A 57,671-nucleotide genomic window follows, 5' to 3' on the forward strand; every position below is an offset into this window, starting at 1 on the left:
CCACGGTGGCGTAGTTGGTGTTGCTTACCGGTTCCTGCACGTCGAAGGTTGCTCCGCCGATGGAGTCAACGAATTCGCCGTTGATGTAGTGCTGCAGGTGGGTCGGAAGGTTTTCCGGTACGAAGTGCTTGCTCATGGCAGTTCCTTTCGTGCTGTTCCGGTGTTTTCACCGGATGGGTTGTGGCAAATCTATGAAAGTTCTCGGTGCTGCTGGCTAGATGGCGCTAGGTGCCATGCCGGCCGCTTTCAAATAGGCGTTGAGCGTATTCGAGCGGTGGTCCCGGCAGGCGGCTTCGATCTGCGCCGGGGTGGCATGGTTGCCGATCAGATCCAGCAGCGCCTCATGCTCCTGAACCGAGGCGCGAGCCCGGTTGGGAATGTGGGTGAAGCTGCTGGCCCGCATGGCCGCCAGCCGGCGCCATCCGCGCTGGACCAGGTCCAGGATGTGCGGATTGGGGCACTGGCCGTAGAGCAGCTGGTGGAATTCGGTATTCATCCGGGTGAAGGCCACCGGATCGAAATCCTCCAGGCACTGGCGCATGTTCTCGTTCAGCGCCCGTGCCTTGGCAAGCCAGGCGGCATCCATGGCATCGGCAGCCAGCGCGGTAGCGGCCGGCTCGATGACCATCAGGGTCTGCATGGTGTGCAGGTACAGGGTGGAATCCACGTGGGCCACCGTCGCCCCGACGTTGCGGGTGAAGTGGACCAGGCCCTCGGCCTCCAGCCGGCGGATCGCCTCGCGCACCGGAACCACGGAGCAGCCCAGCTCATCGGCAATGGTGCCCAGCACCAGCCGGTAGCCGGGGGAGTATGCCCCGTTGACGATGCGCTCGGAAACCAGCTGGTAGGCGGCTTCGGACTTGGAGGCGGTCATTACAGCGACCATGAGTCCAGATCCGGGCTGCCTGCGTCCTTCCAGGCGTTGTACTTGCTCTTCCACGCATCATTCATCGGGAACAGGCCCTCGATGCCGTGGCCGCGCTGGACCATGGCGAAGATGAATTCGTCATTGGATTCGGTCACCGCGGCTTCAGCGGCCACCTCGGCCACCATTGCTGGCGGGATGACCACGATGCCATCGGAGTCGGCCACGATCACATCGCCTGGCTGCACCGATACGCCGCCGCAGGCCACGGTGATGTCCTTGTCCCAGGCCACGTGCTTGCGGCCGAGAACCGCTGGGTGGGCGCCGTTGTAGAAGACCGGGATCTGCAGGTTGGACACGGCGTCCAGGTCCCGTACGCCGCCATCGGAGATGATGCCGGCGGCGCCGAGCTGCTGGGAGCGCAGGGCCAGGATGTCGCCCAGGGTGGCCGAGCCGGTCTCGCCGCGGGCTTCCATGACCAGGATCTCGCCGTCATTGAGCGAGTCGATGGACTGCTTCTGCATGTTGTAGCCGCCGCCGTGGGCCTTGAACAGGTCCTCGCGGTTGGGGATGTAGCGCAGGGTGCGGGCGGTGCCGATCACGCGCTGCATGCCCTTGGTGGCACCGGGGACTTCGATGTTCACGTTGTTCAGGCCGCGCTTGCGCAAGGTGGCGGACAAGGTGGCGGTAGCCACCGAAGCCAGCTGCTCGCGGACCTTGTCGGTCAGCACGTCCTTGCCGGTGATGATCGGGGCCATGCCGGCGGTCTCGCGATCGCCGTAGGCATCTTCCTTGTCCTTGTCGGTGACCTTTGGCTGGTTGCCGAAAGCGGCGAAGGCCGCAGTGCCCTCGATGGCGGTGGTCTCCAGCTTGCCGGTCGTGGCGCCGGAGACCAGATCGGTGACCTCGACCTCGACAACGTCGCCGGGGAAGAAGACGGTGGAGCCGGCCGGGGTGCCGGTGAGGATCATGTCACCTGGCTGCAGGGTCATCTGCTGGGACAGGTCGGCGATGATGGTTGCGAAGGAGAAGAGCAGCTCGGAGGTGTCGGCGTCCTGGGCGAGCTTGCCGTTGACCCAGGTCTGCACGCGCAGCTTGGCAGGATCCAAGGTGGCAGCATCCAGGGCGTTGGGACCCACCGGGGTGTAGCCGTCGCCGGACTTGGAGCGGATGTTCGAGCCCTTGTCCGCGTACTTCATGTCGTGCACGCCGAGGTCGTTCGATGCGGTGACCTGCCCGACGTAGCCCCAGGCTTCGTCTACCGAGACGCGGCGAGCGGTCTTGCCGATGATCAGTGCGATCTCGCCCTCGAAGGCGAGCAGCTCGGTGCCAGCTGGGCGTTGCACGGTGGAACCGCTGGCGGCCAGCGAGCTGGTGGCCTTCATGAAGTAGCTGGGGAACTTCGGGGTGCGTCCGCGCTGCGCGGCACGCGAGGCGTAGCTAAGGTGTACGGCCAGGATCTTGCCTGCCTGCGCGAAGGTCTCTTCGGTTACTGGGACAATATTGCTCACCGTTGATCGGCCTGCTTTCATCGAACATCATCTCGTACATCAAATCGTATACGATCAGTGTGCGCCGAATCTCAAACGGTGTCAAGCGGGCTTTGGAAATCTTTGGAAATGATTACCGTGAAGGCCTGGGAATCCGCAAGATCACGCGGAATTCTCTGGGAGCGGGAATGTTTCGAAATGGGCAATTGCGGGGCGCCGGAGCGGATGTACTGCAGCACACAATCGATAGTTGGAATCCTGGCTAGCCAGTCGATCTGATGCCGGATTCCTTAAGTGGCTGTCAGGGGCAAGCTCGCTCGCGAACCGAAGCCGAGCTACGGCAGGCGCTCTTTTGCCGATCGTGGAAATAGGCCATTTCACTGAGGGTGAGGGCAAGTGGAGTCATGGATTGTTCATGAGAAATATTCCGTTGCTTCCTCCTTCGTGCTGACTAATTGTAGATAGCCTGTATTTATGGGGAGTGTATTTAATATCCAAAACTCGCTGAGATGAGAGCGCAAGGAAAAAGATGTCTTCAGGTCAAAACACAGGCGTGATTGATTCGACCCTGCCGTCGCACCCCACCGAGGTCCACGCAAATAGCTGGATGTGGGGATCCGTGGCGTTGGTCGCCAGAGTTCCGGCATCTTCGATCACGGAACCTGATGGAAACTTGTGGTGGGTCCCGTCGAATGCCGCGGATATCACGTGGAAGATGTTCTGCAAAGATCTGCAAAGCGAAACCTCTGAGTTTCTCCAAAACGACGCGGGAAATCTGCATAAAGCATCAAAAAGCTGGTTCGACAAGACTTCGGTCGGACCTCATTTCCTGGCCATGACTGCCGACGCGAAGCAAGCACTATCGGGTGCTCCAACGTTTGCTTTCGACAACCAGAAGGTAATCAGCAAGCTGACCGGCGTCGGTATCCGGATCGCTGGAATTTCACGTTCTCGTAGTGAGGCGGAAACAGGAGCCGGCAACGCTGAATACGTCGCCTTGCACCTGAAGCTTTCGAAAGAGGCATTGCAAACCCCCGGTTGGGTGACCTCTGCGCTGCACCGGCCGACTCGTGCTGGGCTACTGCCGGGCACGAACATCGATGGCAAGGACTTGCGAGCGGGTGTAAACAACGCCTTGCGTTCAGCAGGCTTGGCAGTAGAACTGAATAATGGCGGCGCTCTGCAATCAAAAGACAAACAGGATCCATGGGGGAACATCTATACGATCTCCACTTTTATTCCGCAAGACAAGATTCCTCAGTGCCAAAAACACTGGCACGGACCGAGCGCGATGGACAACCCTGCAGTGCGCTGGGCGCATGCACTGAGCATTGCTCAAACCGCCACGCCTAAGCCAACTTTGAGCGACTGGTCCGACCTCGGAGTTAGCAAAGCCCAAGTCTCCCTTGGCCCGTCAATTGGTTGGTGCAGTGATCGGGGGATGGGGATTATTGCCCAGTCCCGTCCGGATGGCGATCCTGAACACTGGATTGCAGAGACTGGGCATACGGTGGCCTTAGCGCATTCAGTCTTCGTCGATTTGGCGGTCTTGACGATGCAGCAAGATGAATTCTTGACCCAGCGCGCGGGACACCTGGCCAATCTAGCGGCAACCGGAAACCTTGAGGATTCCGCTGCTTCGCTTAAGCGATACAAGGACATTCAAAAAAGGTTTATCGAGTTCCATGGTAAGCGCTGGTTGCAGGAGATACCCGGACGTGAATCTGCAACCCGGGTGCTGCAAGCCATGCAGAACGTGCGCATGCTGGAAGAAAGAATCAAGCATTCACTGATCGAGCAGAAATCCATCATGGATTATCTGGAAGCCAACCAGCGCGCCGAAGAAGAGCAGGTGAATCGCGAACGGGCCGAACAACTGCGCGAAGAGGCGGATAAGCGTGAGAAGTTCAGTCACCGTGTGAATATTTTTGCGTTTATATTCCTGCCGGCCACACTGATTTTCACCGTTACCGGAGGTCTGGGGATCCAGTTATCCACACTTTGGGGAACTATTTGGATCGGCATCGCTGCTGTCACTACTTTCGGGCTGATTGCTTGGATGAAGACGGAAGATGGAAAGAGGAAGAAGGATAGAAAACGCGCGTCCGGAGGCGCATCGCGCAGCGACGAATCCCTCCCTGCCGTGAACAAGGGATAAACAGATCAGCTCAACACAGTTCGCGGCCACTGAGCTGGAGAAGAACCTCTTGGTTTGAGACCTCGGCGACGGAGGCTTTCTCAACGGTCCTCGGCTACCGCAGTTAATCAGCCGACTCACCAGGGGTACGCAGAAGGCGCTGGAACAGAAGTCAAGATTCCGTTCCAGCGCCTTGGCGGTATCTGCGTACTAGACGCGAATGGCGTCCACAATCTTGACTCGGGCTGCCACCAGCGCAGGAAGCACACCGGTCAGTGCGCCTACGGCGATGGAAACTCCCATGCCAAGCAGGGCGGCGTCGACAGGGAAAGCCGGCATCTGGTCCAGCTCGGTAGCCAGCACCATGCTCAGCAGATTCTCGTTGGAGACCAAGGCCACCGAGATCAGCACGCCCAATCCACCTGCTACCGCGGTAGCTACAACGCTCTCCATCATCACCGAGAAGAATACCCGGCCGGTGGTTGCTCCGAAGCTGCGGCGGATTCCCACTTCGCGGATGCGCTGCTTCATGGTCACCATGGCAACATTCAGCAGGCTCAGGGAACCGAGCAGCAGGATGATGATGGCAATGCCGGAAACCACCATGGCCAGCTGCTTCAGGCTTTCATCGGCACCCCACATCAGATAATCCTCGCGGTGCGACTCGACTGTGAAGCCCGGAAGCTCCGCCTGCAGCTGCTGGCCAAAGTGCATGGCCAGCTCCTCGGACCCCTCGATGGGCACCCACATCTTGTAGGAAACTTCATCCAGCGGGGTTTGGCCCGCGAACCAGTGCTCATAGGTGGCCGGCAGCATCCACAGCTGGCCGGACATGCCGAAGGACCGGGCGCTGGAGGTGCCGATGACCGTGACGGACACGGCGTTGCCGTTGCTCATCAAATCGACAGTGAGCGGCAGCTGCTGGCCTTCCAGCCCCAATTCCTTGATGACGTTCTGGTCCACCACCACTGCTGGTGAGAGATTCTGCGCGTCCTCGGCTTCCAGCCAACGGCCATCGGCCATGACTAGCCGGTGCATCGGTGCGTAGTCCGGTTCGACTACCAGGACCTCCGCATCAAGGGCCATGCCCTGCGATGCGATCCGTTGGCCATAATTCCGGCCGATCATGCTGGTGTAGTCGACCTTGAAGCGCTCGCTGGTCTTTTCGAAGGCCTGGGCGACTGGTCCGCCGCCCTGGGGACCGGCATCCGAGCGGGGATCATAAGCATAGGTGGTGATCATGGCCGGGCGGCCGTCGCGTTCGAGGCTTTCGGTCATCATCTGGCGTGCCATGCCCGCACCGGCCAGTGCGGTGGTTAATGAAGCCACGGCGATGGTGACGCCGATCAAGGAGAGCAGGACTCGCAATTTGTGGATGCGCAGTTCCTGCCAGGCCTCAAGCAACGCGGCCGCGAAGCCGGTGCCTAAGCGTGTGAGGGTATTCATGGGACCACGACTTCACTGAGCGGATGCAGTCGCCCGCCGTCCAGGCGGAACTGTTCACGTGCCAAGGCCGCAACATTGCTGTCGTGCGTGATGGTGATCAGGGCAGCGCCGGAATCAACCGTGGCGGAATCCAAGAGATCCATCACCGCACGTCCGGTAGTGACATCCAAGGCACCGGTGGGCTCATCGGCCAGTACGACTCGTGGCCGGCGGACCAGCGCGCGAGCGATGGCCACACGTTGCTGCTCACCACCGGAGAGGGTCTGGGGCATTGAATCCAAGCGTTTGCCCAGTCCCACGCGCTCCAAGGACTCGGTTGCTAGCTTGCGCCGATTCCAGAAGTCGCGTCCACCGGCGTACATCAGTGGAGCCATGACATTTTCCAGGGCAGTGCGTCCTGGCAGGAGGTTGAACTGCTGGAAAACGAAACCGAGGTCGCGCCCGCGTGCATGGGCCGCCTGTTTGGCGCTCAGCCGGGTCGCATCCTTGCCTCGCCACAGCAGGCTGCCGTTGGTGGGCCGATCAAGCAGGCCAAGGATATTCAGCAGCGTGGACTTGCCCGTACCCGAACGGCCGACAATGGCTATGTGATCGCCTTCGGACACCGTGAGATCAATCCCGTTGAGGATATGCAGCTCGCTGTCATCGGGCAGCAGGACGCTGCGCGTGACATTCTCGAGCTTCAGCAATGGCTCACCACTCATCTGAGTAGGACTCCATATCCATCATTTCTTCAGGTGCCGGGGTGGATCCTGGGACGAAGCGGAGAATTTCCGTCTCATCCTTCAGTCCTGAAATCACCTCGATGATCTTTCCGTCGGTCACGCCAAGCTCTACCTCGGTGCGGATTTCCTTGCCGTTTTCATCCAGCCGCCACACCGCACCCTGGCCAACCAGGCCGCGAACAGCCGATACCGGTACGGTCAATACGTCCTCGGCGGTGCCTGCATCAATTTCCATGTTCATGCTCAGGCCGTCGAAAACCACGATGTCTGCAGGTACGGCACAAGAAATCTCGCTGCCCGAAGAGCTCTCCGTGGATTCTCCGGATGCCATTGGATCCATCTGCGATTCCATGTCCTGGTCTGCGGAGCCGGCGCTGGTTTTCTTCGAAGCACTGTCACCGACAGACAGGTCCTTGCAGGTGAATGGCTCCGGTCCGCCGTCAATGGTGATCGTTGCTTCGAGGCTTTCATCGAGCAACCGGTAGCGGTCCAGCGGATCGATCGAACCGGCGGCCAAGAATTCCTGTGGCTGAATCGCGCCGAGTCCCGTGCCCTTGCTGACGTCATCGCCAACCTCGATCTGGAAAGCGCCGACCTTGCCCGTTGCCGTTGCATAGACGTCGTGGTACTTCACCACTGGCGCAGCTTCCTGCGGTTGCTCCTCGTCTTGTGAACCTTCACTATCCGAGTCGGTGGTCTCAACGCTCTCTGGCTGGGATTCGGCGCGGACCTGGAAGATTCGATCGCCGAGGGCGACATTGTCGCCTGGCTTGACGAAAGCCCAATTGACAACGCCGTCCACGGGCGCATTCAGCTCTTTCGATTCGGTGAGCTTAATGGTTCCGGGGATGGACAGCTTGTTCTCCACCGTGGCTTTCTCGGCAAAGATGGTCTCTGCCGGGATCTCTCCGGTGGGGAACAGGTCATCGTCGGCGCTGGCCGTGCCGCCGGCAAACGCGAGTTTCACGAGGCTGACGGCGATCAAGGCGCCGATAACTAGCCATGCAGCGGGAAGGAATATGCGACGGAACGCGCGTCGTTGGCTCATGGGGTTGCTCTTTTCACCATTCAATGATTACCAAAGTGTTCAGCAACTACCAAGCTCAAACGGAGAAAACACGCAACCTTTATCAGATTGAGATTTATTTTTACTTTGCAGGTCAGACCGGGTACTCAAATTAGTAGTTGAAGGTCGTAGTGAATCTTCTCGACGTCCCGGGGTGAAGCGGGGCAGTCTCCGGGGCTCGATGCCGCGGAGCTCTTCGGTGGATGTGGAGCTCCCGAGGCGTAGTGCCATTGCTTCTGCTCTGGCCCCGGGGTCGGCAGGATTGCGCCAGGCCGGTTTCTGCCAAGCCTCTCGTGTGCCGCGGGCGAGCGGGGGTGCCAAAGTCGCTGTCGCAGAGCATCGACCTTCATTGCTGTCCGCTAGGGCCTGAATCGTGAATTTGGCAGGTGACAAGCACGTTTAATCCATGGGCAAAGAAGTGCACCGATTGCTTCATTTTCAGCCAAATTTATTTCCTTCTATTTGCTGGCACAAAGCCGAATGCCGGCGTAGGATGTCGGCATATCGTTGTCTTGAATTGGGGGATTTAAAGACGAATTGAAACACTCGCATTCATTTCGCATCTTTAGATGCATTGGGGAACTTATCCTGAGCAGTTGAGCCACATGGGGTGGCTGAATCATGGGCCAGGCTTTCATTATCTGAGGTCAAAGCCTTACTATAGCTCGCTCTTTTTCGGGTGGATCGCTCCTGCACGCCGCGCGATCCACTCAGGACATTCTTGTATGGGGGAGAAATGTCTAGGCATCAAAGGCGTGGCACTTTTGTGCCAAATTTGCGCCGTAAAACAGCTTTAAACAGATTATTAAAAGGATGCTTGGCGATAATTTCGTCGATTTCCTTGTGCTTTGCCATGACCATTCCGGGCATGGCAGTTGCTGCCGAAACTTCTGTTGGGGAAGAAGTCGAGGCCAAACAGCAGGGGACTGAACCGGAGAACTCTGAATCGGTCCTGGCCACCGGCTCGGCCGAGGAAACCAAGGCCGAAGCCGACGAATCGTCCACGGCTGACACGGGGGAAGAACAGCCAGCTGCTGAAGCAGTAGACAGCGCCAAGACCTCGGCGCCAGAGGAAGAAGCAGCGGCCGAACCCGAGTCCGCCCCTGCACCGGCACCGGCAACTCAGAAGCCAGAAAAGCCAAAAGCTGTGGAAACCACGCAGCCGGCACCCGAAGCGCAACCTGTGGAATCAGCTGCGCCCAAGACAGAGAAGAAGCCAGTGGACAAGGCTTCACCGGAACTTGCGCAGCCGAAGGCCGAAGTTTCGGAATCGGAAGATTCTATCGCGCCCTCGACAGCGGCCCGCGAGCCGATCACGGCCGCTGCCCTTGAGTCAGGTGCTCCGCGGATTTGCGAGTACAACGAAGGAGACGGCTCGGTCGACACCTTCATGCAGAAGTCCGATGAGATGCCCGCCTTCGCCAACGGCAATGTCCACGACGGGCTCTATGAGGGCGGTGTGGTCCACCAGCGCTTGGAAATGACATTGCCCGCAGGCGAAAACGAGCTGGTCATCAATTACCAGGTCAAGCAGGCCGGCAAATGGGCCTATGACTATTTGCTCAACGAGACAGTGGACGGCGCGAACATCACCGGCTGGACTGTTGATGAAGGCGCCGGGAACGACCGCGTCGACACCGTCTTCATCACATTGATGGTCGACGGAGAAGAAGGCGACGAGTCAAGCGTCACCCTCTACTTCGATGCGCATATCGCCTCGGAGCTGGATCACGGCCCGGGCACCGGTGCTTCCTCAATCAACGGTTCGCCGTACCACGTCCTGATCTCGTCGTTGAACTGCAAGTCCATTGGACAACGCGACAACCAGATCCAGGCCGGTGCGGTCCAAGCCGGTTCCGTAACCGTCATCAAGGACGCGGTTCCTGCCGACGGCACGGATTTCGACTTCACCCTCGCCGAGGACCGCTTCGGCGACTCGACATCATTCAACCTCGATGACAGTGCCGATTCCGATACCGGCGCGAGCTTGCCGCAGAGCGTCACCTACACCGTGGCGCCAGCTACGATCACCGTCACCGAAGAGGACTTGCCAGCTGGCTGGAATCTTTCCTCGATCGCCTGCACCGGCGCCTCCGCTATCCGCAGCGGTTCGGCCATCACTTTCAACCTGGGCGACAACGATGAAGTCACCTGTACCTTCACCAACACGAAGACCACCTACGACGAGCTCACGGTCCACAAGGATGTGCAGGCATCCTATGACCGCGACTACGACTGGGATCTGGACAAGTCGCTGGCCGAGGGCCAGCAAGCCACAGTGAAGGCCACGGCCACCGGAGTGGACGTCGACTACAACGTGGTCGCCACCGCCAGCGAAGCCCAGGACAGCAACTTCCAGCTCTCCGGCACCATTACCGTGATGAACCCGAATGACACGGAGATGTCCGGGATCACGCTGGCCGACCAGCTTGATGGAGCCAATTGCGTCATCTCCGCTGGCGGATCGCCGATCGCCAATCCGGTGACCATCCAGCCCGGCGAGAATTCCTTCACCTATGAATGCGACCTGCCCGAGGGAACCAGTGCCGCCAGCGCCGGCACCAACACGGTCAGTGCATCCTGGGACCCGGAGGCCTACTATGGCACCGATGGCCAAGCCAGCGCCTCGGCCGACTACGATTTCGCGTCCGTCTCGCCAACGGTGACCGACGATGAAGTCACCGTCACCGATAGCGAAATCGACCTTTCGGGCATCGCCGGCGGTAACACCGTTACAGCGGGGGAAAGCCCGAAGACCTTCGCGTACACCATCGAGTGGGACGGCGTGCTCGGAGAATGCACCGACTACCAGAACATCGCCAGCCTCGCCGCAGACGACGGTGAAACGCTGACCGACAATGCCACCGTGGAAGTTTGCATCGGCCAGGACCTGGCTATCGAGAAGCTGGTCGTGTCCAGTTTCAACCGCAGCTACGACTGGAGCATCGCCAAGGACGCAATAGGCGAGCAGCCATTCACCGCGGATCCGGAAACCGGCGAATTCACCGCGCAATACTCCGTCACTGTCACTCCCGAAAGCTATTCGGACAGCGACTGGGCCATGAGCGGAACCATCACGGTATCCAACCCCAATGACTGGCAAGCCATTGACGTGACCGTCACCGACCAGGTCGATGTGGGCGGGGACGCAACCTGCCAGGTGGTCGGCATTGCCGGCGAACCGGACACGCTGGACGCCGATCCGGTGGCACCGGGCTTCCATGCAACACTGGATGCCTCCCAAACACTGACCTTCAGCTACAGCTGCACCTTCGGATCGCAGCCGAATTACGAGGGCAGCAACACCGCCGAAGTGACGTGGTCCTCCAGCGAGGCCTCCACCGCTTCGGGCAGCGCCACCGAAGTTGTACCGGTGGATGCAGGCGACTGGACGCAGACACCGCTGAACCAGACGGTGACCGTGACCGACCCGCTGCATGAGTTCGATCCGGCCTGGACCATCAATTACTCCGATGGCCCGCAGAGTCGGACCTATGAATACACCTGGACGGTGGAGGAGGCCGGCAAGTGCCAGAGCTTCATGAACACCGCCACGATCACCGGAAGCAACCAGCTGGTCAAGAGCGATGACGCCCAAGTCGAAGCGTGCCGCCAGGCAGGGCTGACCGTCACCAAGGACGTGACGGCCTCCTACGACCGCACCTACTTGTGGAGCATCGACAAGCAGCTGGCCGAGGGCCAATCGCCAGATGCCGTGGTCGAGGAAGACGGAACCGCTACCGTTCACTACACGGTGCTGGTGGACAACACCGGCTACGAGGATTCCGGGCAGCAGCTTTCCGGGTCCATTACCGTGGCCAATCCCAACGAATTCGAAGACCTCGAAGTGACGATCAGCGACGAGAATACCCTTTCGGCCGCCTGCACCATCGTGGCCGAGGACTCGAATCCGGGGATGGAAGGCATGCAGCAGGTGGTGCCGCGCATCGGCTCGATCACCGTGGACTACAACTGCGATGCATCGGCCGTGGCGGAAGCCGATTACACCGGCCACACCAACACGGCGGTGGTCACCTGGGGTGATGGGCTGCAGGCTGAGAGCCAGCCGGTACCCATCGACTTCACCCTGGATGAGAGCACCGATGAATCCGTTGGCGTCTGGGATGACCAGGCTGATCCTTCCGGGGACCAGGTACTGCTGGGCACGGTCCACTACGCCGACGCCCCGCGGAGCTTCAGCTACGAGATCACCTACGAAGTGCCGCGCGATGAATGCCTGGTCTTCACGAATACCGCGTGGGTGGATCTGGCCGGCCAGGACATCGAGGACTCGCAGGACGTGGGCATCTGCGACCAGAAGAATCTGGTTATCACCAAGGACGTGGACGCCAGCTACGCACGCGACTACGACTGGTCGCTTCACAAGCAGGTGGACCACAGCGAAATCACGGTCGCCGGCAACGGCACGGTCACCGCGCACTACACGGTAGTGGCCACCGCCGGTGAAGCGCAGGACAGCGCGAAGCAGGTGTCCGGAAGCATCACCATCAGCAACCCGAACACGCAAGTCGGGGACCTGGCGGCCACGGTCACCGATGTGCTCTCCATCCCGTCGGCCAGCTGCACCATCGATGGCACCGATGCGGATGAAAGCGCCGGCGGTTTCCAGCTCGTGCTCGGTGACGGGGAAAGCACCACCCTGGGCTACAACTGCCAGGTCCCGGCGGACACCGACATCACCGCCCAGTACACGAACACCGCAACCGTGGCCTGGGGCCAGGAGCGCCAGGCTGAAACGGACGTCGATTTCGGGTTCGAGCAGGCCCTGCTGACCGACGGCAAAGTCGCCATCACCGATGACCAAACCGTTGAAGGCCAGGAAGTGGTGCTGGGCACCGCGATGGCCGGGGAATCGCCGAAGGCCTTCGAATACGACCTGGAACTGCAGGGCGTGGCCGGAACCTGCACCGAGTACACCAACACCGCGGTGCTCGATGAGGCCACCGGCGAGGGCGAGGAGAACACAGCTTCGGCCAGTACCACGGTGTGCGCCGGAGCAGATCTGGATATCGCCAAGAACGTCGTGACCTCCTTCGACCGCTCCTACCTGTGGTCGCTGGACAAGGAGCTGCTCTCCGGGCAACCGCTGGCAGCCAACCCGAGTACCGGCGAGGCCACGGCGAACTACCGGATCACCGTGACCCCCGAAGGCCACGAGGACGGCAATTGGGCAATGAGCGGAGAAATCACGCTGGCCAACCCGAACGACTGGCAGGACGCGCCGGTCACGGTGCAGGACTTCGCCGATGTCGGCGGAGACGCGGCCTGCACGATCACCGGGGTGCAGGGCGAAGCGGTGGCGGACATGTCCGCCGAGCAAGCCGGCTTCCAGACGGTGATCCCCGCAGGGGCCCAATGGGTGATGGCCTACTCGTGCACCTTCGCATCCCAGCCGGACTACGAAGGCAGCAACACCGCCACCGTGGACTGGGACGCCCAGGCGCTGAGCACGGCCAATAGCCAGGACTCGGACACCGTGGGGATCTCGGAACAGGACTGGAACCAGACGCCGCTGAACGACACGGTCACCATCACGGACAGCGCCCACGAGTTCGATCCGGCGTGGACAGTGGATGTGGCCGATGGGCCGCAAAGCCGGGACTACTCGGTGACGTGGACCGTGGAGGAGGCAGGCACCTGCCAGGTCTTCGAGAACGTCGCCACGCTCACCGGCGATGACGGATTCACCGCGACGGACAATGCGCTCGCCGAAGCCTGCCGCGAGGCGGCCTTGGAGATCAGCAAGACCGTCGAAGCCGAGTACGACCGCACCTACCAATGGCAGATCGACAAGTCCTTGGCCGAAGGCCAGGACCAGCAGATCACCACCAACGGGGCGGCCAGCGAACCGGTGGACTACGTGATCAAGGTGGAGAACACCGGGTACGAGGATTCGGGATGGGTGCTGGAAGGCCAGATCACCATCACCAACCCGAACCAGTACACGGGCATTGACGCCACGATCCAGGACGTTGTCGATCTGGACGCGGTCACCTGCACCACCTCTGAATCGCTGGTGGGCATCCCGGCCAACGGGACGATCACCGTCGGCTACAGCTGCGATGTCTCCGCGGGAGTCGATCTCGGCTCCTACAGCGGCGGCACCAACACCGCCACGGTCAGCTGGGGCGATGACCGGGCATCGAGCACGCAGGTGCCCATCGAATTCGCCATTGATTCCCGCATCGATCGGCAGGTCGAGATCTGGGATGACCAGTCGAATCCCCAGGAGCCGGTGCTGCTGCGCACCGTGGACATCGATGATTCGCCGGTGCTCATCGAGTACCAGCTGGAGCATGATGCTCCGGCCGGTGAATGCATGAGCTACACGAACACCGCCTGGGTCGATATCCAGGCAGGGGAGGATCCGAGGGATGAGGCGACCGTGCAGCTATGCGGCTTGCTCGATCTGATGATTGCCAAAGATGCCGAAGCCAGCTTCGATCGGACCTACCTGTGGGACCTGGAGAAGAAGGTTGACCGCACCGAAACCATCGTTGCCGAGGACGGCACCGCCGACTTCTCCTACACCGTGTCGGCCATCCCGGACGGAGCGGAGGATTCCGGCCATGAAGTGCACGGCATGATCGTGCTGGTGAATCCGAACCGCTTCGCATCGGCCTCGACGGTAGCCACCATCACCGATGAGATCAGCATCGAAGGGGTCACGTGCACCATCGACGCCGAGGACGCCGATCCGCAAACCGGGGGCCTGCAAGTCGCGGTCCCGGTGGGCAGCGACGGAACCGGAGCCACAGTGCAGCTGCCTTACAGCTGCTCGGGTACCCCCGGCCAGCTGCACGGCAGCAACACGGTTACCGCAACCTGGGGCGAGGGTTCGGTGGCCACGTCAACCGCACCGGTGGACTACCTGCTGGATGCTGAAACCGATCAGCAGGTCACCGTCATCGATGACAAGACCAACCCCGAGTCGCCGGTAGTGCTGGACGAAGCGATCTGGAATGCCGAAGGCACCCCGGTCGACTTCGACTACACCCTGCGCCACCAAGCCCAGGCCGGCGCCTGCACCGAGTTCACCAACACCGCGGTGATCCAGCAGACCGGGGCCGAGGATTCGACCACCGTCAACCTCTGCGGACAGAAGGCCTTGGGCCTTCAGAAGACCGCGCAGGGGCTGGTGGACTTGGATTACGAATGGGAGGTAGAGAAGCGGATCGACCAGAGCAAGCTCACCGCGAACGAGGATGGAACCTTCACCGCGCACTACTGGGTTCAGGCACGCAACACCGCAGCCGTTGAGCTGAACTTGCGGCTGGCCGGTGAAGTGATGGTGCAGAACCCGAATGATTTCGGTTCCATCACCGCCACCTTGGAAGACCGGATCGATACCGCTGGCACCAGCTGCCGGATCGATGCCCAGGATGCCGATGAAGCGGCCGCTGGATTGCAGGTCGTGCTCGATGCCGGGGAGAACTTGGGGGCCCGGTATGAATGCGACCTCGCTAGCTGGCTCACCACCGATGCCTTCGAAGTAGCAGTCAATACGGTGATTGCCACCTTCGATGACCGCGAAGTGCGTGCCGAGGCACCGATCGGCTTCACGATCGACGCAGTCACGGACGAATCGGTGAGAGTCACCGACGACATGATGGATCCTGGCGCCGAACCGAAGGTGCTCGGAGAAGTCCACGTCCCGCAAGCTCCCATGCAGTTCGAATACGAACAGGTGCTGGAACCCGAAGCGGGAACCTGCACGGTATACACCAATACCGCGGCAGTGCATGAGAGTACCGACGGCAACGGCAAGGACGAATCCTCGGTGGACCTGCAACTGTGCATTGAGCAGGGCCTGATGATCGCCAAGAGCGCCGACGCCCAGTACGTCAGGGACTACGACTGGTCGGCCCGCAAGGACGCGAAGGAAACGAAGTTCGAGGTTGATCCGGACGGGCAAGCCACGGCCAAGTACACGGTCCAGGCGATGCTGGAGGGTTACGAAGACCAGGACTTCACCGTCACCGGTGAGATCACCGTGGCCAATCCGAATGACTTCAAGGACACGCAAGTGCTCCTGGAAGACAAGCTATCCATCTACGGGGCCACCTGCTCCATCGAAGGATTGGCGGAGGGGAAGCTGGAGCTTGCGGCCGGGGAAACCCGCACCGTGAAGTACAGCTGCACCTTCGAAACACCTGTTGCCGAGGCCGACTACACCGGCCACGAGAACACGGTGAACGCCAGCTGGACCGACGTGGAAGGGACAACCCGCACGGTCAGTGCCAAGGCTCCGCTGGAATTCGAGGCGGCTTCGGCCACCGATGAATTGGTGACGGTCTTCGATGACTACACCAATCCCGGCCAGCCGCGGGAACTGGGCACGGTCAAGGCCGAAGAGCAGAGCAAGAAGTTCACGTACGAACTGGTCTTGGACGGCGTAGCCGGCAAGTGCCAGACGATGACGAATACGGCCTCGATACCGGAGAAGTCCGGCGAGGATGGGAACAATTCGGATTCGGCGGACGTGGAAGTTTGCTCCGAGGCTCCGCAGGCAGCGCCACCGGCACCACCGGTTCCTCCGGCTCCGCCAGCGCCGGCAGCGCCGGCAGCACCACCTGCCCCGCCAGCACCGCTTGCGGCAACCGGCCTTGACCAGGGCTCGTTGTGGCTGGCAGGGGCTGCAGGGATGGTGATTATCGCCGGAGCATTGATCCTGCTTCGGTACCGTCGCCGGAACCCATAGTCCGCGCGCCAGTTGGATGCCGGCCTTGCCTCTCGCGGCAGGGCCGGCATTCGGCGTGCGGGGGAACAATCCCTGCTGCTTCAGGGCTAGTGCCTTGGAAGCAGAACAGGCCCGGTCCGCTTATTCGCATAAGTGGTCCGGGCCTGTTGCCGTGGTCAAGCCTTCTGGCTAGATTTGGGCCGCGCTTTGGGCTGCGGCTTCACGCTCATCGGCTTCGCGCATGGCACGCTCTACACGATCCACGTCGCGAACCGCACCCTTGTCAGCGGACAACGCCATGGCGGCGTAGGCCCGCAACGCAGGGGAGACCACGCGCTCGCGGCTCTTCGGGCGGTACCCGGTGGTAGCGATCAAGCGCTCGCGGCGTTCTGCCAAGACCTCGTCAGAGACGTTCAGGGTCAGCTCGCGGGTCGGGATATCGATGGAGATGGTATCGCCATCTTCCACCAGGGCGATCATGCCGCCGGACGCGGCCTCGGGGGAGACGTGCCCGATGGACAGGCCCGAGGTACCACCAGAGAAGCGGCCATCGGTGATCAGTGCGCAGGCCTTGCCCAGGCCGCGGCCCTTGAGGAACGAGGTGGGGTAGAGCATTTCCTGCATGCCCGGCCCGCCCTTGGGACCTTCGTAGCGGATGACTACTACGTCGCCTTCCTTCACCTGCTTGTTCAGGATCTTCTCGACGGCTTCATCCTGTGATTCGCAGACCACTGCTGGGCCGGAGAAGGTCCAGATCGAAGGGTCAACGCCAGCGGTCTTGACCACTGCACCGTCCACGGCGATGTTGCCGCGCAGTACGGCCAGGCCGCCGTCCTTGGAGTAGGCGTTCTCAACCGAGTGGATGCAGCCTTCTGCATCATCGGTGTCCAGCGCCGCCCACCGCTCGGACTGCGAGAAGGCGGTGGAGGAGCGCACGCCGCCCGGGGCCGCGTGCCACAGGTCAAAGGATTCCTCCTTGGCCTTGCCGCTGCGGATATCCCAGTCATCGAGCCATTCGCCCAGGGTTGCCGAGTGAACCGTGTGCACGGTTTCATCCAGCAGGCCGCCGCGGCGCAGCTCGCCGAGGATTGCGGGGATGCCACCGGCACGGTGGACATCTTCCATGTAGTAGATGGTGCCGTTGCCCGCAGCGTTGGGTGCAACCTTGGCCAGGCACGGTACACGGCGGGACACTTCATCGATCTCATCGAGGCCGAATTCCACGCCGGCCTCGCGGGCGGCGGCCAGCAGGTGCAAGATGGTGTTGGTGGAACCGCCCATGGCGATATCCAGCGCCATGGCGTTGCCGAAGGCCTTCTTGGTGGCGATGCTGCGTGGCAGCACCGTCTCGTCGTCTTCGCCGTAGTAGCGGTTGGCGATATCGACTACCAGCTTGCCGGCGTTTTCATACAGGTCCTTGCGGGCCGTGTGGGTAGCCAGGGTGGAGCCGTTGCCCGGCAGGGACAAGCCCATGGCCTCGGTCAGGCAGTTCATCGAGTTGGCGGTGAACATGCCCGAGCAGGAGCCGCAGGTCGGGCAGGCCGACTCTTCGATGCGCAGCAGGTCTGCATCCGATACGTTCTCGTTCACGGCCTCGGAGATGGCATCCACCAGGTCCAAGGTGCGCACGGTGCCATCTACCAGGGTGGCGCGGCCGGCTTCCATCGGACCACCGGAGACGAAGACCGTAGGGATGTTCAGGCGCAATGCGGCCATCAGCATGCCCGGGGTAATCTTGTCGCAGTTCGAGACGCAGATCAGTGCGTCGGCACAGTGGGCATTGACCATGTATTCCACGGAGTCGGCAATGAGGTCGCGCGATGGCAGCGAGTAGAGCATGCCTCCGTGGCCCATGGCGATGCCGTCGTCCACGGCAATGGTGTTGAATTCGCGGGGGATGCCACCGGCGGCGGTGATGGCGTCGGAGACAATGCGGCCTACCGGCTGCAGGTGGGTGTGCCCTGGAACGAATTCAGTGAAGCTGTTGGAGACAGCGATAATCGGCTTGCGCCCGAGGTCAGCGCCGTTCACGCCGGCTGCGCGGAACAGTGCGCGAGCGCCGGCCATATTGCGGCCATGGGTGACAGTGTGTGAACGAAGTGTGGTCATACCTAAAATCTCACCATATATTTGCCCTCAAACCCAGACGGTGACGATACTAGTAGTACTACTACCATGCAATGAGGTTTACCCTGTGACTCCAAGTCAAAGACGTCGCGAAGAACTCGCCGCGTTCCTCAAGGACCGCCGGGCCCGGGCTGACAGGGCTTCCCATGGATTGCCGGAGATCGGACGCAGCCGCGTGCGCGGCCTGCGCCGCGAAGAGGTCGCCACCTTGGCCGGTGTTTCTGTTACTTGGTACACCTGGCTTGAGCAGGCCCGCGACATCAATCCCTCGCGCCAGGTTCTGCAGTCCTTGGCACGGCTGTTCCGGCTCACCCCGGTGGAATCCTCGTACCTGTTTTCTCTGGCAGGGCACGGTGAGCTTGACCCGATTGGCACCGGCGGCATGACTCCAGCCCTGCAGCGTTTGCTCGATGCGTTGCAGTTCCCGGCCTTCCTGCTCTCCGCCGACTGGACCATCCTGGGCTGGAATGAGGCCTATGAACAGCTGTATCCGCGGGTGGCTTCATTGGACAGCGAAGATCGGAACCTGTTGTGGCTCGTTTTCACCGATGCGCAATTGCGTGAGATGCTCCCGGATTGGGAAGTGCAAAGCCGCGGTTTCGTGGGAAGCTTCCGTGCCGAAACGCGTGGATGGCTCAGCCCGTCGGGGGAGAGCGGCATCGTTGCGCGGGTCTCTGCGGCCTCCCCGGAATTTGCCGCGATCTGGAATGAACGCGACGTTGCAGGTTTCCGCACCGGTGAACGGGTGTTCCGGCATCCTGAATTGGGGCTGACGCGCTACGAGCAGCACAACCTGACTCCTACCGAAGCCACGGACTTGACCCTGTTGATGTACACGCCGCTTTAGCGCAGGTGGGCTCGCCGAAGTAGCGGCAGGGAATCGGAAGAGATTCGAGATCGCTAGGCTTGTACGCATCGAATCATTTAACCGCTAAGGGCCACAGCGCTGATCGGAACGTGCAGCGAACAAGAGCACTTCCATGTTCGGTTCCAGTTCGGAAATGCAATAGTCGGCGCTGAGCTGGCTAAGGCTCGTCTGGAAACCCGGACGAGCTTTAGCCCGGATAGTTGAGTAGGCTCAAGGCAGCGGAGGCATGCATTAAAGGAGTGGCCGGAGCTAAAAGCTCACGAACTCAAGCGCTCTCTCTTTGAACTCCCGGCTGGTCACAGCGTTGGCGTGATTGCGACCTGCCAGCCACAGCACTTCATTGCGTGTTCCTGCGTCCTTCAGAAGGCGACGCAAATGCGGCATGGTGGTCGCCAGATCGTCCTGGTCTCCGGCGACCAGCAAGGTTGGAACTGACGGCACCTTGGCTGCCGGATCGTAAGGCTCGGATTTGATTGCTTCTATGAGCTCAAAGAGCGCTGATAGATCATTGGACGGTTCAGCCTCGGCAATCCGCATGATGGCGGCGGTGTAGTCGTCATGGATCTTTTCGCCCGTCTCGACGTAGGCACGGGCCTGGCCCAATTCGAAGGCGGCCAGCGGATCACCGGCTCCTGGACCCCCGATGACCAAATGATTCACCAAATCCGGATTGAAAGCGGCGAACTCCCAAGCCAGCCGGGAACCCAAAGAGTAGCCGATGACGTCCACGGGACCATCATCCAGATCCATCACTATGGCAGCCAGGGCCTGGCGAATTTGGCTTGGCGCCCAGCTGCCGTCATTGCGGCGAGGATCTTCTCCATGGCCGGGCAAATCAACCAGAAGGACATCTCGTCCTGCATCAGTGAAATATTTCAGCCAACGCGAGCGGTCCCAATTCAGTTCGCCGGATGAGGCGAAGCCGTGGATGAAAAGCACGGATGGGCTTTTCACCTCAGCGTTTGCGCGAACCACTCGAAGATTCAGATCCAATGTCATGCCATTGATCATAGGCCATTCACCCTCGAAATGTGATCTGGGCTAGCGCCTGAAGAGCGTTAATGTCAGAATGACTCTAACGAATCCGAATGTGCTGAAAACGAGGCAAATAAGAAATGTCATCCGTACCGGGTTGGGCGAACGTCGACGAACGCCGCAACCTCCCGCCCGCTCTTGCGGTTTCCACTGTGATCCTGGGAATCCGTGAAGGCAAAGATGGCGGACCCGACAAGCTCTGCTTGCCAGTGGTACGCCGCATTCGCCAACCCCACACCGGAATGTGGGCGCTGCCAGGCGGACCCGTTGATCCGCGCGAATCCCTCGGCCAAGCGGCCGGGCGCAACCTTGCCGAAACCACGGGCCTGCGCCCCACCTATCTGGAACAGCTCTACACCTTCGGCGATATCGACCGCTCGCCAACCCACCGCCTAGTCACCATCGCCTACTTTGCGCTGCTGAACGCAGATCAAGTGGGCGCCACCGTCCAAGACGACAACGTGGCCTGGTTCGATATCGATGATCCGCAGATTGCCCAGATGGCTTTCGACCACCGGAAGATCTTGGACTACGCCATGTGGAGGCTGCGCAACAAAACCGAATACGGGCAGATAGCCCATCGGCTGCTCGGCGAACGCTTCACCCTGGCGGCCCTGCGCGGAGTCTATGAAGCCATCCTCGGACGCCGTCTGGACCCTGCGAACTTCCGCCGAACGCTCAAGAGCACGGCATCCATCGAGGAGACCGACGAATATCTGGCTGGCGGACAGCACCGGCCACCACGGCTATACCGCTACGTTGGCCACGGACCTGACCCGTTGGAAGTCGACCCGCTGCACGACTAGCAAGCACCATCCATACTTTTCACCGTCATCCTGCAAGAAACGGACGAACCCATGAGCACCCAAATCACTGACAACGCCAACGCCTCGGTAGCCCAGAACATCGCTCGGCTCAATCTGCTGGCTCCGGCTTCCACCTGTTCCACCGACCTGGCCTCCAACCCGTGGGACACCCCCGCAGGCTACGGGCCAGGTGCCTCCCAGGAGGATTCGGTTCCAACGGGTTACCCGGTGCAGGGTTCGATCCCGGAGGAATACCTGGAGGCCAGCGACGCTGAGCTTGATACCCGCATCTTGGCGGCCAAGGAAACCCTGGGGGACAGGGCAGTGATCCTCGGGCACTTCTACCAGCGCGATGAAGTCGTGAAGTACGCAGATTTCGTGGGTGACTCCTTCCAGCTGGCCAACGCCGCATTGACCCGCGACAAGGCCGAAGCCATCGTGTTCTGCGGGGTGCACTTCATGGCCGAAACGGCAGATATACTCAGCCGTGAGGACCAGTCGGTGATCCTTCCGAATCTTGCTGCAGGCTGCTCCATGGCGGACATGGCAGACGGTCCGAGCGTGCAACAGTGTTGGGAAGAGCTCACCGCCCTGTATGCGGATGAAGCCGATGACGGGCGGATGCCGGTCATTCCGGTGACTTACATGAACTGCTCTGCAGAGCTCAAGGCCTTTGTCGGTCGCAACGGAGGACTGGTCTGCACATCCTCCAATGCTGCAACTGTTCTTCAGTGGGCTTTCGAGCGGGGACGCCGTGTCCTGTTCTTCCCGGACCAGCACCTTGGGCGCAACACCGCCAAGGCGATGGGCATTTCCCTGGAGCAGATGCCGATGTGGACCCCGCGCAAGGAATTAGGCGGGAACGAAGCCACCACCCTGCTCGATGCCAAGGTCATTTTGTGGCACGGCTTCTGCTCCGTGCACAAGCGCTTCAACCCCGCGCAGATCGCCAAGGCGCGCGAGGATTTCCCCGGCGTGCGCGTGATTGTGCATCCCGAATGCCCCATGGAAGTTGTGGACGCGGCAGATGAAGCAGGCTCTACCGACTACATCCAAAAGGCTATTGCCGCTGCTACCGAGCCAACTGCTTTTGCCATCGGCACCGAAATCAATATGGTCAACCGCTTGGCTGCCCAGTACCCGCAGCACAACATCTTCTGCCTGGACCCGGTGATCTGCCCCTGCTCCACGATGTACCGAATCCACCCGGGCTACCTTGCCTGGGTGCTCGAAGAGCTGGTTGCCGGACGAGTGGTCAACCAGATTTCCGTGCCGAAGGAACAGCAAGGGGATGCAAAGATCGCCCTGGAGCGCATGTTAGCTGCCAAGCCATGAGCCAGGGGCAACAAGAACCGAAGAAGCTGGTGATCGTCGGCTCCGGTGTGGCCGGCCTGTGTGCTGCCTTGCAAGCCGTAGAGCTGGGCATCCAGCCGGTATTGCTGACCAAAGGCAAACTGGGGGAATCGAACTCCGAGCTCGCGCAGGGCGGGCTATCAGCTGTTACCGGAGCATCCATGGCCCAAGGCGACTCCGTGTCCAAACACGTTGCCGACACGCTCAAAGCTGGCGCTGGCCACTGCGGCGTGGGACCGGTGGAACACCTGTGTACCTCAGGCGACGAGCTAGTGCAGGCTTTGGAATCCTATGCAGTGGCCTTTGACCGCGATGCAGACGGTGCCTACCAGCTTGGCCTTGAAGCCGCGCACAGCGCGCACCGGATTCTGCATATCAACGGGGATGCCACCGGCGCTTCACTGGTGCAAACCCTGGTTGGTGCCGTGCGCCAGCAGGAGACTGCCAAGAAGCTCAGTATTATCGAGGACGCGCTTGCCACCGAACTGCAGCTGCAGGACGGAAGAGTCTCAGGGGTGCACTACTTGCGCCACGATGAAATGCAGCTGCTCTCGTCCAGCGCCGTGCTGCTGGCTACCGGCGGACTGGGCCAGTTGTACTCAGCGACCACCAATCCCCGAGGAGCAACCGCCGACGGCCTGGGACTGGCCGCCCGGGCAGGTGCTGTCATCGCGGATGCCGAATTCGTCCAGTTCCACCCAACGCTGGTTGACCCTGCCCGATATCCCGAAGCCGGAATGGTTTCCGAAGCCGTCCGTGGCGAGGGCGCCATCCTGGTCAATGACGCAGGGCAGCGGTTCATGCCTGGAATTCACCCGGATGCTGAGCTGGCACCTCGTGATGTCGTGGCCCGAGGCATCCATGAGCAGATCCAAGCCGGGCACCATGTGTACCTTGATGCGCGGGCCGTGGAAGAAACGCGCGGCGCAGGATTCCTCGCTCGCCGTTTCCCATCCATCACCGCCAAGCTCGCGAATTGCACCGCGGGCGGCTCCGGCCTGGACATGGCTCATGACCTGATTCCGGTGGTAGCGGCCCAGCACTACTTCATGGGCGGGATCTACACCGACACGTCAGGACGAACTTCTGTCCCCGGTCTTTATGCGGCCGGCGAATGCGCCAACACGACAGTTCACGGCGCCAACCGCCTAGCCAGCAATTCGTTGCTGGAGGCCATGGTTTTTGCGCGGAACGCGGTTGCCGCCATGGCCGGTGAAGCTTCCGACACCGGGTGCGATATCAGCGGGCTGGTGGTCCAGGAGATCAGCGCGCCAAGCCCGGAAGCACCTCTGGATCTTGAACAGTTGCAAACGGCAGCCAGCAGCAAACTTGGTGTCTACCGCACCGGCGTGCAGCTCGAAGAAATGGTCCAGCTGCTAGCAACGAGCGCGCCTGTAGCTGCCACTGCCCGCGAGCAATCGGAACTGCGCAACCTGTGGACCACCGCACGGATCATCGCCGCAGGTTCCATGGCACGCACCAAAAGCCTGGGTGCGCACCATCGCTTGGATTCAACGGAATTCACCAGCAGCCAGCCAGATGAGGGTGTGCGCTATGGCTGGACTCTGCACCCAAGCGAGCTGGACAATGAAAATCTTTTGAGCAAGGAATTGAACGCGTGAACACTTCGACCCATCCGGTACCGAACGCCGCCATGGACCGCATCATCGAGCTGGCGCTCGCCGAGGACAATCCGCGCGGCGACATCACCGCGCTGACTATTGTTCCCGAAGGTGCGACAGCGACTGCTGTGGTGCAGGCCCGCCAGCCAGGCGTACTCTCCGGAGGTGCGGTATTCACCCGGACAATGCAGCTAGTGGATCTGCAGCTGGAGGTGGAACAGCTGATTGCCGACGGAGACACGTTTGCCGCCGGTGACAGCCTGATCAAGGTCACCGGGCCGGCGGCGAGCTTGCTGACCGCTGAACGCGTGGGGCTCAATCTCCTGCAGCGCATGAGTGCCATCGCCACGGCGACCGCTGAGCTCGTCGGCCTGGTTGCGCATACCAAAGCCCGCATTGTCGATACCCGGAAAACTACGCCAGGCCTTCGCGTCCTTGAACGCTACGCAGTGCGCTGCGGTGGGGGAGTCAACCACCGTGACAACCTGTCGGATGCTTTCATGGCCAAGGACAACCACCTGGCTTTGTTGGATAACGGAGAGCAGCTTACGGCGGCTTTGAAATCCGTACGTGCGCGGCTGGGGCACACCACGTCGATGGAAGTTGAAGTGGATTCGATTGCGCAGATTCCAGCAGTGCTCGCCGCCGGCGTGGATATCATCATGCTGGATAACTTCGATCCGGCGGACATTCCCGCAGCCATTGAACTGATCAACGGGCAAGCGGTGGTCGAAGCCAGCGGAAATATCAACGCCGCAACAGTCGTGGCTGTCGCTGAAGCTGGTGTTGATGTCATTTCCTCGGGGGCCATCACGCATTCGGTGAAAGCGATTGACCTTGGACTGGATATGGTTATTGCATGATCTACATGGATGCCGCATCCACTGCGCCGCCTCGCCAAGATGTACTCGACATGCTCAATCCGTTGCTGACCAAAGATTTCGGCAATCCGGCATCATTGCATGAAGCAGGCCAGCAGGCCAAGCGGGCTAACGACTGGGCAAGAACCCAGGTGGCTAGCCAGCTGGGCGTGGCAGCTGAGGAAGTCTATTTCACTTCCGGCGGCACCGAGGGGGCCAATGCTGCCGTGATCGGGGCGGCCTTGGCCAACCCCCGCGGACGCGTGGTGGTCTCCAGTTCCATTGAGCATCCAGCGGTACTGGAAGCCTGCAAGTACCTTGTTGAATTCCACGGATTCGAACACCGCATCATCCCGGTATCGGCCACGGGGCTGGTCGATCTGGATGCGGCCGGCCAGCTGATCGATGCAGCTGTTGCCGTGGTTTCGGTGATGGCAGTGAACAATGAAGTCGGCACCATTCAACCGGTAGTGCAGGTTGCCCAACTGGCCCGCAACGCTGGGGCGATCATGCATACGGACGCCGTGCAGGGCGCCGGCTGGATTGACCTCAAGCCGTTGTGCGCCGCTGTGGACGCATTGAGCATTTCCGGGCACAAGCTCGGCAGCCTCAAGGGCAGCGGAGCACTGTACCTGTCCGCCACGCATCGCTTTGTGCCGCTGCTGCACGGTGGCGGACAGCAGGGCGGAATGCGTTCGGGAACCGAGAACCCGGCCGCTGCCGTGGGCATAGCTGTGGCATTGCAGGCAGCGACCGCACAGCGCGAAGCAGGACTGGGCGCGAGCTTTGGCCCGTACTTGGTTGAACGGATTCTCAAGGAGCTCAATGCCAAGCATCCGGGCAGCGTCCAGCTGACTGGGGATCCGGAACATCGTGTTGGAGGCATAGTCTCCTTCGTTTTCCCGAAGACCGCAGGCGAAACTGTGCTGATTGAATTGGCCCGCAGGGGAGTCCTGTGCTCTTCAGGTTCTGCTTGCGCAGCGGGCTCGACCGATCCTTCGGCGGTGCTCACTGCGATGGGCTATGAAGAAGAACTGGCTCATACTGCTGTCCGTCTTTCGTTCACGCGCACCGCGAAAGAAAATGAGATCAGCCAGGTGGCCTCGGCTGTAGTTTCCTGCGTCTCCGGGCTCTTGAAGTAGCCAATTCGATAATCTCTGCAGGCTCGATTAATTCTGCGAGCCGCAGCAAATATGCCGCGAGTTCTCTTCGCATATGGTCGTGCATTAGTGCTTCGGGAACGGAATATTCCCCAAAATCTGTGAAGGCAAGTTCCAACTAATGGGGAATATCCGAGTTCGCCTGATTAGCAGTCGTCTGTCTCTGGCTGATCGCCGGTGGCAGCTGCGGGTAGTGCCCGGTGGCGTTCGGCGCGCTTCAATCCTGCCATTCGTCCGCTAGCGGCACCGGCCAGTGAAGAGCCGAGATTCTTCGCTTTGGATACGCCAGCTGATGCCCCGGACAGGCTGCCTTTCACCAAGTTGCTATCGCGCACGGAACCCGCCACCTTTTGTGCCTTGTCGAGGGCGGACGCGCCTGCTGAGGTCAGTGTCGTGGAAAGGCCGTGTTCAGCCTCGGCCGCGTCCAAATCATGCAGCGCAGCCAAGTACTCTGCCGCGTCAACCAGCGGTGGCGGGAGTTCGCGCAGATGCTGCTTGAGCCTACTGGACTGCACCTTGAGCGTGACAAAAGTCAGCCCACCGGAGACCACCCCGCCAACGACGGGAACAATCTTGCTGACACTCTTGGCGAAGCTTTGCTTGGTGACATTGACGCCAATCAACTTCAGCGTTTGTTTCATCGGACCGTACCATGCTGTTTTGGTTAGAGCCTGTTTCGCGAGATTCTTCTGGATAGCCGGTCCAGCTACCTGGGAAGCAAACCGGCCGACCGTGGTAGACGCACCGCTGACTCCCATCATCACGCCGAGGAAACCGGCGAGTTTTCCCAGTGTTTCATCGTCGATGTGTTCCACGTCGTCCAGGAAGGATTGCCAGCCGTAGGTGTAGGCGATCTTCTGCATGACCCTGAATGCATGGATGTAGAACTGGGTGATGTCCGCCGGGATCGTACCGAACATGAAAAGCCCGCCAGGCAATCCACTGGCAAATGACAAGGCAGTGGACTTGCGAGTTTCGAAATCAATGGAATTGGAAGCAATATCGTCAAGGATCTCTGGCCCGATCCCCGCTGCGGCTGGGTTGGTCGAGACTGCGCGTTCTATCTGCTCGCGGCTCAAGCCCCTCTTGTGGAGCTCTGCAGTGAGAAAGTGCTCGCGGTCGATTTTCACACCCCTGAGCCGGATAACTTTCTTGAGGAAAACGGTAGCGAATTGCTCGGCATCCAGATTTTGATCCTTGAGCATGCTGGCAAGGGTCTCGTCAGCTTCTGGACCAGACTGCGTAGCACTTGGATCAGCAATGCCTAGCTCGGCCTCCTGCTGGCTGGCAAGATCCGGCTTCTCATTCGTATTCTCCTGCAATCTATTTCCCCCAAATGTATGTGCTGGAAACCAGCGGTGCGAAGTGTAGGCGAGTCGCTCACAGCTTATCCAATACGCGCCAGAAAGCAGGATCCTAGGGGAACCATGAAGCGGCGAAACCACCTGCGAATTGGTGATCAGTGAACCTGCCGTTGTTCGACACAACAGATGGAGGCCCGCACTTAGAAGTGGGGTTGCTGCACCGCAGCCCAAGAAAACGGTAAAAGAGAAATAGACGATTCATTCGAAAATGAATCGTCTATCTCTCAATCTGCGGATGCGCTGGTGTGGTCCAACCAGCTAGCGCAAGTACGTGCCGGAGACCCAGCCGTTCTTCCCGGCATACTTCACCGGGTACCAGCCGGACTTCTTCGAGCCGCGGATGGTCACCGTCTTTCCCTTGGGAATAGTGAGGATGACACGCTTGCCTGTTCCCGTGCCACTGCGCATGTTCAGGTTCGCGATGGTCTTCTTAGACGAGGACTTTGAGCTCTTGGGATTGGTGGTCTTCGGTGCAGTCCCGGAGGAGGAGAAATTGCTCAGGTAGGTGCCCGAGACCCAGCCATTCTTCCCTGCGTACTTCACCGGGTACCAACCGGACTTCTTTGCGCCGCGAATGGCGACCTTCTTGCCATTCGGAATAGTCAGCACGACGCGATGGCTGGTGCCTGCCCCGGCACGCATATTCAAGTTCGCAGTGGTCTTGGCAGACTTGGCATTGCTGGTGCTCTTCTCAGGCGAGCTCTTCTTCGAATCCTTCTTCGGTGCTGCCGGCATCGAGATGTTCTTCAGGTACTTGCCCGATACCCAACCGGTTTTCGAGCTGTAGCGAATCTGGTACCAACCGGACTTCTTGGATCCGGTCAGTTGGACGCTCTTGCCTTTCGGGATGGTCAGCAACAGCCGGTTTCCGGCGCCTGCCCCGGTGCGCATATTCAGATTCGCGGTGGTCCGCGCTGTGCCCTTGGTCTGCTTGGGAGTGCTCTTGGCTTTCTTGCCAGAAACCCCATAGTAGGCTTCGAGGCTCTTGGCGCCGGAGTTCTTCACGCTCTTGGCCAAGGAGGTACCCAGGTAGCGGAAGTGCCACGGCTCGTAGGAGTAGCCCGTGACGGATTCCTGGCCCTTCTGGTAGCGCATGATGAAGCCGTACTTGTGTGCGTTCTTGCCGACCCACTTGCCCACAGGAGTGTTGGCGAAGCAGGCCTGCAAACCGCAAGCGCCGTTGGCATTTCCCACGTCAATGGCCAGGCCAGTCTGGTGCTCGCTGGTGCCCGGTACAGCGGAGATGCGTGAAGCGTAGCTCTTGCCATAGATGCGGGTGTAGTAGTTGAACAGCTCAGCCTGGCGGTTGTATGAACGATAACCGCTGACAGCCCGGATCTTGACACCGTCCTTCGCAGCTGCCTTGGCCATCTTGGTGTAGGCCTTGGCCGCCGAGGACTTCAGCCGGACGTTGGTGCCCTTGACCGCTACCGTCTTCGGTGCGTACTTAACGGGACTGAGCGGGTACTTCTTGTTGACGAAGACGTCATCCTTGCTCGGATTGCGCTGGATTTTCTTGGCGGCAATCTGCAGTCCGCTATCAACTGCCAGTGCCTGAGCCTGTACCGCTGAAGTTGCTGGAGCAGGGGCTGTGGCTAGTGCCGGGGTTGCCGGAAGCACTGTTGCAAGCAGTGCGGCCGACAGGACGGCAGCCATTGAAGTCTTGAACGCCCGAGGCAGTTTCATGGAACTCTCCGATAGAGGTGACAAGCGATGCGACCATCATTCCATCATCTATCCATGACTCGTTCAAGACGTTACTGCAAACGTTAGAGAAGGAATGGTCTCGTTGGGCCAATCTTTTGAATCAACTAGCGCGGCAGTTCCGCCCTTGGCGCCAGAGGCCGGCAACCAGTGGCTGCTGGCGGTGCGGATATGGATAAACGGCCTCCCACTTGAGGCACCGCAAGTATTCCATGGGCCGTGGCCGCAGGGTCTTCGCCACTGGGTTTTCCAGTCGGCCAGGCGTGCCGCAAGGAGCGCGGCCTGGGAAAATGCTCGCTGAACTTTGCTTGCAAGAAGTCGCAATCCTCACGCCAGCCGCCTGGACAATGCCCCGTTCCTGGAGTCAAGTTGGTGGAAGAACGCGAAGGGCCAATTTTTCTAGCTCGGCGAGATTTGGTAGGTTTGCGTGCATGCGTATCCGTCCAGAAGTCTTCGATGACCGAGCTGCGGTGTATGCAATAACCCATGCTGCGTTCTCCGGCATCGATCCGATGGTTGAGCCTGAGGAAGTCGGACTGCTGCAGCGTCTATTCGACTGCGACCAGTACGATAACCGTTTCTCAATCGTTGCCCTGGATGACACAACGGTCATTGGGCACGTCATCGCTACATGGGGCGAAGTGGACGGGGAACCGTTGCTGGGACTTGGCCCGCTAGCTGTCGCCCCGGAATACCAGCACCGAGGTGTCGGGTCGATCCTGATGCAAGAAATTCACGACAAGGCCGAGCAGGAAAGCATCAGCGGTATCGTTCTGCTGGGCGCCCCTGGCTACTACCGCCGCTTCGGCTACGAAGCGGCGCAAGGTCGCGGGATCCTGCCTACGCGCACCTCATGGGGCGAGCACTTCATGGTGCGGGTCTTCGACGATAACCGCCTGCCGCGCGGCAACTACCGCTATGCCAAGCCGTTTGGCGTCTAAGCGCCAATTTTCGCTGGGAATTTTCCCATATCTATTGTCACTAGTGCTCTTCGGGCGTAAACCTGTCTTATGGAACCACATGAAGAGCTTCGCGAACTGTCCTTCACCGTGTCGGGAATCATTTCCAAATCGATCAGGCAAGTATACGAAGCTGTGGCTGATCCAGAACAGCTTTCCCATTACTTCACTACCGGCGGAGCATCCGTGCACATGGAAAACGGTGCCACCGTGACCTGGGACTTCCATGATTTCCCCGGCCCGTTCCCGTCAAGATCGTGGAAGTGGAAGAGCCAAAGCGTATTGTCCTGCAATGGGGCGGCCAGCAATCCACTGCTGCCGATGGCATGAATACCGTGACGTTCGAATTCGCTTCACTGGAAGACAGCACCCGAACCAAGGTGACCATCAGCGAGGCCAGCTGGGTGGCGACCTCCGAAGGAGCCAAGGCTGCCTTTGGGAATTGCGAGGGCTGGACTGGGATGCTGGCCGCGATGAAGGCGTGGCTGGAATACGGGATCAACCTCCGCGAGGGGTTCTACAAATAGCCGGGATCGGCAGCTAGCGGCGGCGCTGGTAGTAGACGTGCGTGGCAAGCGTCGTTTCGCGCCGTGACACGCGGTCCATATGCGTTTCTATATCTTCAACGCTGATCGGTTCGCCATGCCCGAGGCGGATGGGCGCGATATGCAGCCGCAGCTCGTCAATGAGGCCGGCTCGCAAGAACTGCACAACGGTGTTTGCTCCACCGGCGATGGCCACTGGATTCTCTCCCGCCGCTTCCTGGGCTTCGGCGAGGGCTTCCTCGATCCCATCGGGGACGAATTGGAAGCTGGTCCCGCCCTCCAGGCAGAGCATCGGCTTCGGATGGTGGCTGAGCACGAAGACCGGGGCATGGTACGGAGGGGTCTCTCCCCACCACCCGATCCAGTCGGCGTTTTCCTCACCGGCTGGAGGGCCGAACATCTTGCTCCCCATGATGAAAGCCGAGGCTTCGGTAATAGCGGAAATTTCCGCTTGGTTCTCTTCGAGGCGCTCGAACTGCCAGCGGTGCAGGGCTTCGGCTCCCTCGCCCAGCGGATTATCCATGCTCTGATGGGGTCCAGCGCAGAATCCGTCCAGGGAGACGGTGACATCGCAAACTACCGAGCCCATGGCAAATGCCTCGATTCAACCTACATGCCGGCGGGAGAGTGGCTACTCCTACAATGAACCTGCCCGGAGGCAGAATCAAGCCCAAGTCCGGGACAATGCACCCGGACGCCTAGCTCTCCACGTCTTTTGGCGCACCGGCAACATTCCACAGCGACAAGTGGTATTTCCGGATCAGCGCTGCTTCCAGGAGCAGGGCCGCCTTGCGGTGGATGCAGGTGACCCACCGGCCTTCAAGGTTCAAGCGGTCAATGGCCAGGCGTGCCACTTGCTGGATTGAGCGGGATTCACCGCGGTCCGCCTCGATTGCCAGGTCCCGCAGCCACTGGGGATCCGCTAGTCCTTCGTCAAAAGCGTATTTGCCCATGCCGGAGGTCGCGCCCTTGCCGCTGGAATAGATCTTCAGTCTTCCGCGAAGTCCCTTTCCGCTGCGTTCGCCAGCCTGGCCCACGTAGATTGGCTCATGTTCCGAGGCGCCCGCGCGGCGGAACATGTAGACACCCGGGGCCACTGGCGCCGAGTCGGCGGTGGCTTCAAAGGAATCCCACGGCGACCAATCCAGGGATTCAATGACCTGGTCGTCAATGGGAGTGAGGGAAATTTCCAGCCCCGGCGCGCCGGCGAACTGAAGCTGGGTCTGCAAGGAGGCGGAGACATGCCAATTGCCACCTGGCTGAGGCGGCTTCTGGATGGCGCCCTTGGGACGATGCTGGCGCAGATAGCTGCGCAACTCCTTGGTTTCTACGCCAAGGGTGCTGGCAGCTTCTTCCAAGCTGAATAGCTTTTCGTCCTTCAAGAGTGTTCTGCCTTCTGTGCGCCGTGATTGAACAGTTGATGCTGAATCAATTTAATCCCATGGAATGCCCGGGAGCCCGGAAGGAGCTGCCTATGGCATGTCCTTCCGGGCTGGGGCAAACGCTACTGCACCGCTTCACGCAGTTTGGTGCTCAAGCGTTCCAACTCATGGAATTCTTCTTCGGTCAGTGCGGTGCCCAGCAAATTGTGCAGATGCTTGACGTGCTCCCTTCCGATTTCCTGCTGGAGCTTGCGGCCTGCCTCGGTCAGCGAGAGCTGCATGGCACGGTGGTCATCCGGGTCGGCCTCGCGAACTACCAGCCCCTGGTCTTCCAATCGGGCGACCATGCGGCTGAGGCTGGGCTGCGAAATCAGCAACTGCTTGTTCAGGTCTACCATCCGGCTTTTGCCGCCGGGGCAGGTGCGCAAGTTGAACAGCACGTCGTACTCGCGCATGGACAGCTTGCCGAACTCCGGCATTGCGGTGATCTGGCGCATGACCGCCACCTGTGCCCGGAAAAGAGCCTCCCAGGCATCGGTGGCGACCTTCAATGAGGCTGCTGGATTACTGGTCCCGGTCACTTGCTACAGGCTCCTTGGTGTTTGCTTGCTCAGCTTCCAGTTTAGCGTCGCGAGCAGCAACCAATCCCGCATGGGTAGGATCCGGGGTAAGGTCCTTCGGTGCCCGGGAATCCATTTCCTTGCGCAGTTCAGGCAGCACGTACTCGCCGAACAGGTCCAGCTGGTTCAGCACGGTCTTCAGCGGCAGGCCGGCATGGTCGATGAGGAACAGCTGTCGCTGGTAGCTGCCGAAGTACTCCTGGAAGGACAGCGTCTTCTCCAGCACCTGCTGCGGGGAGCCAACGGTCAGCGGGGTCTGGGAGGTGAAGTCTTCCAACGACGGGCCATGGCCGTAGACCGGGGCGTTATCGAAGTACGGGCGGAATTCCTTGACTGCCTGCTGGGAATCCTTGGCCATGTAGAACTGGCCGCCCAGGCCAACCACGGCCTGGTCGGCGCGTCCGTGCCCATAGTGCTCGTAGCGCTCGCGGTACAGGTTGATCAGCTGCTGGTAGTGCTCCTTTGGCCAGAAGATGTTGTTGGCGAAGAAGCCGTCACCGTAGTACGCGGCGATTTCTGCTACCTGCGGGGTGCGGATCGAGCCGTGCCAGACGAATGGTGCCACGTCATCGAGCGGGCGCGGGGTGGAGGTGAAGTTCTGCAGCGGGGTGCGGAACTTGCCTTCCCAGTTCACCACGTCCTCATCCCACAGGCGGCGCAGCAGGTGGTAGTTCTCCACGGTCAGGTTGACCGAGTCCTGCATGTTCTTGCCGAACCATGGGTAGACCGGCCCTGTGTTGCCGCGGCCCAGAACCAGGTCCACTCGGCCATCTGCCAGGTGCTGGAGCATGGCGAAGTCCTCGGCGATCTTCACCGGGTCATTGGTGGTGATCAGCGTGGTCGTGGTGGAAAGGATGATGCGCTCGGTCTGGGCGGCAATGTAGGCCAGTGTGGTGGTAGGGGAGGAGGAGAAGAACGGGCGGTTGTGGTGCTCGCCGATGGCGTAGACGTCCATGCCGATTTCTTCGACCTTCTTGGCGATCGCCACCGATGCGTCGATGCGCTCTTTTTCGGTAGGGATGCGGCCGGTAGTCGGGTCGCGGGTGATGTCGCTGACTGAGAATACTCCGAATTGCATGTCCACTCCTGTTTTCCTGGTGCAAGCGTTATGTCCTGCCACCAATTTATATGCGTATGCATGTAATAACAAGTTGATGCGTCAAATATTCCCGGGCCCCTCGGAGATCTTTCTTCCTGGGGTGCACCGTCCGGCGGGTGCCCGTCACACTGCCGGCAACGTGCAATGAGTCAATGGGCAATAAGTCAACGGCGGGTGGGGATGAAACCTGCACCCCAGAACAAGTTGCCTTGCTCGTGGGCCGGTTCCAAAGAGGGCTGCCCTGGCGCGCACCGGCAATTGCGCCTGTGCTTGCGCAACTGGCGCAAAGCCCGTCGCAGCTGGCGCGCGGTCAGCGCGGATCCGGTATCCGTACCGGATTGCTGTTCCTGGATGCGAGCGAACAGGATGGTGCATGGCGGAATCTGGGTTGCGTTCATGAGTTGGCCTTTCGTAGAAGTTCATAAGACAGCCAACAGGCTCCAGCTAACTTGAGGTCAAGCGGCCGGACCTGAATAATTTCTCATATGACATCCTCCAGCCAGTCCGCAGTTCCAACAAGGAAAAGCCAATTAGGCATCGGGGATCTCGCTCGGCGCGCGGGAGTATCAGTGGCCGCGATCAGGTACTACGAGTCGCGGAACCTGATTTTCTCCACGCGGACCAACGGGAACATGCGCGTGTTCCCCAAGCACACGCTGCGCAGGCTGGCGATTATCGCTGCTGGCCAGCGCGTGGGCCTGACCCTGGCTGAAATCGCCGGCACGTTGGGCGAGCTGCCCGAGGACCGGGCGCCACGGCAGAACGAATGGGAACAGCTCAGCACGCATTGGAAGAAGATCATCGATCGCCGCATGCTGCAGCTCGAATCGCTGCGGGATTCGCTGGATGGATGCATCGGCTGCGGATGCCTGTCGATCAAGAATTGCTCGCTGGTCAACCCCGGAGACGAGGCCGCCGCGGAAGGCGAAGGCTCTCGCTGGATCCGCAAACTCGATGCGAACTCCAACCACGGGGTTACCGGCGCCGTGGAGTGACGATTCCGCCCTGATAGGCAATCAGGGCGGCCTCCACGCGGTTGCGGGCACCGAGCTTGAGCAGGATCGCGGTCATATGCCCCTTGACTGTCGCCTCGGTGAGCACCAGCCGGGCGGCAATCTCCGCGTTGGACAGGCTCTGGCCCACCAGCGCCAAGACCTCGCGTTCGCGCACGGTCAAGCCGTGGACCAGGGACCGGGCCCGGGACTGCGCGGCGGTGTCGATCCCGCGCACCTTGTCGATCACCCTCCGGGCAATGCGCGGGGAGAGCGCCGCTGCGCCTTCGGCCACCGCATGGATGGCGCCGAGCAGTTCCTCGGGTCCCGAGCTCTTGAGCATGAATCCGCAGGCTCCGCCGGAGATGGCCCGGTCGATGTATTCCTCCTCGCCGAAGGTGGTCAGGACCAGCACCTTGGTTTCCGGAGCCTGGCCCAGGATTGCTTCCATGGCTCCCAGTCCGTCGAGCTGCGGCATGCGGATATCCATCAGGATCACTGAGGGGTCCAGGCGCGCGGCCAGCTCGATGGCGCGCACCCCGTTCTCCGCTTCCCCGGCAATGAGGATGCCCGGGTCGCTGGACAGGATTGCGCGCAGTCCGGCGCGGATCAGCGCATCGTCATCCACCAGCAGGACGCTGACGGGGGTATCCATGCTCATCTGCAGTTCCTTTGGCTAGCCGGCGGGGTAGAGGTGGTCGGTGGAAACCAGTACGTTTTCGGTGAAGCACAGGCGGAACATCTCGCTGCCCAGATCCAGCAGCCCGGTCCGGGCCGCATAGTAGCGGCACTGCGCATCCCCTGGCGGTGCCGGCTCGTCGATCACGGGAAGCGGCTCATCCAGGCCCGGGGCGTGGACCAGCGAAGCAACCTGCCGTGCGTCCATGCCCACCGAAAGCTTCTGGAAGTCCGAGGGGTGCAGGGCGGTGGCCTGGTAGGTGGCATGCTGCAACAGCAGCAGGGCCGCGGCAATCACCGTGACGGCGAGGACCGGCATCAGCACCAGCATCGAGGTGCTCGTGCGCTTCACCGGCGGCTGCACCCCGGCAGACGCCGGGTGCGGGGATGCCTGGGCAATGGAAGCGCACAGTTCGAAACGCTCCCTGGTGCGGTGCACCGCCAGCGAGCCTCCGGCAGCTTCGAGGGTGCCGCGCAGCGAAGCTATCCCGGTGGCCCCAACCCGGCTGGGAGGCAGGGGGCCATGCAGCGGATTGGAAATGCTCAGCACCGCCTGCTCCGAGCGCGTATCGAGATCGAGGTCCACCTCGGCGTGCGGCGCGTACTTCGCCGCATTGGTCAACGCCTCCTGGGCCACCTGGCGCAGCACCGCGGCCCACCGGATGGATCCGGGGGCCTGGAGCGAGGGGCCCTTCCGGGAGAAATTGATCGTCATGCCCTTGGCCCGGGCCTGTTCGACCAGCTGCTCCAGCGATGAACCTGCCGGGCCCAGCGGCGCTTGTTCGCCGTCCTCGTGCAGCACCCCGATGATCTGGTGCAGATGCTCGATGGACTCATCGGCCTGCTCGCGGATCCGCTTAGCCTGTTCGTAGGCCGGCGTGCCCTGTTCCAAGGACACCTGCAGCCCGCCGGTGGACAGCGCCAGCAGCGCCAGATCGTGGCCCAGCTGGTCATGCATGGCTTCGGCAATGCGCGCCCTTTCCCGCAGCTCGGCTTGCACCACCACATGCCGGCGCTCCTGGCTGCGGAACAGCACCGCATTGCGCCGCGCCCGGCCCGCCCACCAGGGCAGCAACGCGAAAAGCACCAGGCCGGTAAGGATATTCAGTGCGAAGGCCAGGAGGCTCAGGTGCGAGGACCATGCCAGCGTCACCCCGGAGGCCAGCGTCCCTGCCCCGAGGGCCAGCAATCCATGGGCCAGCGCGGACACATGCCGTCCGGCCAGGTAGCTGCAGGCCGCGGCCAGGGGAGCGAGCACAACCCAAGCCCCGTTCGTGGAGATGGGAACCAGATAGGCGCACAGGGCCAGCAGCAGCAACAGGACCGGCTGCTTCCACGAGGTAGTCATGATCAACATGCTACGCAGAATCGGCGCAGCCAGACACCGACCAAGGTAGGGGTTCGGGGCCGCGCGTTGGCCGACTTCCAGCCGGTGCGCGGCGGCCCGGGCGAATCCTAGGGTTGAGCGCAGAACCAAAGGAGCACACCATGATCGCACTTGAAGCGCTGAGCAAGGACTTCGGCGCCACCCGCGCAGTCAATGCGCTGACCGCCACCATAGAACCCGGGCAGGTGACCGGATTCCTCGGACCCAACGGGGCCGGCAAATCGACCACCATGCGGATGATCCTCGGACTGGACGCGCCAAGCAGCGGGCGGGCACTGGTCAACTCGGTTCCCTACGCGCAGCTGCGCTACCCGCTGCAGGTTCTCGGAGCGCACATCTGCGGCACGGCGGGGCATCCGGGGCACACCCCGCGCACCTTCCTCGGATCCCTGGCGCAAAGCAACCGGATCCCGGGAACCCGGGTGGATGAGGTACTGGCCGACGTCGGGCTGCAGTCCGTGGGCACCCAGCGGATCGGCGGATTCTCGCTGGGCATGCGCCAGCGCCTGGGCATTGCCGCGGCGCTGCTGGGCGATCCGCAGATCCTGGTCCTGGACGAGCCGATGAACGGGCTGGACGCCGAAGGGATCGTCTGGATCAGGCAGCTGCTGCGCGCCCGGGCGGATCGCGGCGGGACCGTCTTCGTCTCCAGCCACCTGATGAGCGAGGTGCAGCAGGTCGCGGACCAGCTGATCCTGATCGGCCGTGGAGAGCTGATCGCCCAAGCCCCCACCAGGGAGCTGATCAGGCAATTCACCCAGCAGGTCATTACGGTGCGCTCGCCGCAGCTCGCGGCGCTCGCCGGGCTCCTGCAGCAACCGGGCATCGAGCTGAATGCTGCCGAAGACCGGCTGGAGGTCATCGGCCTGCCGCTGGAAAATATCGGCGCGCTGGCCTTCGCCCATGGCATCGAGCTGCATGAACTGAGCGTTGCCCACGGATCGCTGGAAAACGCCTACAACCAATTGATGCATGGCATGGTGGAGTACTCCGCCGAATCAGCTAGGGGAGCGGGAAGCAAATGAGCACGCTGCAGATCAAAGAATCCGCATCCGGATACCTGGGCGCAGAGCTGCTGGCGGCGGCCCGCGCCGAGGCCGCTAAATTCTTCGGGCTGCGGTCGCTGCTCTGGCTTTATGGCTCGGGAATCACGCTGGTCATCGCCTTGGGGTGGCTGCTGGGTGCCAGCGCGAAAGCCAGCGGGGACAATGGCTTCGACACGGCGATGCCCGCCCCGCTGATGGTCTTCGCAACCCTGCAATTCGGCCAGCTGTTCTTCGCTGCCGCCGCGGCCCTGCACATCACCAGCGAGTACTCCAGCGGCACCATCACCACCTCCTTGCAAGCGGTACCGCGCCGCGGGCTGCTGCTGGCAGCGAAGGCGCTGCTGCTCTCCGGGCTCGGTTTCGCTGCCGGGGTGGCCGTAATCGGCGTGGGCACCATCCCGGCAGCGCTCAGCGCGGGGCCGTACGGTACCTTCACCTTCTCCGACCTGGTTTCGGCTTGCCTGGGCGCCGGAACCTACCTGGCGCTGCTGAGCTTGATGGTGCTCGGGCTCGGGCTGCTGTGCCGGAACTCGGCCGGGGCGATCGTCTCGGCGATCATGCTGGTGACCGGGCTGCCGCAGATCCTGCAGCTGATTCCCTTCTCATGGGTGCAGACGGTGGCCGACTACCTGCCCAGCAATGCGGCGACGTTCATGGCCACCGGCGCCACCGAACCCTATGGGCCGACGGTGGCGCTGCTGGTGCTGGCAGGCTGGGCCGTGGCCCTGCTCGGAGCCGGATATGTTTCGCTGAAGCGGCGCGACGCCTAGCCGCAGGCAGCGCGCAGCGGGGTATCGGGCATGATGCCCGATACCCCGCTGTGCGCACGTGGCTGAAGTTGCTAGGCCTTGGACCGAAGCTGGGCCCGGTCCCGCCATGCGGCGGTGCTCCATAGGGCGAGCGCTACCAGCGCTGGCTGGAAGAAGAGCCGGGCAAGCCGTTTCCCGTCGGTGTCCAGGCCGAACGCGTCGCGTCCCTCCTGCCACTGGGCGAGATTGCCGGGGAATACCGCGACGAAGAAGAGCGCGGCGATCCAGCCCACGGCGACCCGCTTCTTGAGCAGCGCCAGCAGGGAAAGTCCCAGGCCGATTTCGGCGACACCGGAAAGGATGACCGTCAGGTCCGGATCCAGCGGGACGAAGTCCGGGACCTGGGCGCGGAATTCCTCGCGGGCAAAGGTCAGGTGGCTGACCCCGGCGAAGCCCAGGAATGCCCCGAGCGCAATCCGTGCGCCGTGCCGGGCAATTCCCAGGGGCTTCGCCGCCGGGGACCTAGTCATCGCTGACGCTGACCAGGACATCGATGTTGCCGCGGGTGGCGTTGGAGTAGGGGCAGACCTGGTGGGCCGCATCGGCCAGTTCCTGGGCCAGTGCGGGTTCCATGCCGGGAATGATGACTTCCAGCTCAACCGAGAGCTTGAACCCGTTCTCTCCGTCGCGGTTCAGGTGGACTCGGCCGCCGACGCTGGAGTCCTCGATCTTGACCTTGCGGCCGCGCGCCACCATATTCAATGCCGAGTGGAAGCAGGCGGCGTAGCCCGCGGCGAACAGCTGTTCCGGGTTGGTGCCGGCTCCCGAGCCGCCCAGCTCTGCCGGGGAGGCCAGGGACAGATCGAGCTTGCCGTCCGGGGTCTGGACGCGGCCTTCGCGGCCTTGGCCGGTGGACAGGGATTCTGCGGTGTACAGGGTTTCCATGAAACTGCCTTTCGATGAGGGGGAATTCTGGTAGCTATTTTCCGGAGGGTTGGTCCGGAGCGGGGATTTGCTGCATGGAGGCGGTGATGCGGTGCAGGGATGCCAGCAGCGCTTTGGCGCTTTCCATATCAGGCAACCCGGTGCCGCAGGCGATCTGCGCCGGGATATGCGCCAGTTCCTTGCGCAGGGATACGCCAGCGGGGGTCAGCCGGACGTTGACGACGCGGCTGTCCTTGTCATCTCGTTGGCGTTCGATGAAGTCCTTCTGTTCCAGCCGGCGCAGCAGCGGGGACAGGGTGCCGGAGTCCAGTTGGAGCATCTCGCCGATTTCGCGCACCGGCTTATCGCCTTCGGACCACAGCGCAACGAGCACCAGGTACTGGGTGTAAGTCAGCTGCCAAGGGGCGAGCAGCTCGGTATATGCGCGGGTGGTGGCCCGGCTGGCCGAGTAGAGGGAGAAGCACACCATGTCGTCAACTATTGCCATGGAATAATGATTGCACGCAATTCAATTGTGCGCAACTTAAATTATTGATTCGCCAGGCACGGCGTTGCGCGAACCGCAGAACGAGGGCTTGGAATCGGATTTGGAATTGGAGCCGGACCGGCACTGGAATCGGAGGACAGTGACGGGTCGGAGCACTGGCAGGGATCTTGTCCCGCCGGCTGATGGGGTCATGTTTCGCGCCCTTGCGGTGGCGTCGCTAAGCTGGGAGCCATGAGCATCGGCAACTACCTGGCGAAGGCCGGAGGGCGCATCTGCCCCCGCCTGGCGGTAGTCCGCTCGCTGCTGCTGATCAGTGCGGTGCTTTTCGGCTTGTTCTCGATGCATGTGATGCATTATGGAGCCTCGGCGCAATCCCCGGCCCCGGCCGCGGTCGCGCAGGCGCATCCGGCTCACACCCAGCCCGCGCACCATGCTCCGCCAGCCGATGCGGGCGGCGGGGAACAGGGCTGCGCCGACTGCCCGATGGGCCATGAGATGGCCGCCGCCGGTTGCGTCTTGGCGCTGCTGGCCATGCTGCTGTTCCTGCGGCCGCCGCAGACCGTAGCCGTTCTCCGGTCGGTGTCCCCGCGGACCCTTTGCGCGGCAGCGGAACTGCGCGGGATCGCGCCGGATAAACCTGATCTGGTTGCGTTGGGGATCTGCCGAACGTGAGAACTTGGCCGGTCGATGCACTGGCCTCCAGCTAGTTCCGGCGCCGCCGCAGGCGGACGCCGCTCATGTTCCAGATCCACCAGGAGAATCACCATGAACAAGCAGACCCTCATTTCCAGCGCCCTCGTACTGGGTGCAACGCTCGCCCTCGCCGGATGCGCAGGGGAACCAGCAAGCACCGAGGCGCCCAGCGCCTCGGCCTCCGGTTCGCATTCCGGGCATTCCATGGACCAGTCCGCGTCGGCCAACGACGCCGATATGGCCTTCGCCGCGGGCATGAAGGTGCACCACGAACAGGCGATCGAGATGTCCGGCATCCTGCTGGGCAAATCCGGGATTCCCGCCGAGGTGGCATCCCTGGCCGAAAGGATCCAGGCTGCCCAAGGCCCGGAGATCGAACGCATGGACCGCTGGCTTTCCGAGTGGAATATGCCCGGCGGGATGGATCACGGGAGCATGGACCACGGCGACGGGATGGTCCCGGAGGAGGGCATCAAGGCGCTGGAAGACGCGACCGGCTCCGACGCTGCCCGGCTCTTTCTCGAGCAGATGATCATGCACCACGAAGGCGCCGTGGAGATGTCCAAGACCGAGATCAGCGAGGGAAGCTACCCGGCGGCCCTCGACCTGGCCCAGCAGATCGTTGATTCCCAGACCAGGGAAATCAATGAGATGAAGCAGCTGCTTGAGACGCTGTAGTCCGGAATTGGAGACAGGAAGGTTGGGAGTGGCCATGTCTGGAATATTTGCCGGCGGCAAGAGCTACCGTGCCCGCATTGCGGCCAGGGGCGCCGGTTCGCTGCTCGCGCTGGCCGTGCTGGCCGGATGCAGCACCGCTGCGGCACCCGTCGCGCAGCCCGAGCCAACGGTGGTTGCAGCCGAGGACACCGGTCAGTTCCTCGCCGAGCTGGGACTGGAAGGACTCGACGCCAAGGCGGCCATCGACCGGCTCGATCGCTTGCCGCAGGAGCAGCGGCCGGAGAACTTCACCGCCATGGTGCAGCCAACGCAACTGGTGCTGGCCGATGCGTCGGGACGCACCGCGAACCTGCCGCTGCCGGAAGGCCAGTACTATCTTTCGGCCGCGCCCTATGTGGACCAGACGCACAGCTGCCATTTCCATAGCCTCACCACCTGCCTTGGGCAGTTGCAAGGCAGGGAAGTGGGGGTCAAGGCCGTGAACGCCGAGACCGGGGAGGTGCTGGTGGACCAGGGCATGGAAACCTTCGACAACGGATTCATCGGCCTCTGGGTTCCGCGGGGAATCACGGTGGATCTTGAATTCATCTACCAGGGGAAGAGCGCCAAGACCACGGTGTCCACCGCCGGGCAGTCCAGCGCAACCTGCCTGACGGAGCTGCGGCTAGTCTAGGGCCAGCGGCCGCGGACAGCGCGCAAACGGACTCGGGCCTGCAACCACGAAGGTGGTTGCAGGCCCGAGTCATGGCGTCGCCAAAGCCTAGTCGTTGGGCTTGGGCGGTGCCTGCTTCATCAGCTCTTCGAAGGCCCGGCGTTCCTTGCGCGAGACCGGGATCTGGCCGGTCAACGGGTTGACGACCTGGCCAGCGGCTTCGGCAGGCGCGGGCTTAGCCGCGGGGCTCTTCCCGGCATCTGCGGTCTTCGAGGCCTCCGTGGCCGCGGCTTCTGGCGCAGCGCCCGGAACGATCTTGGCGCTGGCGCTGTCCATCGCCCGGGACAGGTCCTGGGCAGCGATATGCTGCTGCGCCGAATGCTTGCGCGCGCGGCGGGCCTTGGCGTTCTTCTCCTTGCGGGACTCGACCAAGCGGTAGAGCACCGGCACCAGGATCAAGGTGAGCACGGTGGACGAGACCAGGCCGCCGATCACCACCACGGCCAGCGGCTGGGAGATGAATCCGGACTGGCCGGTCAGGCCCAGGCCCATCGGCACCAGCGCGAAGATGGTAGCCAGGGCGGTCATCAGGATCGGGCGCAGGCGCTGGCGGGCGCCGTGCATGATGGCATCCTCCAGGGACATGGCCGGTCGCTCGGCGCTGTCCTGGCGGTACTGGTTGATCAAGTCGATCAGCACAATCGCGTTGGTCACCACGATGCCCACCAGCATCAGCATGCCGATCAGCGAAGGCAAACCCAGCGGGATCCCCGAGATCAGCAGCAGGCCGATAGCGCCGGTCGCCGCGAAGGGAATCGAGACCAGCAGGATCAGCGGCTGGATCAGCGACTTGAAGGTGGCCACCATGATCACGTAGACAATCGCGATAGCTGCCAGCAGCGCCAGGTACAGCTGGTTGAAGGACTCGGCCTGCTCGGTTGCCGCGCCGCCGATCTCCGCGGTGGCGCCCTCGGGCAGCTGCACCGAGTCCAGGCTCGCGGCGACGTCCTTGGACACCTCTCCGAGCATGTTCTCCACCGGAGCCAGGGTGACCGTAGCGATACGCTCGCCGTTGGAGGTGGTGACCTGCTGGACCACCTTGGCACGCTCAACGGTGGCCAGATCCTGCAGTTCCCTGATGCCGGTGGCGGTAGGGATCTGCAGCTCGCGCAGCTTCGCCAGGCTGTCCAGATCCATCCCCTCGCCGATCTGCACCGTCATGTCGGTGTAGTCCAGGCGCAAGGTGCCTGCCGGAACAGGGGAGACCTGCGAAGCGACCATGCCAGCGAGCTGAGTCTCGGTCAATCCCGCCTCGGCAGCCTTCTGCGCATCGATATCGATGGACACCTGCTCGCGTTCGGCAGAGAGGTTATCGGAGATTTCGGTGACGTTCGCGGTACCTTCCAGTGCTTCGCGCATCGTGGAGGTCGCCTCGCGCAGGATCCCCTCGTCCGGGGCCTTGATCTCGATGGTGACATCGCTGGACATCATGGCCGAGGAGTTCGAGCCGAAGCTCAGGTCCAGGTCCTCGGCCAGGTCCAGGCCTTCCACCTGCTCGCGAACCGTGTTCGTCAGCGCTTCCTGGTCGGCATCGGCATCGGTGATCACGGTGAAGCTTGCGGTATCCGAGCCGGAGGAGAACATGGCAGCCATGCCGCTGGCGGTGCCCACGGTCAGCTGGACATCTTCGATTCCCTCGATATCAGCGAGCCCGGTCTCGATCTTTGCCGCTTGCTTTTCGGTGGTTTCCATGGAGGTGCCCGAAGGCATCTTGGCGGTGATGGAAATGGAGTTCTCGCCGGTGGAGCCCAGCAGGTTGGTGTTCAGCAGCGGGGTCATGGCCACGGTGCCGGCAAGAACCAGCACCGATGCCAGCAAGGTGATGACCGGGTGCTTCTGGGTCCCCTCCAGCACCGGAATGTAGGCACGCTGCAACCACGACTTGTCTTCGGCCACATGCACGGTATGGGTTTCGCCGCTGCCCGGGCGGTGCGGCAGGAACCAGTACGCCAGTACCGGAACAATGGTCAGCGATACCAGCAGCGACGCCAGCAGCGCGATGGTCATGGTCAGCGCGAACGGGCTGAACAGTTCGCCGGCCATGCCGCCCACCAGGGCGATCGGCAAGAAGACCGCCACGGTGGTCAGGGTCGCCGCGGTAATGGCGCCGGCCACTTCCTTGACCGCCAGCAGGATCGACTGAGCCTTGGATTCGCCATGGGACAGGTGGCGCTTGATGTTCTCGATCACCACAATCGAGTCATCCACCACGCGGCCAATGGAAATGGTCAATGCGCCCAAGGTGAGCATGTTCAGCGTGTATCCAAAGGCATTCATCCCGATGAAGGTGGCCATCAGGGACAGCGGGATGGAGATCGCGGTGACCAGGGTGGAGCGTACCGAGAACAGGAACACCAAGATGATGATTACCGCGAAGCCCAGGCCCAGGGCGCCTTCCAGCGCCAGGTGCTTGATCGAGTCCTCGATGAAGGGTGCCTGGTCGAAGATCGTGGTCAAGGTGGCCTTGTGGCCCAGCTCGGACTGCAGGTCGGCAAGCATTGCGGTGACCGCGTGCGAAATGGCTACCGTGTCTCCATCGGGAGTCTTGGTGACCTGGATGGACAGGGTCTCCTCGCCGTTGGTGCGGGTAATGCTGGTGGCCTCATCGGCCTTGACGGAGACCTCGGCGACGTCCTTGAGCAGCACCGGACCGCCATCGGTGACCAGCGGGATCTCCTTGATGGCCTCCAAACTGTCCGGGGTGGAGCCGGCGATGACCGGCAGTTCCAGGCCATCGACGTCCATGTTGCCAATGGGCATGGGGGAGCCGGCGTTCTCGATGCCGTCCTTCAGATCCGTGACGGCCAAGCCGGCATCGCGCATCTGGTCGTCTTTCGGGATCACCGCAATGTGCTGGGAGGCGCCACCGGAGACCGAGGCCTCGCGGACCCCCTCGATCTTCTGCAGCTTGGGCAGGGTCAGGCGCTCCACGTCGTCGTTGAGCGCTTCCAGGGACTGGTCCGAGGAGACGGCCAGGGCCAGGACCGGGAAGTCCGCGATGGAGCCGGCGAAGGCGGTAGGCTCGACATCCTCGGGAAGCTGGGCCTTGGAATTGGCAATGGCCCGTTCCACCTGGGTCCGGGCACGGTCCATGTCCGTGCCGTATTCGAAGGTCAGCGAGATGCGGGTGAAGCCGGTCTGCGAGGTAGCGGTGGAGGATTCCAGGCCCTCAACTGCCTGCAAAGCGGTTTCCAGCGGTTCGGCCACCTGCTCGTCGATCACCTCGGGGCTGGAGCCCATTTGGGTTGCCATGACCGAGATCTGGGGGAATTCCAGGGCGGGGATCAGCTCCTGCTTGAGCGATCCCATGGAAATCACGCCGAAGACGGCGGCGAAAACCGTGATGAGCGCAATGAGCGCCCGGTTTTTCAATGACAAGATGGCCAAGCGCTGCATGCGGGTGTGGTCCTAGCTGTGTCGCAGTGGGAAGGGCTGATCTCAACTTTAGTTGGTTGCCAATGCTCAACAGTCACCGGGAGATGTAAAGCACGCAAAATCATCCCAATGGATTACCCCGAAGCTGCCTGGGGCAGGCCCCGCCCGCACGTGCCAATGCTGCCGATGGCGCGGCGCGCGCAGCGCTGCTGGAGCGCCTGCCCGATTCTAAGGGAAGGCGGTGGCTGGTGGCCGCATGGAATACTGGGGACATGAGTCTGCAGATGCCGATTGCGGTGCAAGCCACCGCGCAGCAAGGGATCCGGCGGCTAATCAGGATCAGGTACCGCTATTTCAGCTACGCCCTGCGCTACGCCGACGGGCGGGAAGTCTCCGGCCTGGGCTGGGCCGAGGCCGATAAATTGCTGCAAGGGCACCGGTATCCCGCCGATGCCTCGTGCACGCGCCACGGCGCCGAACGCCATTGCCCCGGCCTTGGCGCCGGTGCCTGGGTGGACTACCCCTACGGCGAGCCGCTGGACCGGCCATAGCCCGACCAGTGCCCGAATATGCGAGAACCGCCCACCAAAGCTGGTGGGCGGTTCTCGTTGTGCTTGGTGCCTACAGTCCCAGGGACTTGTCGGTGGCTGCCTTGACCTCAGCGTAGAGTGCTGGGTTCTCGTTCAGCTTCTGGCCGTAGGAAGGAATCATGTCCTTGAGCTTCGACTCCCAGCCTGCGAACTGCTTGGGGAAGCAGCGCGAAAGCAGCCCGACCATGATCGGGGTAGCGGTCGAAGCGCCTGGCGAAGCGCCGAGCAGGCCGGAGATCGAGCCGTCCGAGGAGGTGATGACCTCGGTGCCGAACTGCAGCACGCCGCCCTTTTTGGCATCCTTCTTGATGACCTGAACGCGCTGGCCAGCGGTGATCAGCTCCCACTTGGAACCATCTGCATCCGGGAAGTACTCGGCCAGCGCCTCGTCCTTCTTGGAGCGGGACTTGAGAACTTCCTTGATCAGGTAAGTGGTCAGATCCAGGTTGTCCTTGCCGACTGCCAGCATCGGGATGATGTTGTGCGGGCGCAGGGACAAGGGGAGATCCAGCTGGCCGGTGGACTTCAGGAAGTTCATCGAGAAGCCGGCGTAGGGGCCGAACATCAGCGAGCGCTTGCCGTCGACAAAGCGTGTATCCAGGTGCGGTACCGACATTGGAGGAGCGCCCACCGAAGCCTGGCCGTAGACCTTGGCGTGGTGCTGGTTGATGACGGTCTCATCGGTGCAGCGCAGGAACTGACCGGAGACCGGGAAGCCGCCGAAGCCCTTGATCTCGTCGATGCCGGCCTTCTGCAGCAGCGGCAGTGCGCCACCGCCGGCACCGACGAACACGAACTTGGCCTTGACGTTCTTGACTGCGCCCGAAGCGTTGTCCTTGACGCTCAGTTCCCAGCCGGCGCCCGAACGCTTGATGCCCTTGACCTTGTGGCCGTAGTTCACCGAGGCGCCAGCGGCGCCCAGCGAGTCGGTCAGGTCCCGGGTCAGGCGGCCGAAGTCGACATCGGTGCCGGAGACAACGCGGGATGCGGCAACCTTCTGCGAGGCATCGCGGCCCTTGGCCACCAGCGGGGTCCACTGGTTGATGGTGTCCAGGTCGTTGGTGATTTCCAGTTCCTCGAACAACGCATTGGGCTTCAGTGCCTCGTAGCGGGTCTGCAGGTACTTGGAGTGGTCCTCGCCGATGACGAAGGACATATGCGGCAGGGCGTTGATGAAGCTGTTGTCGGCAACGCGGTTGTTCTCGACGGCCCACGAGTAGAATTGGCGGGAAACCTGGAACTGCTCGTTGATGCCAATGGCCTTGGCCGGATCGACCGATCCGTCAGCCTTGGCAGCGGTGTAGTTCAGTTCGCACAGTGCCGAGTGGCCGGTACCTGCGTTGTTCCAAGGGGAGGAGGATTCCTGCCCGGCCTTGTCCAGGTTCTCGAAAAGACCAATGGACCAGGTTGGTTCCAGCTGGTTGATCATGGTGCCAAGGGTGGCACTCATGATGCCGGCACCGATTAGTACTACGTCAAAAGATTCGGTTGACGTTTCAGAAGGCACGAGGATCTCCATCGACAGTGATACTTTGCTCTCTCCCAGAGTAGACCTATATCCCCGGGGGTTAGAAATCGTTAACTGGGTTAACGGTCACTAACTTGAGATAGACGGCGAGTTTGCCATCTGCACATCCGCGTAGCACTCGTTGAGCATCGGCGATGGCGGATAGAAGGTGACGTTGCCGTTAAACGCCAGCGCAGAGATCGGAAAGACCAGTGGGAGCGCGGGCAGATCCGCGTTCAGGGTCTTGAGGATATCGGCATAGGCGGCGGTCCGTTCCTCCCCGGAAGGGATGGAACGGGCCAGCATGATCTGTGAGTCAAGTAACGTCGAGGTGTATCCGAACTCATTCTCCTTGGCCGCCAAAATGCCGGAAAGGAAGTCGTCTGCCGAACGGTAGCCGCCGGAGAAGCCCAGCAGGTGCAGTCCCTCGAAGTCCTTGGACCGCACGGTCTGCACGTAGCCGTCGGTCCATGCAATCGGGCGCGGCTTGATGCGGATCCCCACTGCGGCGAGGTCCTCGGCGATCTGCGCGAAAGTGCGTTCAGGCAGCGGCAGGTAGTTGCGCGAAACCTGCAGCGGGTAGGCGAACTCGATCTGTTCGCCCTTGTAACCCAGCTCGGCCAGCAAGGTCTTGGCCTTCGACGCATCGTGGTTCGGCGTATCTTCCGGTGCCGGAATGCTCAAGGCAGAGGGCAAGAGGGTCGAAGCGTGCTTGGACCCTTGCAGGAACAGCTTCTCAGCCAGCGAGCTGCGGTTGACCGCGTGCGCAATGGCCATGCGGAATTCCGGCTTGGCCAGCCACTTATTGCGCTGGTTCATGCCGAGGTAGAGCACAGAGAAGGGATCGCGCTGGACAACCACCTTGGCATTGCGCACCAGCGTGCGCATGATGTCCACCGAGACCATGTCGAAGCCGTCGATTTCATCGGCCAGCAGTGCGCCTTCGCGATTGTAGGGCGAAGGAACAGCAGAGATCAGCGCAACCTCGGGATGCGCGGTGTTATTGGACAGCCGCGGTTGATTCCAATAGTCCTTGAAGATCTCCAGGCGCACCACATTGTTCTTATGGGAAACGAAAGTGTATGGCCCGGTACCCACCGGGTGGGTGGAGAGCGACTCGGCCGGGTTCTGCCCGGGGCCGCCGGTCAACGCGCTGGGCGCGGCAATGGCCATGCCCGGCAAGGTCAGCGCTTCGATCAGCCCTGGCAGCCGGCGGCGCAGGTTCAAGGCGACCAGGTACTTGCCGGTTGCCTTGACGGATTCGAAATAGCTTGCGGAACCGGCTGCGGACTTGCCCTCGAAGAGCTTGGTGTCGAACTTCTTGGTCAGCTCTTCAAGCTGCTTGGTGCGCAGCTGCTGGGTGGCCAGTTCCTCTTCGCTGGCGTCGGCAGCGCTCTTGAACTCTTCTTCGAGTTCCTTGGCGGTTGGAAGCTTGGGGATGTCGCTGTCGAAGTGGAAAACATTGGCAAAGCCCTGGCTGGATGAAGCGCGCAGCTGCGGAGACAAGTTTTCCCAGCGGTTGAAGTTGGCGACAACTGCTTCTGCGGTCAATTCGGTGCCGTCGTGGAAGAGCACGCCTTCGCGCAGGGTGAAGGTGTAGCGCAAGCCATCAGGGCTTTCGGTCCAGGATTCGGCCAGGCCGGCTACGGCGCCACCGGTATCGGGATCGATATCGACCAGCGTCTCGTACACCTGGCGGGTGATCCGGAAGGATTCGTTATCTGCCACGATGGCCGGATCCAGCTTGACCGGGGGAGCGGCTGCTGCCAGGCGCAGGGTCCGGGGAATGCGCGGTGCGCTGGCCGAGGCTGTGGGCGAAGCGGAGGACGCGGGCCCCGGGTTTCCGGTGCAGGCGGTCAGTGCCAGTGCGGTAGTCGCCAATGTACCGGTCAGCAATGCGCGTCGTGATACGAGTTTCAATGGCAATTCGGGCACTGGGATGACTCATCTTCCTATGGCAGGCGGTACTGCTTCGCGCAGGGAACAAGCAAGTAAATGTGCGCAAAGGTATTTATCAAAGATAGCGCACCACGGCCACGGCTCCGGGAGCCAAAACTCCCGGAGCCGTCAACTGTCGCTAAATTGTTAGCTGCGGTGCACGAGGTTCTCGCCGTCGTTGCCCGCGGCCCAGGCCTGCACCTGCTTCTTGAGCAACTTCACCATGCGCGGGAAGAACGCCTTGGTGTTGCCGCCGTTGTGGGGAATGACCAAGGCATTGGGGTGCTGCCACAATGGGTGATCGGCCGGCAGGGGTTCTGGATCGAATACATCCGATGCCATATTCAAGCGGCCCGAAGCGACTTCTGCCACGATTGCCTCGGTATCCACCACCGGGCCGCGCGCGACGTTGACCACGGTTGCACCGTCGGGAAGCTTAGCCAGCAGATCAGCGTCAACCAGATAATGGGTGGAATCGTTGAGCGGCACGATCAGGATCAGCACTTCGATCTCCGCCGCGCGCGCTGCGAGATCCGAAGTTGCGAAGACCTCGCCATGCTCATCGGTGCGGGCCGTGGAGCCGAAGCGCAGGAGATTGACCTCGAAGGGCTCCAGGCGCTTGCGGATCTCTTCGCCGATGCCGCCCACGCCAACCAATGCCACCGTCCGATCAGCCAAGCCGGGCCACTGCTGGGGATTCCATCGGCCTTGTTGCTGGTCTCGGACCGCGTGCGGGTAGCCGCGCAGGGATGCGATGGCCAGGCCGATGGCCATCTCGGCGGTAGCCGCCGCGTGGACGCCGGCCGCGGTATTGATATTTGCGCGATCGCCAATCAGGTCAACCATTCCGTCGAAGCCGGTGGTCTGGGTCTGGACGATCTTGACGTTCGGTGCCTTGCGGATGTTCTTCAGCGTCTGGGGATTCGACATATAGGGAAGGATGGCAATGTCGATTTCTTCCAGCGCAGTTCCGGGGGTGCTCTCCAGGTCCCAGAGCACAGCTTTGAGGTTTTCCGGGATCGGACCGACCGCATCAATCAGATCTTGTGTCGGGAATGAAATCGTTCGTTGGGTGCTCATGGAAACACTGTACAAACCCCATCCGCGCTTTGGTAGTAACCCCTAGTCATGTCCTGTAATGAAGGTCACCGCAGAATACTGGCCCCCGAATTTGCGCTGAGGGAAATTGCTGGTAAAGTTTTATCTCGTTGCGAAAGCGCGAAGCCCGAAAAGCTTCTAGAACATCGCAGCGGGCGCCTCTAGCTCAATTGGCAGAGCAAATGACTCTTAATCATTAGGTTCCGGGTTCAAGTCCCGGGGGGCGCACGAACAATTTGTTCGGTTCACCAGACAACTTGTTTTCATAAATAAATACGCGCTTTTAGCTCAATTGGTAGAGCAAATGACTCTTAATCATTAGGTTCCGGGTTCGAGTCCCGGAGGGCGCACAAAACAAAGGTCAGGCTCCGGTCTGGCCTTTTTTGTTTGTCCCGGTGGACCAGCCAGCGCTTGACGCGGGAGTACTTTGGCCTGTGGCCCCCAGTAGGCTGGCCCGCGCCGGAGCCGGGAGGGGATTGGGGAAAGGGGGTCCCAGGCCACTGGCAGGAAAGTGGCTAGCTGCGGCTGAACCTTCGGGCGACGCCACGCTGCGGCTTCCTGGAAATCATTGCTGAAGGTGCGCCCGGGGTGCTGTGCGGACCGGAACCGAGGGCGAGTGCTGGCCGCGAGTGGCAAATCCTGGAGTTGCCCCCGCCGTGCCAGGGTGGATAGCGAGGTCCGGACCGGAAAACTATGTGTGTTTTAGATTACTTTCAAGCCGGGCAAATAGTGATATTATGAATCTGACTTGGACATTTATGTTCTCAGGTCGGGTACTGGCCGATTTTTGCTTTTGCACCATTTCTGCCTATGATTGTCTACGTCGCAAAGACGAGTTCTGAAAAAGAACTAGTCAGAGCGAGGAAGCGCTTTTAGCTCAATTGGTAGAGCAAATGACTCTTAATCATTAGGTTCCGGGTTCGAGTCCCGGAGGGCGCACAGTAGATCCGATCTGATTCGTCAGGTCGGATTTTTTGTATACGGCAAAGAAAAGAGGATCAGCTCATGAGTACTTCCGAAAAGACTAACCGTCTGTCCATCGGTGACCAGGCCCCTGATTTCACCTTGCAGGACGCTGCTGGCAAGTCTGTTGCCTTGGCTGATTACCGCGGCAAGAAGACCATCGTGTACTTCTACCCAGCCGCATCCACCCCGGGCTGCACGAAGCAGGCCTGCGATTTCCGCGATTCACTCGAATCCTTGCACTCCCTGGGTTACGCAGTTCTGGGCATTTCCCCGGACAAGACCGCCAAGCTGGAAAAGTTTGTCGCCAAGGAAGAACTGAACTTCCCGCTGCTCTCCGACGAGGACCACGCGGTAGCTGAAGCCTACGGCGCCTGGGGAGAAAAGAAGAACTACGGCAAGGTCTACGAGGGGCTGATCCGCTCCACTATCGTGCTCGATGAAGAGGGCAAAATCGCGCTGGCGCAGTACAACGTTCGCGCCACCGGCCATGTAGCCAAGCTGCGCCGTGACTTGGGCATTGATCCCAAGTAGACCCCTTGTTTGGCTGATTTCATATCAGGCAGAACTTCCGCTACACTAAATGAGGTCGCCTTCGAGGAAACAGTGTTTCCGGTGTAGCGCTAGCGAGTATGGCGGAATTGGTAGACGCGCTGGATTTAGGTTCCAGTGTCTTCGGACGTGAGAGTTCAAGTCTCTCTACTCGCACCAACTGAACCCTGCGGTCTGATTCCATCGACCGCAGGGTTTTTGCATGCATCCGCAGCGGTTGACCAAGCGTATGATCCAAACAAGGCAAGCGGCCGCGATCCGAGGAGGAGGGGCACCATGGCAGCCAAGGAACTGCCCACCATGTATGGACTTTCTGAATCCGATCCTGGCCAGGACCTGATCAAGAGGGCAGGCATCGCTCCTGCCAATCTGGAGCAAATCGACCGCATTATGGCTGAAATGGGCCGGATGCGCCAGATCGAACGCCGCATCATGCGCAGCTCCCAGCAGTTCATGAAGCTGAACGAAACCGATATGCGGGCGATCCGCAAGATGATCTCTGCCAAGCATGCGGGCCAATCCGTCACCCCGGGTGCGCTGAGCCAGTATCTGGGAATTTCCAGCGCGTCGGTCACCAAGATGATTGACCGCTTGGAAGCCCACGGCCATGTGCGACGCACCAGGCATCCAACCGACCGGCGTTCGCAATGCGTCGAGGTTATCGAAGAAACCCATCTGGCAGCACGCGAGCAAGTGGGGCGGCACCATGCCAAGAGATTCGAAGTGGCCAACGCGATGAGCCCCGAGGAACGGGACGTAGTGATCCGGTTCCTTGCCGGGACCTCCGATGCCTTGGAAAGCAGCCTCGATTCAACGGCTGCCTGCGAAGCGGAGTAGTCCCGGGGACGTACCGGATCCTCAGCCAGCCGCCTGCTTTTCCGCGGCGCGCACGATGTTCTTGATGGTGGCCGGGAAGATGGCGCCATGGAACGGGTATACCGCCCACCAGTAGCAGCGTCCGGCCAAGCCCCGCGGGAAGAATACCGCTCGCTGGACCAGTTCGCTTCGCCCGTCAGCTCGCTTGTCGATCCGGTAATCCAGCCATGCTTGGCCCGGGGCGCGCATCTCCGCGCGCAAGCGCAGCAAGCTGTTTTCCTCCAGGGCTTCCACGCGCCACCAATCCACCACATCTCCTAGTGCCAGCGTGCTGTGCGAGCGGCGTCCGCGCCGCGACCCCACGCCGCCTGCCAGTTTGTCCATCAAGCCGCGCAGCTTCCACAGGGCGGGGAAGGCGAAATACGGTGATTCCCCGCCGAGCCGATGCAGCACGCTGAAGAGCTGCGCCTCGGTTGCCGTGGTGCTGATGCGGCGGATGTCGGTGTAGGCCTTGCGCCCTGCCCAATCCGGATCAGAGGGCAGCGGTTCGGCGGGTGCCGAAATCGGCTGGGCGGTAGCCCAACTGGTTTGCACCGCGTCGGCATCCATCTTCTCCAGTGCCAGCTGCACCGCTCGCGGATAATCGCACAAGCCCTGGGCCGGCGGGGCAATCAGCTTGTCGATGTCCCGCGAGCCCATGACGCAATCATGCTGCAGCGACTGCACCAGCGCGGAAGCCAGGGTGTGCGGCAGCGGCGTCACCAGATTCACCCAGTGCGAAGCCAGCCGCGGGGTGAGCAGCGGCAATGGCCAGACTTTCGGCTCGCGCAGGCCGGCCACCTGGGCATAGATCTTCATCAGCTGCGCGTAGCTGTAGGTGCCGGGGCCGCCGATGTCATAGGTTCCCTGCGCGGGCTGCGCCAGTTCGGCGCAGGCCGCCAGGTAGTGCAAGGTGTCGCGGATGGCGATGGGCTGGACCTGGTTCAGTACCCAGCGCGGGGCCGGCATCACCGGCAGCACATCGCTCAGGTGCCGGACCATTTCGAAACTGGCCGAGCCGGAGCCGATCACCAGGCCCGCCTGGAGCACCAGGGTGCTGGCGGCCGCTGACAGGATCTGCCCCACGGCAACGCGCGAGGCCAGGTGCTCGCTGAGTTCGCCTGCAGGATGCAACCCGGAAAGATAGACCAGCTGGCTGACGTCCTGTTCGCGTACGACCTGCGCCATGACCTGCGCGCACGCTTTCTCCTGCGCCGCGAAATCCCGGGTCCCGGACATCGAATGCACCAAGTAGTAGAGCAGGTCCGCGTCCTTGCAGAGCTTGGCCACGGCGTGCTCATCTTGCAGGTCGCCCTCGACGATCTCGACTTGGCCGCGCCACGGGGTATCGCGCAGGCGCTGCGCATCACGGGTGAAAACCCTGACCTGGTGCCCGTTGCGCAAGAGCAGGGGCACCAGGCGTCCGCCGATATATCCGGTCGCTCCGGTCACTGCGATCAAGCTCATGGCGTTCGAACCCCGCGCTTGCGCCACGCGATCACCATGGATCCGAGCAGGAGCATTGCTGCGCAGCCCAGCGCGGAGTACCCGGCCAGTTCGGACTGGTTGCTGCCGGCCAGCCGGCTCACGCCGATCCAGCCCAGCCCCCAGGCCATGGCCAAGGCGGTGAAGATCCTGCCCGAGTAGGCGGTGGTGCCCAGCCCGATGGCCGCTGCGACCACCAGCAGTGCCACTGCCGCTCCTGGTGCCCAGGAGGCGTCCTGGCCAAAGCCCAGGGAGAGCAGCCATGCAGAGGTGTTGGCGATGCTGGCCACGCAGACCCAGCCCAGGTAGATGCCGAAGGTCAGCCACATGATCCAGTATTCGGTGCGCGAAGCCGGGGTGCCTGCCACCATGATGGTCAGCATCCAGGCCAAGCACGCGACGAGGATGAAGATCACCGCGACGCTGGCCCCCAGCCAGCCCAGCTGGACCACGGTAATCCATGCGGCGTTCAGCAATGCCGAAAGCAGCGCGGGAATCCGCAGCTTGGCAGCCCAGGCCGAGCGGCGTCCGGCGGGGGTGAGCTGGAAGATTCCGTAGACGGCCAGCCCGGCGTAGATCACGCTCCAGATGGAGAAGGCCGGACCCGCGGGGGCCAGCAGCGTCGAGTCAGCGCCCAGATAGCCGCCGGCTGCCTGCTGGACCGGAGTTCCGCCCAGGGCCCCGCTTCCGATGAATGAAACGGCAATGGCCAGGACCAGGGCAATCGCCGTGAACACCGGCAGTGCCCAGGATGTTGCTGACGCGGGGGCTCGATAGGGAAAATTCGGGGAATCCGTGGAACTGCTCATCGTGTGCTCCTGATGTCGGTTGAAAATTTTCCCGCTTCGAGTCGACAAAACGAGATAGTTAAACCATGATGTATCTAGAAAAGCTAAATATCAACTACGCGAGAGAAGTTATCATGGATTGTTCACGTCCGCTGATTGCCTCGGAAGTGTTCCGGTTGCTGCTCAAGCTCCAGCGGTCCTATGCACTGAGCGAAGCGCGCCTGCGCCACAGCCTTGACCTGAACGATACAGATTTGCGTGCGGTGAACCTGCTGCGTTCCATGCAAACGCCCAGCTCCGGGGAACTGGCCCGCGAACTGGGAGTGTCATCGGCAGGAATCACCTCGGTCCTGGACCGGCTCGAAGCCCGCGGGATGGTTGAAAGAAGGCACCATGCCGCGGACCGGCGGCGCACCCTGGTGGCCCCGGGGAGCAATTTCCCGGTGTCCACCGGGCCAGGGCAGGTGCTGCTGCGCAAGCTGCACACGTTCTACGCGCAGCTGGACGAGCCGTCCCGCAGGAATCTGGGCGCCCTGCTCGAAGAAGCCCGGCGAGAGCTGGAAACGCGGGACACCGTGAGCAGCGAAGAGAACCAAGCAAACCCCACCACATCCTTTCAGTAGGGAACCATGAGAATGCACACCACCACACACCAGGCCCCGCAGGCCGCAGCGGCTGGCGCGCCAGCCTCAGGCGGGCTCATCGATGCACCCACCCGGCGCGCCATCAGCGATCGGCTGGAACTGCTGGCCACGCAGGCCCAGCACCGCAGCGCCGCCTACTCCGCGCAGACTGCGCTGCTCTGGTCCCGGATCTCCGAACGGCTGGCTACCGGCAAGCTGATGCGCCCGGGGCTGGTAATGCTCGGCTACCGGGCCTTCGGCGGCCGCAATGAGGCCCGCGCCATCGACCTGGGCTGCGCCTTCGAGCTGCTGCACGCCGCCTTGCTGATCCACGACGACGTGGTGGACCGCGACTTCGTGCGCCGCGGGGAAAAGACCATCTCGGCGCTCTACCGCGACCACGCCATCGCCAGCGGCCGGAACCGGGCCGATGCCGAGCATGCGGGCAATTCCGTGGGAATCATCGCCGGGGACCTGCTGATCAGCGAAGCGATCAAGCTTGCGGCCAGGGCCTCGGCCGGAAGCGACAGCGAGGCCGGGGTTCAGCAGGCCTTCTTCCAAGCCATCGAGCAGGCAGGGGCCGGAGAGCTCGAGGACCTGCTCTACTCGCTGGCCCCGGCTCCGGCCACCACCAGCCAGGTGCTGCGCATGGAACAGATGAAAACCGCGGCCTACTCCTTCCAGCTGCCGCTGCAGGCCGGAGCGCTGCTGGCCGGGGCGCACCCCGGGCAGGCCGAGGCCCTCGGTGCGGTGGGCTGCCAGCTCGGGGTGGCCTACCAGATCATCGATGATGTGCTGGGCACCTTCGGTGACCCGGCACGCACCGGCAAGCCGGTGGAATCGGACTTGCGCGAATTCAAGAGCACCATCTTGCTGGCCCTGGCCAGCGAGCAACCCGAATTCGCCAAGCTGCTGGGCGGATTCCGCGAAGGAACAGTGGATGCCGGCCGGATCCGCCAGGAACTGGCCGCGCAGGGGGCCGAGCGCTTCGCCCGGCAGCTGGCCCAGCAACTCTGCTCGCGGGCCACCGGCTCCGCGGCCTTCCTGGACCTGCCCGAAGAAGCCCGGACGCTGCTGCGCGAGTGCACCGGCCTGATCCTGGATCGAAGCAGCTGAACGCCATGAAACCCTACAATTCCCCTCACAGCACCGCAGGCACCGCCGCCTTGGAGCACTATTCGCGCACCGCCCAGCGCAGCGCCAGGGTGGTGCTGGGCGAATACTCCACCTCGTTCTCGCTGGCCTGCAGGCTGCTGGATGCCGCCAGCGCCAGGCACATCGCCAATATCTACGCGCTGGTGCGCCTGGCCGATGAAATCGTGGACGGGGTGGCCTGCCAGGCCGGCCTGGACAACCAGGCCATCGCCGCCTGCCTGGACGAGCTGGAAGCAGAAACCCTGCGCGCCATGGACCGCGGGTACAGCACCAACATGGTGGTCCACGCTTTCACTATTTCCGCCCGGGCCACCGGCATCCACGCCGAGCTCACCGCCCCGTTCTTCGCCTCAATGCGCGCGGACCTGGGCACCGGGCAGCATGATGCGCGCAGCTTGCAGGACTACATCTACGGCTCGGCCGAAGTCATCGGGCTGATGT

48 protein-coding genes and 4 tRNA genes (2 of these 52 running past the window's edge) are annotated in these 57,671 nt (G+C 61.8%); 26 read left to right on the top strand and 26 right to left on the bottom strand.

The window, feature by feature from the left end; genetic code table 11:
- From hpaE to ACIP6G_RS14250, 3 genes are all read right to left on the bottom strand, one after another.
- Positions 1-136: the 5' end (the start) of a 5-carboxymethyl-2-hydroxymuconate semialdehyde dehydrogenase gene (gene hpaE, locus ACIP6G_RS14240; RefSeq protein ID WP_105658032.1), read on the bottom strand. Its footprint begins 1,358 nt before the window's first position; 136 of the gene's 1,494 nt are visible here — the first part of the coding sequence; it begins with the start codon at positions 134-136; its stop codon lies off the left edge, out of view.
- 78 nt (positions 137-214) lie between these two features.
- A complete protein-coding gene (locus ACIP6G_RS14245; RefSeq protein WP_105658033.1) occupies positions 215-874 on the bottom strand; it encodes a GntR family transcriptional regulator in 660 nt (219 codons plus the stop codon).
- A complete protein-coding gene (locus ACIP6G_RS14250; RefSeq protein ID WP_400290855.1) occupies positions 874-2,397 on the bottom strand; it encodes a fumarylacetoacetate hydrolase family protein in 1,524 nt (507 codons plus the stop codon). The genes ACIP6G_RS14245 and ACIP6G_RS14250 overlap by 1 nt, the downstream gene beginning before the upstream one ends.
- A gap of 487 nt (positions 2,398-2,884) precedes the next feature.
- Here ACIP6G_RS14250 and ACIP6G_RS14255 point away from each other — a divergent pair, with 487 nt between their 5' ends.
- Positions 2,885-4,513, top strand: coding sequence for a hypothetical protein (locus ACIP6G_RS14255; protein WP_400290857.1), 1,629 nt, complete (start codon positions 2,885-2,887; stop codon positions 4,511-4,513).
- Between the two features lie 189 nt (positions 4,514-4,702).
- Here the strand turns inward: ACIP6G_RS14255 and ACIP6G_RS14260 are convergent, their stop codons facing one another.
- Genes ACIP6G_RS14260 through ACIP6G_RS14270 form a run of 3 tightly spaced genes read right to left on the bottom strand, consistent with a single transcriptional unit; the run spans position 4,703 to position 7,711 of the window.
- Positions 4,703-5,938, bottom strand: coding sequence for an ABC transporter permease (locus ACIP6G_RS14260; protein ID WP_400290859.1), 1,236 nt, complete (start codon positions 5,936-5,938; stop codon positions 4,703-4,705).
- Entirely contained in the window at positions 5,935-6,642 is a 708-nt protein-coding gene (locus ACIP6G_RS14265; protein WP_400290862.1) for an ABC transporter ATP-binding protein, read from the bottom strand. Before ACIP6G_RS14265 ends, ACIP6G_RS14260 begins: the two co-directional genes overlap by 4 nt.
- On the bottom strand, positions 6,632-7,711 hold the full coding sequence (locus ACIP6G_RS14270) for an efflux RND transporter periplasmic adaptor subunit (RefSeq protein WP_400290864.1): 1,080 nt from the start codon (positions 7,709-7,711) through the stop codon (positions 6,632-6,634). Before ACIP6G_RS14270 ends, ACIP6G_RS14265 begins: the two co-directional genes overlap by 11 nt.
- Positions 7,712-8,546: 835 nt before the next feature.
- On the opposite strand from ACIP6G_RS14270, the gene ACIP6G_RS14275 reads away from it, so the two are divergent.
- Positions 8,547-16,451, top strand: a complete 7,905-nt coding sequence (locus ACIP6G_RS14275; RefSeq protein WP_400290866.1) for an LPXTG cell wall anchor domain-containing protein — start codon at positions 8,547-8,549, stop codon at positions 16,449-16,451.
- Between the two features lie 168 nt (positions 16,452-16,619).
- Here the strand turns inward: ACIP6G_RS14275 and ilvD are convergent, their stop codons facing one another.
- Positions 16,620-18,539: a dihydroxy-acid dehydratase gene (ilvD, locus tag ACIP6G_RS14280; protein WP_400290867.1), complete on the bottom strand. Its 1,920-nt coding sequence runs from the start codon at positions 18,537-18,539 to the stop codon at positions 16,620-16,622.
- Between the two features lie 85 nt (positions 18,540-18,624).
- On the opposite strand from ilvD, the gene ACIP6G_RS14285 reads away from it, so the two are divergent.
- Positions 18,625-19,404, top strand: coding sequence for a helix-turn-helix transcriptional regulator (locus ACIP6G_RS14285; RefSeq protein ID WP_400290869.1), 780 nt, complete (start codon positions 18,625-18,627; stop codon positions 19,402-19,404).
- A gap of 270 nt (positions 19,405-19,674) precedes the next feature.
- Here the strand turns inward: ACIP6G_RS14285 and ACIP6G_RS14290 are convergent, their stop codons facing one another.
- Entirely contained in the window at positions 19,675-20,424 is a 750-nt protein-coding gene (locus ACIP6G_RS14290; protein ID WP_400290871.1) for an alpha/beta fold hydrolase, read from the bottom strand.
- A 116-nt stretch (positions 20,425-20,540) separates the two neighbouring features.
- Here ACIP6G_RS14290 and ACIP6G_RS14295 point away from each other — a divergent pair, with 116 nt between their 5' ends.
- The 5 genes from ACIP6G_RS14295 to ACIP6G_RS14315 are packed head-to-tail and all read left to right on the top strand — an operon-like array spanning position 20,541 to position 26,243.
- A complete protein-coding gene (locus tag ACIP6G_RS14295) occupies positions 20,541-21,266 on the top strand; it encodes an NUDIX hydrolase (RefSeq protein ID WP_400290873.1) in 726 nt (241 codons plus the stop codon).
- A 51-nt stretch (positions 21,267-21,317) separates the two neighbouring features.
- Complete coding sequence (gene nadA / locus ACIP6G_RS14300; RefSeq protein WP_400290875.1) at positions 21,318-22,601, top strand: quinolinate synthase NadA; 1,284 nt, start codon at positions 21,318-21,320, stop codon at positions 22,599-22,601.
- Entirely contained in the window at positions 22,598-24,241 is a 1,644-nt protein-coding gene (gene nadB, locus ACIP6G_RS14305; RefSeq protein ID WP_400290877.1) for an L-aspartate oxidase, read from the top strand. Before nadA ends, nadB begins: the two co-directional genes overlap by 4 nt.
- Positions 24,238-25,104, top strand: a complete 867-nt coding sequence (gene nadC / locus ACIP6G_RS14310; protein WP_400290879.1) for a carboxylating nicotinate-nucleotide diphosphorylase — start codon at positions 24,238-24,240, stop codon at positions 25,102-25,104. Before nadB ends, nadC begins: the two co-directional genes overlap by 4 nt.
- Positions 25,101-26,243: a cysteine desulfurase family protein gene (locus tag ACIP6G_RS14315; protein WP_400290882.1), complete on the top strand. Its 1,143-nt coding sequence runs from the start codon at positions 25,101-25,103 to the stop codon at positions 26,241-26,243. Before nadC ends, ACIP6G_RS14315 begins: the two co-directional genes overlap by 4 nt.
- A gap of 164 nt (positions 26,244-26,407) precedes the next feature.
- Here ACIP6G_RS14315 and ACIP6G_RS14320 read toward each other — a convergent pair whose 3' ends face one another.
- Both ACIP6G_RS14320 and ACIP6G_RS14325 read right to left on the bottom strand, forming a co-directional pair.
- Positions 26,408-27,466, bottom strand: a complete 1,059-nt coding sequence (locus tag ACIP6G_RS14320) for a hypothetical protein (protein ID WP_400290884.1) — start codon at positions 27,464-27,466, stop codon at positions 26,408-26,410.
- A 417-nt stretch (positions 27,467-27,883) separates the two neighbouring features.
- The gene (locus tag ACIP6G_RS14325) at positions 27,884-29,311 is read right to left on the bottom strand and encodes a D-alanyl-D-alanine carboxypeptidase family protein (protein ID WP_400290885.1); all 1,428 of its coding nucleotides are present in this window, start codon (positions 29,309-29,311) and stop codon (positions 27,884-27,886) included.
- 449 nt (positions 29,312-29,760) lie between these two features.
- Between ACIP6G_RS14325 and ACIP6G_RS14330 the strand changes: the two genes are divergently transcribed.
- Positions 29,761-30,270 carry a GNAT family N-acetyltransferase gene (locus ACIP6G_RS14330; RefSeq protein ID WP_400290887.1) on the top strand — a complete coding sequence of 170 codons (510 nt, stop codon included), beginning with the start codon at positions 29,761-29,763 and terminating at the stop codon, positions 30,268-30,270.
- Positions 30,271-30,551: 281 nt separating this feature from the next.
- On the top strand, positions 30,552-30,815 hold the full coding sequence (locus ACIP6G_RS14335; RefSeq protein WP_400290889.1) for an SRPBCC domain-containing protein: 264 nt from the start codon (positions 30,552-30,554) through the stop codon (positions 30,813-30,815).
- 13 nt (positions 30,816-30,828) lie between these two features.
- Here the strand turns inward: ACIP6G_RS14335 and ACIP6G_RS14340 are convergent, their stop codons facing one another.
- The 5 genes from ACIP6G_RS14340 to ACIP6G_RS14360 form a co-directional block, all read right to left on the bottom strand.
- Positions 30,829-31,422 carry a dihydrofolate reductase family protein gene (locus ACIP6G_RS14340; RefSeq protein ID WP_400290890.1) on the bottom strand — a complete coding sequence of 198 codons (594 nt, stop codon included), beginning with the start codon at positions 31,420-31,422 and terminating at the stop codon, positions 30,829-30,831.
- A 109-nt stretch (positions 31,423-31,531) separates the two neighbouring features.
- Entirely contained in the window at positions 31,532-32,215 is a 684-nt protein-coding gene (locus ACIP6G_RS14345) for a hypothetical protein (protein ID WP_400290892.1), read from the bottom strand.
- 122 nt (positions 32,216-32,337) lie between these two features.
- Complete coding sequence (locus tag ACIP6G_RS14350) at positions 32,338-32,796, bottom strand: MarR family winged helix-turn-helix transcriptional regulator (protein ID WP_400290894.1); 459 nt, start codon at positions 32,794-32,796, stop codon at positions 32,338-32,340.
- Positions 32,780-33,913 carry an LLM class flavin-dependent oxidoreductase gene (locus ACIP6G_RS14355; protein ID WP_400290896.1) on the bottom strand — a complete coding sequence of 378 codons (1,134 nt, stop codon included), beginning with the start codon at positions 33,911-33,913 and terminating at the stop codon, positions 32,780-32,782. The genes ACIP6G_RS14350 and ACIP6G_RS14355 overlap by 17 nt, the downstream gene beginning before the upstream one ends.
- A gap of 185 nt (positions 33,914-34,098) precedes the next feature.
- The gene (locus ACIP6G_RS14360; protein ID WP_400290898.1) at positions 34,099-34,332 is read right to left on the bottom strand and encodes a hypothetical protein; all 234 of its coding nucleotides are present in this window, start codon (positions 34,330-34,332) and stop codon (positions 34,099-34,101) included.
- An 87-nt stretch (positions 34,333-34,419) separates the two neighbouring features.
- Here ACIP6G_RS14360 and soxR point away from each other — a divergent pair, with 87 nt between their 5' ends.
- Complete coding sequence (gene soxR, locus ACIP6G_RS14365) at positions 34,420-34,929, top strand: redox-sensitive transcriptional activator SoxR (RefSeq protein ID WP_400290900.1); 510 nt, start codon at positions 34,420-34,422, stop codon at positions 34,927-34,929.
- Here soxR and ACIP6G_RS14370 read toward each other — a convergent pair.
- Entirely contained in the window at positions 34,910-35,587 is a 678-nt protein-coding gene (locus ACIP6G_RS14370) for a response regulator (protein ID WP_400290902.1), read from the bottom strand. The genes soxR and ACIP6G_RS14370 overlap by 20 nt on opposite strands.
- A 15-nt stretch (positions 35,588-35,602) precedes the next feature.
- The gene (locus ACIP6G_RS14375) at positions 35,603-36,952 is read right to left on the bottom strand and encodes a sensor histidine kinase (RefSeq protein ID WP_400290905.1); all 1,350 of its coding nucleotides are present in this window, start codon (positions 36,950-36,952) and stop codon (positions 35,603-35,605) included.
- A 140-nt stretch (positions 36,953-37,092) separates the two neighbouring features.
- Here ACIP6G_RS14375 and ACIP6G_RS14380 point away from each other — a divergent pair, with 140 nt between their 5' ends.
- Both ACIP6G_RS14380 and ACIP6G_RS14385 read left to right on the top strand, forming a co-directional pair.
- Positions 37,093-38,016, top strand: coding sequence for an ATP-binding cassette domain-containing protein (locus ACIP6G_RS14380; protein ID WP_400290907.1), 924 nt, complete (start codon positions 37,093-37,095; stop codon positions 38,014-38,016).
- Positions 38,013-38,807, top strand: coding sequence for a hypothetical protein (locus ACIP6G_RS14385; protein ID WP_400290910.1), 795 nt, complete (start codon positions 38,013-38,015; stop codon positions 38,805-38,807). Before ACIP6G_RS14380 ends, ACIP6G_RS14385 begins: the two co-directional genes overlap by 4 nt.
- A 71-nt stretch (positions 38,808-38,878) precedes the next feature.
- Here the strand turns inward: ACIP6G_RS14385 and ACIP6G_RS14390 are convergent, their stop codons facing one another.
- From ACIP6G_RS14390 to ACIP6G_RS14400, 3 genes are read right to left on the bottom strand one after another with little or no spacing between them, the layout of a single operon-like run.
- Positions 38,879-39,316 carry a DoxX family membrane protein gene (locus ACIP6G_RS14390; protein WP_105658060.1) on the bottom strand — a complete coding sequence of 146 codons (438 nt, stop codon included), beginning with the start codon at positions 39,314-39,316 and terminating at the stop codon, positions 38,879-38,881.
- Positions 39,309-39,731: an organic hydroperoxide resistance protein gene (locus ACIP6G_RS14395; RefSeq protein ID WP_400290913.1), complete on the bottom strand. Its 423-nt coding sequence runs from the start codon at positions 39,729-39,731 to the stop codon at positions 39,309-39,311. Before ACIP6G_RS14395 ends, ACIP6G_RS14390 begins: the two co-directional genes overlap by 8 nt.
- A gap of 34 nt (positions 39,732-39,765) precedes the next feature.
- Positions 39,766-40,218 (bottom strand): MarR family winged helix-turn-helix transcriptional regulator, encoded by a 453-nt coding sequence (locus ACIP6G_RS14400; RefSeq protein WP_400290915.1) that lies wholly within the window; start codon positions 40,216-40,218, stop codon positions 39,766-39,768.
- 231 nt (positions 40,219-40,449) lie between these two features.
- On the opposite strand from ACIP6G_RS14400, the gene ACIP6G_RS14405 reads away from it, so the two are divergent.
- From ACIP6G_RS14405 to ACIP6G_RS14415, 3 genes are all read left to right on the top strand, one after another.
- Complete coding sequence (locus tag ACIP6G_RS14405) at positions 40,450-40,890, top strand: DUF6153 family protein (protein ID WP_400290916.1); 441 nt, start codon at positions 40,450-40,452, stop codon at positions 40,888-40,890.
- Positions 40,891-40,983: 93 nt separating this feature from the next.
- Positions 40,984-41,589, top strand: coding sequence for a DUF305 domain-containing protein (locus ACIP6G_RS14410; protein WP_332595250.1), 606 nt, complete (start codon positions 40,984-40,986; stop codon positions 41,587-41,589).
- 34 nt (positions 41,590-41,623) lie between these two features.
- Entirely contained in the window at positions 41,624-42,262 is a 639-nt protein-coding gene (locus ACIP6G_RS14415; protein ID WP_400290919.1) for a CueP family metal-binding protein, read from the top strand.
- 87 nt (positions 42,263-42,349) lie between these two features.
- Here the strand turns inward: ACIP6G_RS14415 and ACIP6G_RS14420 are convergent, their stop codons facing one another.
- Positions 42,350-45,697, bottom strand: coding sequence for an efflux RND transporter permease subunit (locus tag ACIP6G_RS14420; RefSeq protein WP_400290921.1), 3,348 nt, complete (start codon positions 45,695-45,697; stop codon positions 42,350-42,352).
- A gap of 251 nt (positions 45,698-45,948) precedes the next feature.
- Here ACIP6G_RS14420 and ACIP6G_RS14425 point away from each other — a divergent pair, with 251 nt between their 5' ends.
- Positions 45,949-46,227 (top strand): hypothetical protein, encoded by a 279-nt coding sequence (locus tag ACIP6G_RS14425; RefSeq protein WP_105658066.1) that lies wholly within the window; start codon positions 45,949-45,951, stop codon positions 46,225-46,227.
- 70 nt (positions 46,228-46,297) lie between these two features.
- Here the strand turns inward: ACIP6G_RS14425 and ACIP6G_RS14430 are convergent, their stop codons facing one another.
- The 3 genes from ACIP6G_RS14430 to ACIP6G_RS14440 form a co-directional block, all read right to left on the bottom strand.
- Positions 46,298-47,791, bottom strand: a complete 1,494-nt coding sequence (locus ACIP6G_RS14430) for a malate:quinone oxidoreductase (RefSeq protein ID WP_400290994.1) — start codon at positions 47,789-47,791, stop codon at positions 46,298-46,300.
- Between the two features lie 72 nt (positions 47,792-47,863).
- Positions 47,864-49,708, bottom strand: coding sequence for an ABC transporter substrate-binding protein (locus ACIP6G_RS14435; protein ID WP_400290923.1), 1,845 nt, complete (start codon positions 49,706-49,708; stop codon positions 47,864-47,866).
- Positions 49,709-49,858: 150 nt separating this feature from the next.
- Complete coding sequence (locus tag ACIP6G_RS14440) at positions 49,859-50,791, bottom strand: 2-hydroxyacid dehydrogenase (protein WP_400290925.1); 933 nt, start codon at positions 50,789-50,791, stop codon at positions 49,859-49,861.
- Positions 50,792-50,964: 173 nt separating this feature from the next.
- Here ACIP6G_RS14440 and ACIP6G_RS14445 point away from each other — a divergent pair.
- The 6 genes from ACIP6G_RS14445 to ACIP6G_RS14470 all read left to right on the top strand — a co-directional run bounded on the left by ACIP6G_RS14445 (position 50,965) and on the right by ACIP6G_RS14470 (position 53,161).
- Positions 50,965-51,037: transfer RNA gene (locus ACIP6G_RS14445), tRNA-Lys, on the top strand.
- Positions 51,038-51,086: 49 nt separating this feature from the next.
- A tRNA-Lys gene (locus ACIP6G_RS14450) sits at positions 51,087-51,159 on the top strand.
- A gap of 516 nt (positions 51,160-51,675) precedes the next feature.
- Positions 51,676-51,748: transfer RNA gene (locus ACIP6G_RS14455), tRNA-Lys, on the top strand.
- 66 nt (positions 51,749-51,814) lie between these two features.
- On the top strand, positions 51,815-52,306 hold the full coding sequence (gene bcp, locus ACIP6G_RS14460) for a thioredoxin-dependent thiol peroxidase (protein WP_332595358.1): 492 nt from the start codon (positions 51,815-51,817) through the stop codon (positions 52,304-52,306).
- 92 nt (positions 52,307-52,398) lie between these two features.
- Positions 52,399-52,483, top strand: a tRNA-Leu gene (locus tag ACIP6G_RS14465).
- 117 nt (positions 52,484-52,600) lie between these two features.
- Entirely contained in the window at positions 52,601-53,161 is a 561-nt protein-coding gene (locus ACIP6G_RS14470) for a MarR family transcriptional regulator (protein WP_332727839.1), read from the top strand.
- A gap of 21 nt (positions 53,162-53,182) precedes the next feature.
- Here the strand turns inward: ACIP6G_RS14470 and ACIP6G_RS14475 are convergent, their stop codons facing one another.
- Positions 53,183-54,646 (bottom strand): SDR family oxidoreductase, encoded by a 1,464-nt coding sequence (locus ACIP6G_RS14475; protein WP_400290927.1) that lies wholly within the window; start codon positions 54,644-54,646, stop codon positions 53,183-53,185.
- Positions 54,643-55,473 carry a tryptophan-rich sensory protein gene (locus ACIP6G_RS14480; RefSeq protein ID WP_400290928.1) on the bottom strand — a complete coding sequence of 277 codons (831 nt, stop codon included), beginning with the start codon at positions 55,471-55,473 and terminating at the stop codon, positions 54,643-54,645. Before ACIP6G_RS14480 ends, ACIP6G_RS14475 begins: the two co-directional genes overlap by 4 nt.
- Positions 55,474-55,586: 113 nt before the next feature.
- On the opposite strand from ACIP6G_RS14480, the gene ACIP6G_RS14485 reads away from it, so the two are divergent.
- The 3 genes in view from ACIP6G_RS14485 to ACIP6G_RS14495 are tightly spaced (at most 12 nt apart) and all read left to right on the top strand, a layout consistent with a single transcriptional unit that may run on beyond the window.
- Positions 55,587-56,075, top strand: coding sequence for a MarR family transcriptional regulator (locus ACIP6G_RS14485; RefSeq protein WP_332595355.1), 489 nt, complete (start codon positions 55,587-55,589; stop codon positions 56,073-56,075).
- 12 nt (positions 56,076-56,087) lie between these two features.
- A complete protein-coding gene (locus tag ACIP6G_RS14490; protein ID WP_332727841.1) occupies positions 56,088-57,191 on the top strand; it encodes a polyprenyl synthetase family protein in 1,104 nt (367 codons plus the stop codon).
- A 5-nt stretch (positions 57,192-57,196) separates the two neighbouring features.
- A protein-coding gene (locus ACIP6G_RS14495) for a phytoene/squalene synthase family protein (RefSeq protein WP_400290930.1) crosses the window boundary here: on the top strand, positions 57,197-57,671 show its 5' portion. The gene runs 470 nt beyond the window's last position; only the first 475 of its 945 coding nucleotides appear in the window; the start codon lies at positions 57,197-57,199; its stop codon lies beyond the right edge, outside the window.

The organism is Glutamicibacter sp. NPDC088483, from assembly GCF_044753145.1.
Lineage (GTDB): Bacteria > Actinomycetota > Actinomycetes > Actinomycetales > Micrococcaceae > Glutamicibacter.

Coding starts and splice junctions, on each gene's coding strand:
- nadA (WP_400290875.1), top strand. CDS start 21,318: ATGAGCACCCAAATCACTGACAACGCCAACGCCTCGGTAGCCCAGAAC.
- ACIP6G_RS14490 (WP_332727841.1), top strand. CDS start 56,088: ATGCACACCACCACACACCAGGCCCCGCAGGCCGCAGCGGCTGGCGCG.
- ACIP6G_RS14480 (WP_400290928.1), bottom strand. CDS start 55,473: ATGAGCAGTTCCACGGATTCCCCGAATTTTCCCTATCGAGCCCCCGCG.
- ACIP6G_RS14420 (WP_400290921.1), bottom strand. CDS start 45,697: ATGCAGCGCTTGGCCATCTTGTCATTGAAAAACCGGGCGCTCATTGCG.
- ACIP6G_RS14270 (WP_400290864.1), bottom strand. CDS start 7,711: ATGAGCCAACGACGCGCGTTCCGTCGCATATTCCTTCCCGCTGCATGG.
- ACIP6G_RS14360 (WP_400290898.1), bottom strand. CDS start 34,332: ATGAACGCAACCCAGATTCCGCCATGCACCATCCTGTTCGCTCGCATC.
- ACIP6G_RS14380 (WP_400290907.1), top strand. CDS start 37,093: ATGATCGCACTTGAAGCGCTGAGCAAGGACTTCGGCGCCACCCGCGCA.
- ACIP6G_RS14265 (WP_400290862.1), bottom strand. CDS start 6,642: ATGAGTGGTGAGCCATTGCTGAAGCTCGAGAATGTCACGCGCAGCGTC.
- nadB (WP_400290877.1), top strand. CDS start 22,598: ATGAGCCAGGGGCAACAAGAACCGAAGAAGCTGGTGATCGTCGGCTCC.
- ACIP6G_RS14405 (WP_400290916.1), top strand. CDS start 40,450: ATGAGCATCGGCAACTACCTGGCGAAGGCCGGAGGGCGCATCTGCCCC.
- ACIP6G_RS14415 (WP_400290919.1), top strand. CDS start 41,624: ATGTCTGGAATATTTGCCGGCGGCAAGAGCTACCGTGCCCGCATTGCG.
- ACIP6G_RS14485 (WP_332595355.1), top strand. CDS start 55,587: ATGGATTGTTCACGTCCGCTGATTGCCTCGGAAGTGTTCCGGTTGCTG.
- ACIP6G_RS14440 (WP_400290925.1), bottom strand. CDS start 50,791: ATGAGCACCCAACGAACGATTTCATTCCCGACACAAGATCTGATTGAT.
- ACIP6G_RS14475 (WP_400290927.1), bottom strand. CDS start 54,646: ATGAGCTTGATCGCAGTGACCGGAGCGACCGGATATATCGGCGGACGC.
- ACIP6G_RS14320 (WP_400290884.1), bottom strand. CDS start 27,466: ATGCTCAAGGATCAAAATCTGGATGCCGAGCAATTCGCTACCGTTTTC.
- ACIP6G_RS14255 (WP_400290857.1), top strand. CDS start 2,885: ATGTCTTCAGGTCAAAACACAGGCGTGATTGATTCGACCCTGCCGTCG.
- ACIP6G_RS14375 (WP_400290905.1), bottom strand. CDS start 36,952: ATGACTACCTCGTGGAAGCAGCCGGTCCTGTTGCTGCTGCTGGCCCTG.
- ACIP6G_RS14400 (WP_400290915.1), bottom strand. CDS start 40,218: ATGGCAATAGTTGACGACATGGTGTGCTTCTCCCTCTACTCGGCCAGC.
- ACIP6G_RS14245 (WP_105658033.1), bottom strand. CDS start 874: ATGACCGCCTCCAAGTCCGAAGCCGCCTACCAGCTGGTTTCCGAGCGC.
- ACIP6G_RS14470 (WP_332727839.1), top strand. CDS start 52,601: ATGGCAGCCAAGGAACTGCCCACCATGTATGGACTTTCTGAATCCGAT.
- ACIP6G_RS14340 (WP_400290890.1), bottom strand. CDS start 31,422: ATGGGCTCGGTAGTTTGCGATGTCACCGTCTCCCTGGACGGATTCTGC.
- ACIP6G_RS14355 (WP_400290896.1), bottom strand. CDS start 33,913: ATGCAATTCGGAGTATTCTCAGTCAGCGACATCACCCGCGACCCGACT.
- ACIP6G_RS14290 (WP_400290871.1), bottom strand. CDS start 20,424: ATGACATTGGATCTGAATCTTCGAGTGGTTCGCGCAAACGCTGAGGTG.
- ACIP6G_RS14295 (WP_400290873.1), top strand. CDS start 20,541: ATGTCATCCGTACCGGGTTGGGCGAACGTCGACGAACGCCGCAACCTC.
- ACIP6G_RS14325 (WP_400290885.1), bottom strand. CDS start 29,311: ATGAAACTGCCTCGGGCGTTCAAGACTTCAATGGCTGCCGTCCTGTCG.
- ACIP6G_RS14395 (WP_400290913.1), bottom strand. CDS start 39,731: ATGGAAACCCTGTACACCGCAGAATCCCTGTCCACCGGCCAAGGCCGC.
- ACIP6G_RS14425 (WP_105658066.1), top strand. CDS start 45,949: ATGAGTCTGCAGATGCCGATTGCGGTGCAAGCCACCGCGCAGCAAGGG.
- soxR (WP_400290900.1), top strand. CDS start 34,420: ATGACATCCTCCAGCCAGTCCGCAGTTCCAACAAGGAAAAGCCAATTA.
- ACIP6G_RS14330 (WP_400290887.1), top strand. CDS start 29,761: ATGCGTATCCGTCCAGAAGTCTTCGATGACCGAGCTGCGGTGTATGCA.
- ilvD (WP_400290867.1), bottom strand. CDS start 18,539: ATGACCACACTTCGTTCACACACTGTCACCCATGGCCGCAATATGGCC.
- bcp (WP_332595358.1), top strand. CDS start 51,815: ATGAGTACTTCCGAAAAGACTAACCGTCTGTCCATCGGTGACCAGGCC.
- ACIP6G_RS14315 (WP_400290882.1), top strand. CDS start 25,101: ATGATCTACATGGATGCCGCATCCACTGCGCCGCCTCGCCAAGATGTA.
- ACIP6G_RS14370 (WP_400290902.1), bottom strand. CDS start 35,587: ATGAGCATGGATACCCCCGTCAGCGTCCTGCTGGTGGATGACGATGCG.
- ACIP6G_RS14250 (WP_400290855.1), bottom strand. CDS start 2,397: ATGAAAGCAGGCCGATCAACGGTGAGCAATATTGTCCCAGTAACCGAA.
- ACIP6G_RS14260 (WP_400290859.1), bottom strand. CDS start 5,938: ATGAATACCCTCACACGCTTAGGCACCGGCTTCGCGGCCGCGTTGCTT.
- ACIP6G_RS14385 (WP_400290910.1), top strand. CDS start 38,013: ATGAGCACGCTGCAGATCAAAGAATCCGCATCCGGATACCTGGGCGCA.
- ACIP6G_RS14410 (WP_332595250.1), top strand. CDS start 40,984: ATGAACAAGCAGACCCTCATTTCCAGCGCCCTCGTACTGGGTGCAACG.
- ACIP6G_RS14390 (WP_105658060.1), bottom strand. CDS start 39,316: ATGACTAGGTCCCCGGCGGCGAAGCCCCTGGGAATTGCCCGGCACGGC.